The sequence below is a fragment of the Bacillus sp. FSL K6-1106 genome (assembly GCF_038005245.1).
GTDB lineage: Bacteria > Bacillota > Bacilli > Bacillales > Bacillaceae > Bacillus > Bacillus altitudinis.
On record NZ_JBBOSV010000004.1, the window covers coordinates 1 to 56182 of the forward strand.

Sequence of the window (56182 nt, forward strand, 5' to 3'; positions counted from 1 at the left end):
CGGGACCTGACAGACGTCCTTGTCTGAAAAAAGTCCTTCGTTCTAGGGCTTATCAACCCTGACAATTTTAATATCGGACATGATTATAGGATGTTTAACAGATTTTTTTTAAAAATATCGCATTTTTAATGACATTAGTCCTAATTTTAACAATTTCACAAAAACAAAAACTGCTGATCTATCATCAGCAGTTTTTTCATTATATGAATATCAGTATTGTTTGATATCAAACATTAAAATATTTTGGTACACCACATAATCCTTCTTACTTGTGAAAGGCCCTTTATTGTGTTCATCATTGATCTCATAAAAGTTCATTCCGATACCAAAGCTTCTTTCTTTATACCAATTAAGAAAATCGTTGATTTCTTTCATTGAGAGCAGATAATCTTTTTGTAACCCATTAATCATGGTAATGGAAAGTATACCTTTTACAGTTTCTTCTCCTGGTTTTGTTCCATCTTGGTCTTTCGGCTCTTCGGTTGTTCCATCACCTGGCTTTGTTCCGTCTTGATCTTTCGGTTCTTCTGTTGTATCATCACCTGGCTGTGTCCCGTCCTGATCTTTCGGCTCTTCGGTTGTATCATCACCTGGCTGTGTCCCGTCCTGATCTTTCGGCTCTTCGGTTGTATCATCACCTGGCTGTGTCCCATCTTGATCCTTTGGGTCTTCTGCTATCCCATCATCTGGCTTTGTTTCATCCTCAGTCACTTGTAAGTCTTTTAATGAAATAGAAATCACGGATCTGTAATCACTTTTCACAGAAAGATGTCTCATAGATTCCGAATAGTTACGTCCGCCAATGACATACAATTGGTCATCAACAATTGCTGCGACAGCTGATACTCTACCTTCTGGTAAATCATATGCTGAATTTTTAAATTGGCCATCTTTTGGATTGAAAATCTGAACTTTGTTTACCATATTTTTTGAACTATCACCATATAATTGCCCACCAATAATAAAGAACTTGCCGTTGTAAGTTTCATAGGAGGGTTCATATGTATAAGATGTTAACTGAACATCAATTAATCTCTTCCAAGTATCTGTTGAAATATCATACTGAAACAAATACTTTTCTCTACTATGCCCTATCGAATTTTCGCCACCTGCAACATATATATTTCCGTCAATTGCAGAAATGGCTCTCCCATTCCGAGATGGTAAACCCGATGAGTTCAAGCTCTTCCATTCACCAGAGATTGTATTGTATTCATAGACATTATTCTTATATGAGTTTTTTGAAGATACAATATATATCTTCTCTTTCACTGCAACTGCTTGTAAAGTTCCTTTACTATAAGCTGAAAAAACCGGCTCTCTTGGAATTCGAATCGGCTCTTCAGCCCACTGATCAAGTTCTGCATCATAAATATCTATAGTGTTATAAGCTACTTCTGTCTCTTCATTAATTCCACCTATTAGATAGATTTTTTTACCTACAGTAGCGTAAGTACCGCCTGTTCTATTTCTTGACATACTGGCTTTCTCTTCCCAAACATCTTTTTTTGGATCATACATAAATGTTTGGTTATTCAACTTATTTTTTTCACTTGCTCCACCAAATACATAAATCTTCCCATCAACGACTCCCACACCAGCATTAATACGTTCTTCTGGTAAATCAGCTCGTTTCGTCCATCCAATTGAATTTTCTGCATTTGCTTTAAATGGACTAAGAGTACTCATTAATAGGAGTACCGTGATAAATAATAAAAACCTTTTTTTCATTTTCTATTCCTCCAACTCGTTATGTTCCCTCCTTTTATCGTTCTATTTTTTACAAAGTTTACAATTTAAAGAAGTTTTAAATAAAACTTTATATACATTCAAAATGTTGTGCGCTAGAGATGCGGCCTAAGCATTACCTTTTCATAATCACTTCTTCATTTTTCAACTGAATCATGAGTGAGGATTGAATATATAATAAATTGATAATGCGGCGTGCCATTTCTGAAGGAGATGCATTGTAGTCATTTCTGATCCATTCAATGATAAAACCAAAGATGCCGTATGAACGATACTGGACAAAATAACTGTCGTTGATTTCTGCATACTGATCACTCACAAACGACATTCTATTTTGGAAAATATATTGTATTTTTTTAAGCAATTTTTCTTGTATGTGGGGAATTCGGTCTTCCATCACTAATAAATCATAATAGTCGCGATTTTCAACGATATATTGAAATACATCGGTGCCCTCTGGTTTCATGCGAGTTAAATCCAACAGTGGATTTTCACGAGTCGGCTTACAAAATTCATATTCGAAATCGACCATTTCCCGGTGAATAACATCTGCTGCTAATTCATCTTTACTTTCATAATGCACATAAAACGTCGTCCGATTATAGTTTGCCTTTTCCACAATATCCTTCACTTTTACGTGCGAATATCCTTTTTCTTTTACTAGTATTTTGAATGTTTGACGAAGTGTTTCTTTTGTTCGCTCAACACGGCGATCCTCTTTTTTGATCATGGGCCCCTCCTTTAGACACTTTTTAATAAATGTTGATTAGATATACATAAATTTATTTGTGTTGAAAACCTATACAAAAAAGATTTTTTGCTGATTGAAACGGAAAATCTTTCGTCCTACAATCAACTTAGTCATAAAGAAATGAATTTTTTGTGACATTTGATCTAACCTTTCTTCAGAATATCATACTATACAAAAAGTGAGGGCACATGATATGGAAATTCAAGCGATGGTCACAACAAATGAAAAAGATTTCGAGAAACAAACATTATTACTAGATGATCCAAAAGCAGATGAAGTGCTTGTCAAAATCGTTGCATCTGGCGTTTGTCATACGGATGCCACAGTATTAGATGGTACGCTTCCTGTCCCACGTCCTGCTTTATTAGGACATGAAGGCTCTGGCATTGTCGTAAAAGCAGGTTCTAATGTCACAACCGTTCAAGAAGGAGACCACGTTGTACTAGGTTTCGCTTATTGCGGTCATTGCCATAATTGTCTTGACGGGAACGCTGGTGGATGCGAAAACATGATTCCACTGAATTTTTCTGGTCGTAATAAACATAATGAAACGCCTATCCATACACATGATCATCAAGATGTATCACAATTTTTTGGTCAATCGTCATTTGGTACATATGCAACAGTTGATGAGAAAAATGTGGTGAAAGTAGACAAAGAAACTGATTTACGTTATTTAGGACCATTCGGTTGCGGCTTAATGACTGGGAGCGGTACTGTCTTAAATTCACTTGCTCCAGCTCCAGGTACAAGCATTGTTGTGTTCGGTACAGGTGCTGTTGGTTTAAGTGGGTTAATGGCAGCAAAAATTGCAGGCTGTGATCCGATTATTGCCGTTGATATCCATGATAGCCGCCTTGAGCTAGCAAAAGAATTAGGTGCAACACATGTCATCAACAGTAAACATGAGAACCCAGCTGAAAAAGTGAAGGAAATCACAGAAGGAAAAGGGGCACATTACTCATTTGAAACAACTGGAGTACCAGAAGTCACGCTAGCTTCCCTTCACTGCCTGCGTGTCAAAGGAACTTGTGCAACAGTAGCAGTAGGAAAACGCGATTTAACGTTTAATGTCACAAATGATCTCATGCTCAATGCGCTCACGTTAAAAGGTGTGATAGAAGGCGATGCCGTTCCTCAACTATTCATTCCTAAACTAGTCAAGTTCTTTAAAAATGGACAATTCCCAGTTGAGAAACTAGCAAAATTCTACGAATTAGAAGAGATTGAACAAGCTTTTGAAGATTCTAAAAATGGATCTACGATTAAACCAATTCTTATTTTAGATAAAGAGTATCGAGCTTAAGCCGAAATAAGACATGAAACTCAAAATCCCCCTTGCCATATAAAGGGGGATTTTTGGACTTTCATGCTGTCCTTACCTTCACACATACATCACCGGCGTCGAAATTTTAATAATCTTCCCGCCTCGACGATAAAACCTTGGAACACGGCGGCTTAAGGTCGCGACAACTTCGTAATTGATCGTATTCAGCATTTCAGCAATTTCATCAACAGAAATTTCTCCCCCCTTTTGACGGCCATAAATGACGACTTCCTCGCCTTGCTTTGCTTTCATCTCTCCTAAGCTGATCATCGTCATATCCATTGTGACTCGGCCCGCAATTGGCATTCGTTCTCCGCGGAAAAGCATAAACCCTCGATTGGATAAAGCACGTGAGTACCCATCTGCATAACCAATCGGTATGGTTGCAATGACTTCGTCAGGCTTTGCCACATAGGTTGCCCCATAGCTGACCGTTCTTGGCTTTGTCACCATTTTCTTCACGAACGCAATTCTTGCTTTTAAACTGAGAGCGGGCTCTAGCTGAACAGCGTCTAAGCTTTTAATGTATTGCGAGGGATACAATCCATAAAGTCCGATACCAAGCCGGATCATATCGGCGCTAAATTCAGGAAACGCAATCGAAGCAGCTGTATTGTTCATATGTACGGTCGGCAGTTTGATCCCTTCTTCTTTCAAAAACCGAAGAAAATCAATGAAGATGCTGTGCTGCAGCAACGTGAAATCAGGGTCAGGCTCATCCGCAGTGGAGAAATGCGTAAATATTCCATCCCACCTCAGGTTTTCACTCTTTTCAAGCGCCTTCACCACCGCTAACAGCTCTTCCTTTGTCCGTACACCTAATCGCCCCATCCCCGTGTCAACATTGACATGAATCCCAAGCCGTCGCTGGCTTTCTTCTTCCGCTAAGATCTCATTTGCTTGAGCAATCCAGTCTTCTCGAAGGCCGGACAGATCAATTCTCCAGGCTGCGGCCCTTTTCACACAGTCGAGCGGTGTAAATCCAAGAACCAAAATCGGCGCTTCAATTTTTGCTCTTCGCAGCACAATGCCTTCCTCTAAGCTAGCAACTGCAAGTTCTGTCGCACCGCTTTCTAGTGCCTGCCGCGCTACCTCCACTGAACCGTGTCCATAAGCATTCGCCTTCACGACAGCCATGATCTTACTTTTTCTTGGAATATGCGCTTGAATCGCTTCGATATTTCTTTTAATCGCATCAAGATTGACTTCGATCCAGACTTCCCTGCAAAGTTTTTGCATGTATGCTTCCTCCTCATCACATGAGTCATTTCAATATCAATGTTCGTTTTCGTGTCTAGTCTATCTTTATTCATTTTTGAGAAAAACATTCAACTACAATGACTGGACTGGCTTTAACTTGATTGAGATCAAAAAAGAAACCACAATCAAAATGTGATTTCTTCTTTATGAACAGGAATTTAGTTAATATACAGATTTCATCATCGAATTAATTTGATGATAAATTTCCTCCAAATTTTCTCGTTCAATTAAATATTCAGCGGTGCTCTTACGAACTGGCACATCAAATTGCAGGAAGGTGATCGTGATCGTTGATGCTTCTTGATCATTCATCGTTAATCTTAATTGAAGTGTAGAAATCTCTTCATTATTATCACTCTCAGTAGAATGTTCAATCGGTATACCATCTTCTAACATGTCAACTTGTTTCAACTCTTGCAAGGAAAGTTCAGTTACTTCAAACCTGAATTTCTGAGATGAGCCGCCAGGTTGATGTGTAATAAAGCGCATTTTCTTTCGCTCGTCATCAATCGCAAAACCTTTATCAACATTTTGCGAAAAGATGTATGTTGAGGACTGAAATCCGTCTTCATGAAAGAGCATCATCATCTTATCTAATAAGATGTTTGGATCATTCTTTTCTTTTTTTCTTTGCAGCCTTCCCGCTATGAATAAAATGACCATTCCCCCAATGATGCTAAAAGCCGTTCCCAACCCATTACCTACATCTACGAAAACAGTAAAGCCTAAAATAGCAACAATAAAAGCGATTACAATTCCTATGATGAATATCACACCATGCTCCCCCTGACATAACCTTTCATTGTTTTAGCCCATAGTATATCATTTGGATCAAGTACTTCAACGAAAAGATTTTATTGGTTTTTAAATGAAAAAAATCTACTATAGATTAAATAGATGCTACATTTATCACTCTTTAAATAGAAAGGATATTTAGGATGAACCTCTACTCGACAGACGAAATCATTGATGCTTTATATAAAGCCTGGTCCTCTCAATCTAGTTCAAAATGGAGTAAAGACAACCCAGCAAACGGACAATGTGGCGTCACTTCTTTAGTTGTCCATGATCTTTTAGGCGGAAAAATAAACAAGACCTTATTACCCAGCGGATGGCACTTTTACAACGTAGTGAATGGAACAAGAATTGACTTTACTTCTTCGCAATTCTCTGAAGAAATTTTTTATATGGATGTACCTTCAAATCGGGAAGAAGCATTTCAAGATACGAATAAGGATCAATATCGTTATTTAAAGGAACGAGTCCTAAACTATTTAAACGTGTAGATTTTATATTCATGAAAACAGACCACAAGAGGTCTGTTTTCATGAAAGTTAGATAAAATGTTTAAAAGATAGGCAGTAAGAATTCACACACCTTATCTTCGCCTTCATCTTCTCTATATCTCTCCATAATAGGTGCATGGCGTATGTTCAATTGATTGTGTTGGATCATTAGAGGTAATTGTCTCCAAAACAAATTCACTTTTTCGGCTGTATGTGTCACCGTAAACACAGCATACTTTCCTCCTTCAACATGACCAGTCTGAACAAGTTGATCTTTGGAGAAATCTCTATTTGTCATGAACATGAGGTCATATCTGCAATTTTCAGGTAAAGTTCTTGCAGGATCATCTTGAGGGACACCGTATATGCCATGTTTCTTTAATTCATCATTGAATTGATGTTCGTTGATCCATTTTTTAAATTTCTTCATCATCTCCACATTCTCTTTACTGCCATACGGTCCTATATTTCTCATATACACCATTTTCATATTCGTTAACATTTCAATTTTGTAACTCATGATTCCCTCCAACTCTTATTGGAAGATTGGCCAATCATTCCTTACATCCAACGGTAACACCCTTTAAAATATAATGCATTAGGATATTAAAAAATAATGGAATCTCATATTCTCATTCATAAGATGTCCAATTTTTAAGCATAAAAAAGAACGGATTTTAGCCGCTCATTTGTTATTGATTTTCCTTTGAAAAAATGGCTTTTAGAAACTGACAATCAAAAAGGCCCTATAAAGGGTCGTGTGAATGATAGATAACATGATTTCTATTCATAAATAAGCACCCAGTACTTCGCCCCAGGCTCCCCTTCCTCTACAACAGCCTTCCATCCTCTTTTTTGATAAAAAGACAAAGCTTTGTGATTTTCGGATACACATTTGAGGGTGACTGGTGTTCCCAAAACTTTTATAGCTTGCTTAAGCAGTAGATCGCCAGCCCCTTGACCAGCAGCATCTGGATGTACAAACAAGAGATGAATAAAACGATCTGGCACATATAATGAGATGAACCCAAGGATTTTATTGTTCTCCTCAGCTAAGAAAATTTGCTCTTCCTGCGTATCTTGATCAAAATCTTGCAGTTTGATTTCTTCTGTATTGAGCCAGTGAAAGCTCTGACGTCGGGATTCTAAATAGATTTGTCTTAATTGTGGATAATCTTCTATGCTTGCTTCTCTAATAAACATCGCAACATCTCCTATGTTTTTCATTTGAATGTTAATTCGCTTCTAAAATGTGTTTTGCCTGTGTTCTGCCTGCAAATAACAATTGATCACTGAACTGCGAGTCATTGACAGCACGCGCAAGAGCAATTGTACCAATCATACTGCTTACTAGTGCGTAACTCTTAGAGTGATCTATGTTTCCCGTATCGGCTATAAACGCCATAAACCGTTTCAATTCATCGGTATAAGCTTTCCGTACCTCTTGCGATAATTGAGCAATCTCCCCTGCCAGTGCAGGCAGTATACAGCCGACTTCCGTCTGATCACGGTGAACGGAACTTAAATAAAATTCAATGATCGTCTGAATTCGAGGCTGATCTGCCTTCTTGTCTGCAACACTTTGTAGCATCTTGATCGTATCAGTAATAGCAAAATGAAAAGTCTCTATCACCAACTGATCCTTGTTCTTAAAGTGAGCGTAAAACCCTCCATGAGTTAGACCTGCTCCTTTCATAATGTATGGCAAACTGATATTACGGACGCCATTTGTTCGAAATGCTCGTGCAGCACTTGCGATGATCTGTTCTCTCACTTTTGACTAATGACCTTTCGGATAAGGCATCCTCTTTCCCCCTCCTTCATTATGTGAAATGATCATGGAGGCTGCAGAAATGGCCACTCGTAAAGTTGAAAAATTTCTTTCACGATAATTCATTCAGGTGCATCTTTTAAAGATTGAGCAAAATAATCGTCATAGCCTACTTAGAAATAGGCTATGGCGATTTCAATTGAGTGATGATATAAAAGCAGCGGTATACTGATCTTTAATTGGATACCTCATCACGTTTTTTTCCTAACTTCATAGATAACTGCACGCCAATCATCAGCATCACGATGGCGAGCATTGCGACAATAGCAGCTTGAAAATGTCCGCTGATATCGAAAATCAAACCGATTAAAAATGGACCAAATCCTCCCATGATGTACCCGCCCATCTGTGACATCGCTGACCATGTACCGGCTTCTTCTGGCGTACGCGTTTCAATAATAGGCAGCATAAGTGCCAAAGGAAATAATCCACCTGCTCCAATCCCAAGAAAAATAACAGCTGGCAGGATCGGCATTGGAAATAGAAGGAATATGAGGCCAATCAGCTCTGACAAACTGCATAAGATCAGAAATAATTTCGGCTTTCCTAGACGATTGACGATGTTTGGAACGAGTAATGCCACCGGAATCTGAATGAGTGTAAATATCGTAAGTAGCATGGCGGCATACTGTGGACTATTCCCAAAATCAAGCGCAATGGGTGAAATCCACGCTGTTAACGAATAGAACATGCTAGACATAAAGCCAAAGAACAAGGTAAATTGAATGGCTTTTTTGTTTCGTAGCGGTAATCTCAGCGGCACATCTGCATGATCCGCTTGTTGGTTTTGACGAGCTAGACCGAGCCATAAAATCATGGCAATAACGCCTAAAATCGCCCAGCAGGATAACGCAAGTGGAAGGTTATGCTCACTGCGAAGGTAAATCGGAATGGTCAAGCCCGAAGCAAGTGCAGCTCCAACTGTCATCGATATAGAATACACACTGACAATCCCAGGACTTTTCGGGAAATACTTTTTAATAAAACTAGACAACAATGGTCCGGCAAAACTAATTCCAACTCCTCCTGCAAAAGCAGTCATGAGAAGGATGGTAACCGTTTGACTTGTACCACGCAGTCCAGTCGCAATTGTGATAAGAAAAATCGAGAAAAAAAGAGTTCTCTCTAATCCAAACCGGCGGCTTAGTTTCGTTGCTACAGGGGCAAACACTCCCATGCACAAGACCGGCAAAGTGGTTAAAAGACTTGCCGTGAGTGCACTAACGCCAAGGTCTGATTGAATCATGCTCATCATAGAAGCTACGGATGTAATGATTGGGCGCAAGTTTAAGGCAGCTAAAAATAAAGCAGCTAAATAAAATATTTTTTTTATCAATACTCTTCTTCCTCTCTCATCTTGTTGAGGTTACTATGAGTATAAATCCGCTTCATTCATTGATCAATACAATAATTAGTATTATGATGATAGGAAAATACTATCATTAATGAAAGGATGGCATATGGATACTCGTCACATTACCTATTTTATGGCTGTATTCGATCATTTACATTTCACAAAGGCTGCAGAGCAACTAGGTATATCACAGCCTACATTAAGCCAACAGATTCAGCTGCTTGAAGCTGAAGTTGGGATGCCGCTTTTTGACCGAATCGGTAAAAAAGTAGTTGCAACTGAAGCTGGTACGCTTCTTTATCAATATGGCATGAAAATGCTTCAGGCTGAACGAGATGCCAAAAATGCTATGAAAGAACTGTTATCTGAACAGCGGGGCACTGTTCGGCTTGCCGTCCTCCCCTCTGATCTTGACTTTCAGCTTGTTCCGCTTTTTGTAGAATTTAAAACGCTGTATCCAGAGATCAACCTAAAGGCTTTTTCGACCATCTTTGTTCGTGACGAGGTGCTCTCACATAAAGTCGATATCGGAATTGGGCTGCGCGGGCCTGCGGATAAACGCCTGATTCAAATTCCACTTGGCGATGAGCCCTACGAATTGTTTGTTCATTCAGACAGTGAACTGGCAAAAAGGCGTGAAGTGACGCTAAAAGAGCTGACAAAACATGCACTGGTCATGTATCCAAAAGGCTATCTAGGAAGAGATTTGGTCGATGACGTATGTAAAGAACACGGTTTTGAATTGGACACGGTCATGGATGTTGGGTCTGCCACTTCATTATTGCAGCTGGTTGAAGCCGGTATCGGCGCCACCATCCAGCCAAGAGGGCTGTTAAAGCAACATTCAGCATGGCCTAATATTGTCTCTATCCCTATTTCTGCTCCTGCTCCTGTTCGGCATCTTGAATTAACGTATTATGCCGATCGATTTGTGACCAAAGCGCAAAAACAGCTATCTGAATGGCTAATAGACTTTTTTAAATCAAGAACAAACTAAAAAGTGAGGGTAACACATGAAGAATGCAAACAGCATATTTACAAGAACAAACCGGGTTGTGATTCGTCAGTTTGATCAGCAGGATATTGAAGCATTTTATCAATACCGATCAAATCCCTCTATTGCCACATTTCAATCCTGGGAAAACTACACGCACGAAGACGCTGAATCATTTGTACAACACCAAATGACGCAACAACCTAATCAACCAGGGACGTGGTTTCAATATGCGATTGCCTTATCTGAATCCAATCAGCTGATAGGAGATTGCGCCATTCATACACTCGGCAGCGAGCCTAGAATCGTTGAAATAGGATTTACACTCGCGCCTGAATTTCAAGGAAAGGGCTATATTCATGAAGCCTTGAATTCAATGATCGAATATATTTTCACTACACTGAACAAGCATAAAATCATTGCCTTTACAGATGTACGAAACGAAAAATCTATTCGAGTGCTGGAACGTTTAGACATGAGACGCGAAGGACATTTGCTACAAAATTATATGTCAAAAGGACATTGGGTCGATGAGTATCAATATGCGATTCTTCAATCCGAGTGGGCCGCGAAGCGTCATTAATCATTTATTTCCTATTCAAAATCCCTAAATAGGCGCTCCACGGTCCTACATCGGTTCGATATGGTTCCGCCATGACCCGAACAATTTGGGAGATATGGGTGAAATCATGGACAACCCACGCAGAAAGTAATTCGCTCACTTGCACGACGCCGAATTCTGGATGGACGCCCTTTTTCTCTAGATCAAGACTTGAATGTGTCATACGCTGAATGTATGCCACATTCTCCATCCGCACATGATGAAACTCCGCTAGTGCTTGTTCTATCTGTCTTTCAGTTTGATTCAAATGGGCGTAGCGGTCAAATGCAGGAAATGGGGTATTCTCTCCATCAGCAAGAATGACATTTAATCGGGGAATCCAGTTGAATTTCTCTGCTTCAATCAAGTGTTCAATGACTTCAACAGGATTCCACGTTCCCTCCCCTTCACGACTGTGAAGCCAATCCTTCGATAAACCTGACAAAAGACTTTCTAATGTACGAGGAGTTCGACTCAACATATCTAAAGCTTCATTCAAATTGAAATTCATATGGCTGCTCCTTTATCAATTTTTCTTTATTCTAATGTTTTTTAATTAGATTGCAACTCATACCTCAAAACAGATAAAGAAGAAAATAAAAGGTGCTTTTGATCAACCTTCTATATACAAATAGAACTTTTCTATAACACTCACCATCCTTTCTTTTTTTATAATAGAAAAAAATGAAATGTGGTGATAGTGATGTCTACAACGATTGGGATTATGGGCGGTATGGGCCCTTTAGCGACGATTGATCTGATGAAAAAAATCATCTCTCATACACCAGCTATTAAAGATCAAGATCATCTCCATGTAATTGCTGATAATTATCCGCAAATCCCTGATAGAACCAATGCCATATTTGGGAAAGGCGAAGATCCTACAGAATATATGATTGCATCGGCTAAAAGATTAGAACGCGCAGGAGCGGACTTTATTCTGATTGCATGCAATACCGCTCACTTCTTTTTAGAAAACGTACAACAATCCACTCATATCCCTATCATGAATATGCCATTAGAAACCGCAAAGCACCTGAACAAACATCACTATACGTCTGTGGGCTTACTATGTACTGATGGCACATTAAAAACCCAGCTCTATCAAAAGGCTTGTGCCCATCACAAGATTGATGTCATGACTCCTAGTGAAAATCTTCAGAAAAACGTGATGAATGGGATTTATGCCGTGAAAGCAGGGAAATTGAGTAAAGGCGAAAGTGAACTGGCGTTAGCTGCAGAAATTTTAATCAATCAAGGAGCAGAAGCCATCATTGCCGGCTGTACAGAAATTCCTTTAGTTCTAAGGTCAACCAAAGCTGTGAAAGTGATTGACCCTACTGTCATTTTGGCGAAAGAAGCTGTAAAATTAGTGTATGAGCTTGAAAAGCTAAACATTTAAAGAACGTCATATAAGGGGATAACATGAATATTGAGAATATAGAAGCGTTTATTTATGTATGCCAGCTAGGCAGTATCAATAAAGCTGCAGAAGCACTGTATTTAACCCAGCCTTCTGTATCGGCACGTATTCAATCGTTAGAAAAAGAATTAGATCTGAAATTATTTGATAGACATAGAAATAAATTATCTCTGACGGAAAAAGGTGAACAGTTTTACCCTCATGCCAAAAAGATTCTCCATTCTTATCAAGAAGCAAAGCATAGTCTTAAACAAACGATGATCCCTTATGAATTGACGATTGGATGCGCATCCTCTATTTCCAATAATCTATTGCCTAACATATTGCCCGCCCTAAAAGAAAAATACGAAAACCTGAAAGTGAAAATTGTAACAGGACATTCAAAGGATGTTGTCCAAAAAGTGATTAACAACCAAGTAGACTTTGGCATTGTCAGGACTGAAACACATCCTCAAATTGAATCAATCCCGATTTTCAGCGATCCAATCGGGCTGTTCGTCCCAACTCATCACCCGCTCGCCAGCCTAGACAACATCAATATGAAAGAACTAGAAGAACAACCTTTTATTTTCTTTGACTATGGGTCATTTGATTGGTTGATGCTCCACCGATTATTTCAAAAAAACAACATCACACCGAACATTTCCATTGAGGTTGATCATATGGAAACTGCAAAAAATTTGGTACTGCAAGGAATGGGACTATCGTTTCTTCCTCATCATTGTGTTAGAAATGAAGTAAAACAAGGAACATTAAAACAAATTTCAATCGATCCATCTATCAATTTCAACATCAATATTGAGTTTATCTATAAAAAGGGAAAATCCAAATCCGTTTTCATTGATCAACTCAAACAGTTTTTTCATGAATTTGATTAAAAAAAGCCCCTTTTGGGGGCTTTTTTTCTTTCACTATCGTTTTTTCACTGGATGAATATCCCCTCCCAAAAAGGCGATATTAGGATCTCCACTATTTTCTAGAAATTCAGCCATTTCTTGCAGCTCTTGATTGATACGGTCATTCCTTGGCATATCTGGGTTTAACAGAAGGTTGGAGTGAATAGCAGTAGCTGTTTCATACAAGACATGTTGATCTTTTATCTGTTTGATGCACTGTTTCATGCGCAAGAAAAACCATGCGATCTCTTCAATGTCTTCCATCGGATAATGCGCTATTTTGAAGAGATTCTGCTGACAAAGGTCTCCTCTCTCAAAAATGTGTTCAAGCTCTTCTTTACTGATATATAAATCCGAAGCTTCCTCCCCAATCTCTATTACTTCAACCATAGCGTCGTCAGCTGTGTATAACCGCTCAACAAATTCATCGAAACTATCTGCCAGCTTAAAATCTACTTCCAGCTCTAAATCGAAATAGTGAATAGGAGGATGTTCTTTCGTTTCTCGGTAATCCATTGCGATCCATGTATCTTCTTCTCCGCTGATGAAAATAAGTCCCTCGGGCAGCTCCAATTCATCACTTAACTGAGCGCTATTCATAATTCCATCATCTTTGGCGATTCCTCTTAGATGGTCGAATTGAACATGATCCTCTGCCCATGAATTCGGCCGTTCGGTTGGAAAAGCATTACGAACTGTAAAACCACCATTCCATTCTAAAATGAGTTTTTTGTATGTATCAGGTAAAGTGACACCAAGCGTTCCCTCTGCTTCACGAATTTGTTCCTCATCTATCTTTTCTAACGTAAAAGGACTCTCTTCTTCTTTCTCCCAGAATGATTTCAAAGTGGATGCCTCCTCGTATCTATCTGAGATAAGTATAACATTGGCCAACTGTTCATTTGCTCATTCTACTTCATAAAAAAACAGACTCTTAAAGTCTGTTTTAATCTTGTCTATGCGTTTTCAGAAGTTGTATTTCGATCAATCATAGTCGTGTTTCGATATGATTTTTGTTCCTCCATTGTTGTATTCCGAATTGATTTCGTTTCAATGATTTTTAAAGTTTCTGCTGTTGAAACACTTAACAATACAATGGATACAATGATTAGTAATTTTTTAATAATCATACAGACACTCTCCTTTTTGAATATCATTTTGAGCCTTAAGAGCCTTTCTGTAATATTCGGCAGCTTTTTCAAAGTCCCCTTTTTTTTCATAAAATAACCCGACACTTTGAGCAAATGCTTCCACATAGACATGTAGTTTCTTTTCTTCAAAAATATCAAACACTTCTTTCAAAGCTTGTTCATTAGTATCCATATAAATAGCTTTTAATGCTTTAAATAACAAGACACTTAGCGAATCATTTACCTTTGAGGAATATATAAGTCCATCTTCAACGAGCAGATCCGCTTCATCAATTTGATTAGACTTGTACAGCGACCAACATAAACTAAATAGAGTGATTGGCTTTATGTCACTATTTTCCGAAGAAATGACATCTAACACTTCTTTATAATGCTTTATTGCCTCTGTATACTTTGATTGCCTATCATATGTATTACCAATATTTAATAATGTTTTTGCTACTAAACGTTGATCGTTTGCGCCCACAGCAATTGAATAAGCAGTCTTTAAATGTTGCAACGACTTTTCATATCTCATGAAATCATCATAATTTCCTGCAATGACAATTAGACTTTGAATTTGGCGAACTTTATACTGCTCATGTTCTTTATAAATATCTAGCGCCTTTATGATGTGATGCATAGACACATGCGTTTGCTTCATAATATAGTAGGCCTCAGCCACCTTGAAGTGAAACTCCGCTTGCTCAATATCATCGACAACCAGTGCAAGCTGCCTTTCAGCGATCTTGTAATATTGAATAGCCTGTACATATTCTTTCTTACTAAATTCATGCATTCCTCTAAAAAAAGCATTGTAATATTGCAACATACCCGAAAGTTGATGATTAGAATTCTCAATTTTATCAACCAAATCAGAAACAGAAGGCGATCGTTTTTCTGATGGTTTGATATAATCAAGCATAAGCTGGTGACGAAAGCACATCAATTGATAATAAATGAGTAAATCCTGATCTTCTTCCATCCGTTCAATTTCATGTTCTACCTCAGCTTTCAAGATCTCTGCATCTGGTACACTGAATTGTCGAATCATTTTATACCATTCATTAATTTTCACACCTACATGTGAAGAAAGAACTTTCTCCATCCCTTATCCCCCTTCCACTGAACTCCCTTATATGACATTTATTATCACATACAAGAATTTACAAAGCACCGAAAAGAAACCGCAAAAAGAACAAATATAGCCTTAGTAAACCTTTGGAACATTTTCATTCTCATCACAAAACAAAAAGGCAGACTCATTTCAGTCTGCCTTCATCTTCTAGATTTCCATGAGCATACCTTTTGTCTTCAGGTAATTGGCATTGAATCATTTAACCACTCTTCACAATGTTCAATAAGCCACCTCAAATATTCCACATATTGACCGACATGATAGCCATCACAAACAGCATGATGGACTTGAATCGCGACTGGCAAGGTGATTTTTTCTTCTTTCATCTTAAATTGACCTAACGTAAATATTGGTAGTAAATAAGTTATATCTGTAGATACATTAAGGTTAAAAGAAGTAAAATCAATCCACGGCAGACTTGAAATATTGAACATGTTTTCTGGCATATGAGGTTTCGGAAATAGGTTGTTACTTTTGCTGTAAGTGTCCATGTCCGCTACACAGCTTTTATAAAACCGAGCAAAGTTTTCGTCATAAGGCGTCCAAATACTTGAAAATGTCTTTGTTTCTTTATTTAAAATCGTATAACTAGGATGGAGAATCTCCCAGTAACCAAGTGCATCGTTCACTTGATCCATCCGAAACTCAGGAATTTGCTGCACAGCTCTTGCTAACAAATAAATTTGCACAGGATATACTTTTAGCCTTTTTTCTTTTAATATTGCATACAATTTCGTGATGTCTAGATCGATCACCAGACTATATGTGCATCGGGTTACCGTCATATAATGATGAAAGTGCTCTTTTCTCGGATAATTTTCATCTATTTGTTTAAACATTTTTTATCTCCTCCTGAATGTAATTGCTTGTATTCAGGAGGAAGCTTTATCTGTTTTTACCACCACAATCATCCTTTCAACCGGTAGGTTATGTTTCTGTCTACCACTACTCTAAGTTATAACGTTTTCATTCAATGGCTACCATAAGCTTAGCCTACGATAAAGCCTTCAGCAATTCTTCTTAAGTGATCTTGACTAACGTGACCTTTTCTAGTGCTCTATATCTTTCTCAGCTTACAAAGAAGATATAAAAATCCTGTAATTATTAACGATATACTGTATTCACTTCTATTTTTTCTGTAGAAGCTATTTATCCTCCTCTTCTTCTTTAATATGCCCCTCTGGTATTTCTTCGTTTTTAAGAGCAAAAAAGATATTCCTTTTTTATATTCTACGAATGATTTAAATCTTTGCTAGTCATGTCTTTTCGTAATTAATATGTATATTGTACCATTCTATCCTATAACAAATAACCTATTTACTTCATTTATTTACAAATGATAACATTATTTAAATAAGGAAGAATATTTCTAACAACTAAAACAATTATTGAATTATTAATTACGTTGAAAGCTTAATCTAAAAAATATTCCAAAGTAGGAGCTTATTATGGGAAAATCAAGTACTTCCAAAGGTTTAATATTATCAATGGTTGCAGGAATTTCTGTTTTTATACTCTCACCTTTTGCAGAAGCAAATGCATCTAAAGCTTTTGAGAAAGAACAGTTCTATTCTTATTCATTTGTAAAATCTTCTTTTGATCAAGCAAAAGAGCCTACAATAGATGAGATAACACAGTATTGGAATTTAAATGAAGTAGAAACAGAAAAGTTCAAAAAAGCAATTAAAGGAGCTCAATCAAAAACAAATGGAGAAGCTATTACACACGGTAAATTCACATGGGCTATAAAAACAATAAAAGAAGCTTATGATCAATTACCTACAAAACTGAAAGTAATGATAGGCGGTGTTACAGGGTTAGAAACAATTCTAATAACTATTGAGCATTATACAGGCACTCTTGAACATGGTATTTATTTAGGTGCTCTTAAAGTTACTGGAAGTGAAAATGCAGCATGGTGGGTTGCTAAAACCATCATGTTGTTCGTTTTTTAAAATGTACTAAAACACACCTAGATGCTGAAACAAAAAGGAGGTTCTTGGTTAATGACACAGGAAAATAAAGCATCCAAAAGTTTGTTAATTACTTTACCCATCGCTATTATAGCTGTGGTCTTGATTTTAGGGAAAATTGATACACCTGTAACAAATATTTTATTTTATGTAGTAGCTTTCGGTGTAATGGGTTTAACTGTTTCAAGCTTAGTAAAAGACTACAAAAAAAAGAAAGATTGATGACTTGTCCGTAGGTGCTGGTTACAAAAATATGGTTTCATGATCTTAAACAAACTATGAAACTAATCTATTGTTAAGTGGCTCACCTATCGTATCTTAAATTGACCACACTGAAAAATGCAGTGTGGTTTTTAATTTTACTAATGTTTTCTTTTGCTTTAGAAATACAAAAGCCTCTCGACTATCTCAAGAATGGCTCTGTTTCAACATCTTTTCATATGATTCCGACTGGGTTCGAACTAGCGATCTCTCCCCGTCAAGGTGAATGACCTTATCCGAAGCTACCAGATGTTCTCTTAAAAAGACTGATTTAATAAGATTCTATGATGAGCCTTTCTGATAAAAAATGTGCATTTCTGAAGAAAACTGAAAGGGTTCGTCCCCAATCCGTCCCCATAAAAAAAACAGACCCTGCATGGTCTGTTTTCATTTTGCCTATACGTTTTGAGATGTGTTTCTAATACCTTTTGATCAGCAGCCGTAGCTTCTTCAAATCGACCTTGTTTCTCATACTCATCTGCATATACTATATAGCATGCTTCAGCATAAGCGAAACGCTGTTCTGCTCTAAATACTGAAAATCCTCGGGCAACTGCTTCTCATTTATATTAATAAAATAAATCGGTTTATACCATTTTAACAAGTAGAAATATCTCATCCTTATTTTAATATTGGCTTACGTTAAACTTGTGAAAAAAACATATTCATGTATAATACAATTGATGTATCATACATGAATTTTAGGAGGGTGGCCTTTTTGAAAAGAGAAGATGCCTTAAAACTAAGATCAGATATTAAGAAAATGATTATAATAACTGGGGTTTTTGAATCTCAAAATTTGCCCAATGGACCATTTGAAAAACCTCTACCAACTTCTCAAATGATGGCGTTAGAGGAAATAGAGATGGAAAAATTAACCGTTTGGCAACTATCCAATAAACTTAGATTAGAGACTTCAACTGTAAGTAGATTGGTAGATAAGTTAGTAAAAAAGGGACTTGTTTATCGTGAAGTAAATGAAGAAAACAGAAGAGAACTTTTTCTGCACCTCACAGAAAAAGGCCACATTACTGTTAATCGCTTAAGAGAACAATCCCTTACATTTTATCAACGTATCCTCAATAATTTATCAGAATCAGAACAAAAAATAGTTGTGGATGGTTTTGAATTATTTATTGATTCTATTTCTAAGTCTTTTGATTAGAGTGAGGTAAATCATACCCTTTGGAGGATAAAATGAGTTTGGATTTTGAACGTCCTATTATTGAATTAAAAGAGAAATTTGATGAATTAAAGAAAATGATGGAAGAACATAATGTAGATTTATCATCAGAAATCCATGTATTAGAAAAACGTTTAAATAAAATGCAAGATGAAATTTATTTTAATCTTACACCTTTTCAACGAGTTCAAATCGCAAGGCTACGTAACCGGCCCACGACATTGGATTATATACCTTTATTGTTTACAAACTTTTTCGAACTTCATGGTGATCGATTATATGGTGATGATCAAGCAATGATAGGTGGTATTGCAAAATTTAAAGGGATGCCCGTTACGGTTATTGGTCATCAAAGAGGGAGAAGTACAAAGGAAAATATAGAAAGAAATTTTGGAATGTCACATCCAGAAGGATATAGAAAAGCGCTAAGACTGATGAAACAAGCTGATAAATTTAATCGCCCTATTATTACATTTATTGATACAATTGGCGCCTATCCAGGCAAAGGGTCTGAAGAACGTGGAATTTCTGAAGCGATAGCTCGAAATCTACTTGAAATGGCTACTCTTAAAGTGCCAATTGTTTGTATTGTAATTGGAGAGGCATCAAGTGGTGGAGCTCTTGGTATTAGTGTCGGTAACCATATCCATATGTTAGAGTATTCATGGTACTCGGTCATTTCGCCAGAAGGAGCAGCATCTATCCTATGGAAGGATGCTAAGTATGCTCCAGAAGCTGCTAAACACATGAAAATTTCAGCAAAAGATTTAAAGCATTTAGGAATTATTGATGAAATCATTCCTGAAATTAAGGGTGGAGCACAAAATGATATAAAATCACAAGCAAAATTGATTGAATCTGCAATCGAATCATCTCTTAAAAAATTGATACGATTATCCTCGGAAGAGCTTATACAACAGCGATATGAAAAGTATAGACAAATAGAGAATTATAAATGAAAATATTGTGTGATCGGTATGGAAAAGGGATTTTTTGATTCTAAAAATCCAATCTGGTGGATAAAGTTCGTCCCCAATTCGTCCCCAACCAAAAGAAACAGAACAAAAATTCGTTGTCAAAAAAACAAAAAACCCTTGCTATGCAAGGGTTTCAACGATGATTCCGACTGGGCTCGAACCAGCGACCTCTACCCTGTCAAGGTAGCGCTCTCCCAGCTGAGCTACGGAATCGGGTTATGTATCAGTTCTGGGCTTTCTGTTACTGACAGTCTCTATTATATAACCATCATGATCAGTCGTCAATGGTTTTGTTCAAAAAGCACAAAGCCGGTATCCATACCGGCTTTGCACTGACTTTTATGATTGGTTCACAAGGACGGGCTTTAATTGATCTAGTGCTTGTTTGAAGTCCCTTTTGAGGTCTTCTCCGTTTTCTACGCCCACACTTAATCGAAGTAAACCATCCGAGATACCTCTTTTTTCTCTTTCTTCTTTTGGCATAGCGGCATGTGACATTTTGGCCGGATAGGAAAGAATGGATTCGACTGCTCCGAGGCTGACGGCGAATACAGGTAATGTAACGCCATCGACCAATTCTTTGACAGCCGCTTGGTTTTCTAGTTCAAATGAAAGAACAGCACCTGCACCGCTCGCCTGCTTCCGCTGAATGTCTGCCCCTGGGTGATCATCTAATCCTGGGTAATATACTTTTTTGACCGCAGGATGTTCTTTGAGGAATGAAGCCAGTTCTAATGCGGTTTGACTGGCTTTTTCTAATCTGACTTGAAGGGTCTTTAATCCTCTAAGCACAAGCCAGCAATCCTGTACGCCAAGTACCGCCCCGAAGGAGTTTTGCAGCGAATAAAGTTCGTCTCCTAGCTTCTCATCTTTCACCACGGCTAAGCCTGACAGTACATCACTGTGGCCGCTTAAAAATTTCGTTGCGCTGTGCAGCACAACGTCAACACCAAGGTCCAGCGGACGCTGAAGCGCAGGCGTTAAAAACGTATTATCTAAGAAAGTCAGACAGTCATGTTCTTTCGCAATCTGTACGACACCTTCAATATCCGTAATACCGAGTGTAGGGTTTGACGGTGTTTCCATGTAAATGACTTTTGTATTTGATTGAATGCCTTGTTTCACTTCATTCAAATTGGTCATGTCCACAAAGGTATGCTCAATCCCAAATCTTGAAAGAACTTGGGTGATCATTCGGAAAGTCCCGCCGTACACATCTCTTGTGACAAGGACATGATCTCCTTTTGATAATAGAAGAAAAGCGGTTGAAATGGCTGCCATACCTGACGCAAAGGCAAGCCCTCTCGTTCCTCCTTCTAGCGCTGCAATGGTATCCTCCAATGCCTGACGTGTAGGGGTGCCTGATCTGGAGTAGTCATATTGACCGAAGTCATCGAAGCTGCTTTGGTGAAACGTCGATGCATGTTGAATCGGTACACTGACTGCACCTGTTGAACGGTCTGTTTTAAACGCATTATGAACGAGTTGTGTTTCTAGTGTCCAATCGTGTGTGGTCATTTCGTGTGTACCTCCTCTTTCACATTTGATAGTGCCTGTTTCAGGTCTGCTTTTAGGTCCTCCACATGCTCAATCCCGACTGAGAAACGGAGCAATTTGTTACAAACACCGTTTGCGATGCGAATCTCTTCTGGGATGTCCATATGGGTTTGCGTTGCAGGATACGTAATGAAGCTTTCGACTCCGCCAAGGCTTTCAGCAAAACAAATCGTTTTCAGCTGCTTCAAAAATGGATTGACCCAGTCCTCTTTGGCTACTCGGAATGACAGCATGCCTCCCTTGCCTGGGTAAAGGACATCTTGAATTTCAGGCTGCTGCTTTAGAAAATCAGCTAATTCCTTCGCATTTGCTTCGTGCTGACGCATTCTCAGCGCCAATGTTTTCATTCCTCTCATTAAAAGCCATGAGTCAAATGGAGATAAAACCGCCCCAATGGCGTTTTGATGCTGGAACATGTCTTCCGATAGCTTCTCTCCTTTTGTGACGACAAGTCCGGCAAGAACATCGTTATGTCCGCCTAAATATTTGGTTGCACTATGAATGACAATGTCCGCTCCGAGTGTAATCGGTTTTTGCAAGACGGGCGTATAAAAGGTGTTATCCACAATGACCAATGCACCATGTTCTTTTGCGATCTTCGCAACCTGTTGAATATCCGCTTCCTGCATGAGTGGGTTTGTTGGCGTTTCAATAAAGACGGCTTTTGTATTTGGCGTCATTTTAGAGCGTAAACAGTCTTCATCTGAAAAATCATCATAAACAAAGCGCAGTCCGTACTTTTTCCATTCGTTTTCAAATAGACGGTATGTACCGCCATATAAATCTGATGAAACAATGAGTTCATCCCCGCTATCAAACAGCGCCATGATCGTTTGGATGGCAGCCATTCCCGAACTGAAGGCAAAACCGGCCGTTCCTTCTTCGAGTGAAGCAATCGCATCTTCTACAAGCTGCCTTGTTGGGTTTTTCGTCCGAATATAATCAAATCCTGTTGATTCCCCAATGCCTCTATGTCTGTAAGCTGTTGAAAGATAAACGGGAGGACTGACAGTACCAGTCACCTCTTCGCTGCGGTTTCCAATTTGCGCTAACTTCGTTTCCACATGTTCTGTCATTTGACACCATCCTAAGTAAAAATCTAATTTCAAAACAGAAAAACCCCTTCTTCATAAGAAGAAGGGGTTTAATCGCTTCCTCTTATCTTCCAAGCAAAAAAGCTGCTTGCTGGATTTAGCACCTTGGTACATCACATGAAGTGATGCATACCGGTTGCTGAGGTTTCAAAGGGCCAGTCCCTCCACCTCTCACGATAAGAATGTGTTGTCTGTCTGTTCTAATTCTTAATACTGTAACGCATTAAACCTCATTTTTCAAGGGGAAATGTAACGATTAATTAAAATTTTCTGTATTTTGCACTAGATTGAATGTCAGTCAATTTGATTGCATGTTAGCATATAGGAACAACGCTGTTTTTCGTGTTACAATGAATGGAAACGTTTCACTTATGATGAATTTGGTTAGCTGGAGGAATGGATTATGGTGAAGAAAACAGGCATCATTCAAGAAGAAACCTTACAGTCAAAAGAACTTGGGGCAGATATGACCATTTTGATTTATTTGCCAGTCAATTACTCCCCCCTTTATACATATCATGTCATCATTGCACAAGATGGTCATGATTATTTCCGTCTAGGTAAAATAGGCAGACAAGCGGAAGAATTAATGCAAAACAAAGAAATGGAACGCTCGATTATCATTGGTGTCCCATATGAAAATGTTACTGAAAGGCGAAATACGTATCATCCAGACGGACCAAAGTTCGAGGCGTATAAACGCTTTTTGGCAAATGAACTAGTTCCGTATATTGATGAACACTATCCAACGTATCAAGTTGGATCAGGTCGTACATTTATTGGTGATTCATTAGGTGCTACGATCTCACTTATGACAGCCATTGATTATCCTTCGTTATTTGGCGGATTGATTTTGCAGTCTCCTTACGTGGATGAGTCGGTCCTTCAAGCAGTCAAACAGTCATCATCCCTTGCTCATTATGCGATTATCCATCAAATCGGGTTAGAAGAAACAGCTGTGAAAACGACAGATGGGCAAGTGCTAGACTTTATTCAGCCGAACGAAGAATTAAAGGTCCTTTTGGAGAAGTCTGGTGCGGATTATTTATTTGAGACATTCGAAGGCGATCATAAATGGACGTTTTGGCAACCGCTCATTTCACCTTCGTTAAAAAGAATGCTCCCATATTCGTTAATCAACTGAATTTTGTTATAATAAAAAATAATAAATACTTTCTTAATCAGGAGGGAACATGATGAAATACGGAGTTGTTTTATTTCCATCAAAAAAATTGCAAGACATTGCGAACTCTTATCGGAAACGTTATGATCCGAACTATGCACTCATACCACCTCATTTAACATTAAGAACACCTTTTGAATTAACGGATCTAGAAGCAGCTGAGGTCGTCTCCACCTTGCGAGAGTACGCAAAAAATGCTTCTCCTATTACGTTACGTATTAAAAAATTCAGTTCATTCGCTCCTGTAAACAACGTGATTTATATGAAAGTAGAACCGAACGAAGAATTAATGACTCTCAATGAGAAGTTGTACACTGATCCGCTTGCTGGTACACCTGAATATGCATTTGTTCCGCATGTGACAGTGGCTCAAAAGTTATCAGACGATGAGCATTCAGACGTTCTAGGCACATTGAAGCTGAGAAAAATTGATCACGAGGAAACGGTTGACCGCTTCCATCTTTTATATCAATTAGAGAACGGTTCTTGGACCGTTTATGAAACATTTATCTTAGGAGAAGAGGGTTAAAGACATTTGAATACAGTCATCGTAAAAGAACAAACACAACGAGAAGATGCTTATTATGTTCGAAAAGAAGTTTTCGTAAAAGAACAAGAAGTCCCGTTAGAGATCGAAATTGATGAACTTGAGGACGAAGCCATTCACTTTGTCATTTATAATGATGACAACAAACCACAAGCTGCTGCTAGACTGCGCATAATTGAAGGTCATAAGGCAAAGCTTGAACGAATTTGTGTATTAAAAGAGGCGCGCTCTTTCGGTCTTGGCCACCAGCTTTTAGAAGCACTTGAGTCTGAAGCGATGGCAAACGGAGCGAAAGAAGCTGTCATGCATGCACAAGTCCAAGCTCTTCCTTTCTACGAAAAGAAAGGCTACAAAGCCGTTTCAGAACCGTTTGAAGAAGCAGGGATTACACATGTCAAAATGACAAAAACACTATCCGTTTAACGAAAATAAAAAGCCAGGGCATCATGGATGCCCTGGCTTTTTATTGATTCCATCTCGTTCGCTCAGGAAGAAAGCGCAGTCATTTAGACGTAAGTATTGATATGAACGCCCTTACCTTCTTCCATAAACATATCTCGTACAAAGCGTTCCCGCTTTTTTTGCTGTACTTTCGTTTCCGCTTCTGTCACTAAGTCCTCTTTTTTCTCCAGCTCTCTGTATACCTTGTCATGAAAGGTGCGGGTGACCTTCGTCACTTTCGCATAGTCTTCTTTATCCTGAGGAGCAGGACGATTGATATATTGAAAATACAGATCCGGCTGAATCGGGGCTATATATCCCATCAAGAACGCCTCCTTTGCTTCTCTTCTACTCTACTATTCCCTAATTATGACTGTTTGAAACACGCCTCATTTGATATGATTAGATGTGTTTCTTTTTAAGATTGATTGACTATTGGAGGACTAGCTTTGAAATGCGCACGACGACATGATCGAACGATCTCATTACATACATATTCGAGAGAACACTATCAATTCCTCCATGATGAGGGGAAAAAAGGGCATTTATCTTGCCCATATTGCGGACAACCCGTCTTTTTTAGATTAAATATACATGAAGAACCTGCCTTTATCCATAAGCAAATATCTCAGCAAGAGATTTGCGAAAAAAGAGAACAACAAGAGGAAAAGAAACCGGCTGAACGAGAGGAAGAGGCATCCTACAAAGAGCTTGGCGGCTTTCGCTTTCCAACCGGCAAACAGATCAGCTCACAAACAGAAGAATCGGATGACTGGCAGGAACCACGATCCATTCAATTTGGCGAAACCTTTCATTTAGAAAAGAATGAAGAAGTGCATACCATTGACCTCTTTCCACACATCACCTTTAGCGCACCGCAGCTTCAAGCAGTCACACACAAAGACGGTCCGATGCTTGTGCTAGCTGGCGCCGGCAGCGGGAAAACAAGGGTACTGACAGCAAGAGCTGCTTATCTGATGTCGCACCATCAAATCCCCGCTCACCATATCCTGCTCGTGACCTTCACCACAAAAGCAAGCAGTGAAATGAAAGAAAGACTGCGTATGCAGTATCAGCTTCATCCTTCACAGGCGAGCCAAGTTGTGACAGGCACATTCCACAGTTTATTTTATAAAATGCTGCTTCACGATGATCGGGGCAAATGGAACGGACAGCATTTGATTAAATTCGACTGGCAAAAAGAGCAGTATATTCGCAAAGCGATCATGAATGAAGGACTTGATGAAAAAGACTATCCAACCGATCAAGTGCTGCAATCAATCGGCTATTGGAAAAATGCTTTTTTACCAAACGAACTTCCTGAGCTGAAAGATGAAAAGGAAAAGCAAATGTGGACAATCTATCAGTCATACGAACAGCAAAAGCGTGAAAATCAACAATTTGACTTTGATGACATGGCGATTGCCTGTTTACACATGCTGAATAAGCAGCCTGAATTGCTCAAACAATATCAAGAACGATTCAAGTATATTTTAGTAGATGAATTTCAAGATATTAATCCCGTACAATATCAATTAATCCAGCTTTTAGCTGGAGAATCCGAGCAGCTATTTTGTGTAGGCGATGATGATCAAGCCATCTATGCATTTAGAGGAAGCAATCCTGCTTTTATTCTTGACTTCAAACAGGACTATCCTTCGGCCGAGATCGTCCATTTACATGCAAATTACCGCTCTCATCATACGATTGTCGCAAGTGCAGACGCCATTATTAAGAAGAATCAGCATCGTTACGAGAAAACGTTAAAAGCCGTACGCGTGGAGAAAATTCCGCCGACTCTTTTTTATCCATATGACGAGGAAGAGGAAGCGACCATGATCGTAGCAGATATTCAGGAGAAAATTAAAAACGGTGCAAAACCGAATGACTTTTGCGTGCTGTTTAGAACGAATACAGGAGGCCGCGCGATTTATGAACGTCTTCATCAATCGGCGATTCCGTATCAAACCGATGCTGGTGTAAAAGCCTTTTATAGCAGAAGAATTGTTCGGGTGCTGCTCGCTTTTCTTTCGCTAAGTCAGGATGCAGATGATGTCGCCGCAATGAAGCTGCTGCTGCCCGTTTTCTTTTTAAAGCAGCAAACACTGAATACCCTGAAGGCGCTGACCATTACAGAAGATTGTTCTATGGTAGAGGCACTTGGAAAGCTAACAGACATTCAGCCGTTTCAGCGCAAAAAACTGCAATCGATCGTTCCCCTGTTTCGAACGTTAAAATCGTTAAAGCCATCTGAAGCTGTAGCGTTTATTGAACAAAGGATGGGACTTGGTGATTTTTTAAAAAAACGCGTGAATGATACGAATGTGCTTGAAAAAGGAACAGATGATGTACGAGATGTGAAAACAGCGGCGAAACGTTTTGAAACAATTGAAGCCTTCCTCGCTCATGCCGAACATATGAAATCTGCTGAAAAGGAAAAATCAGATGAACCAGGCGTTCAGCTCATGACGATCCACCGTGCGAAGGGACTAGAATTCCAAACAGTGTACATCACGAGTGTGGTTGATGGGGCGCTCCCTCATGACTTTGCACTTGATGAGCTGAGAAGCGGTGATGAAGAAGCCATTGAAGAGGAGCGGCGCTTATTATACGTTGCCATGACGAGAGCAGAACAATCCCTTTATCTATCCGTTCCATCATATAGAAGAGGAAAAACTGCTCACCGTTCCCGCTTTTTGTACCCTCTTTTAAAGAAACATCGTGAAGGTTTTACCCAAAAACAACAGGCCCCCCTTTAAATGGAGAGCCTGTTGTTTATTTTTTGTTGTTCATCATTTTAGCGATTGTATTAAAATCAAGCTTTTCTTTTCCACTTGTAATCGATTGAACGATTTTGTCTTCCATTTCTTTAGGTACACGTTTGTTTGCAAGCTGCGCTACTTTTTTAATGACACCTCGAACGGTATTCTCATCTTTAAAGTTCGCGTTTTGCAAAGAACCTGCAAGCTTAAAGACATCATTCATATTTACACCTGTTTTATTTTCCACACTTTTAAAGAACTTATTATCCATTCCTTTGCCTCCTCTTTGTGGAGTAATCACCTTACTATATGAAAATAGGCGAGATATGTGCCTATCCTGCTGCCTTGTTAGCAAAGAGAAAGGAAAGCAAAAGGCTTCCCTATTGCTTCCCTCACCTTCTTACTGTTTAGTTAAAGAAAGAAGCACCAACGATGATTAGAAGGATGAAAAGCACGACGACAAGAACAAAAGTTGAACCATAACCGCCGCCGTAGCCGCCACCATAACCTCCGCAATAACCGCCACCGTAACCGTAACAACTCATATTTAAGCACCTCCTCTTCTCCCTTACAAAATATGAAAAATACATGAAATGGTTTGGACGATCACATAAAAAAGTGCGGAATTTTTATTTCTGCTGTTTAAAGACGTAATCTGCCTCTCCATGACGGATCATGAATGCTTCTGTTTCTTTCGCAAAAGTATCCATTTTCTCGCCAAATGCTTTTAAGTGCTCTTCAAGATCCTTCGCTTTATTCGCTAGATCCATTTCAGCTTTTTCGTGCGCTTGCTCTTTCCCATCATGGGGTTTAGTGAACAAGGAACCGATTAATTGTTCGAATGCATCCATTCTGGTCACCCCTTCTCTCTTACATATGCATCACCCAAAAAAAGGGCAACAAAAAAACCGGATAAATCCGGCTTTTGTTTTTCCCTATTGAGGTTTCTTTTTCTTCCCGCAGCCGCAGCCCGTCTTCTTGATTTTCTTCGTATATACAGATTGTTGATTTGACTGCGCTGGATACCCTTGAAGCATATGTGACGGTGTTTCAGTTGGTTTCATCGCAACCCTTCCTTTCCTATTCCATGTTAGTATATGCATTTTCTTTAAGCGTGTCTGATCAGAATGCCTGTTTATTTCACAAGCTTCGACACGACTGCTTCAATCAAGCCTGCTGCGGCGGCAATCGCTAATAGTAAATTAAGCCACATGCTGATGACAGGAAAAAATATGTATATCAGTAGTAAAGCAGCAGTGCACCACATACCCGTACACCAATAACAACTTAACAGCTCTCCTATCCACGATCGCAGTCCTTTCCCCTTAATGACGATATAGGTCTCGACTTCACCTTGTTCGTTTACCTCTTCTTGCTCTTCATGAAATAGACGGCGAAAGGGGGCTGTAATCGTATCAAACACGATCAATCTCGTCAGCCTAAAGGATGCGAGGGCAAATATAGCAAATGACAAAGCGCCGCTCATGGAACCTCCACCTCCTTCATTCTTCTTTTTCCGTCCTTTCTTTATATATGCAAAAAGAAAGACCGCCATGATGAATCGGGTGCAAATAAAATTGGGTTGTACTTTTTCATGCTTTCCGATTCCATCTTGAGCCCCTGCTGCATTAAATAATGTATAGATAAGAAAGGAGTGAAAGTATTGTCTATTGAAGAAAGTGCTGATTTATTATACACACAACTGTTGAACGAATTAATCAGCAATTATGATGATTTCATCGAGATCAAGGATTCCGAAAATGTCACGATTCATAAAACAGATGTAACAGCCGCACTCTCCCTTCAAGCGACCGTAACGACAATCATTACTCTTTTAATTCAAATTCTTGTACCAGATGATGAATTGGCTGCAGACATCACAGAACAGCTTTTAGCTGCACAACAAGTGACAGTTCAAAAGAAAACAGTGATTCAAATCATCAATTGTTATAACGTCACGATTACATTATCTGATGCATCCATTATGAACTCCGTACAAATTCTCACTCAAACACTGAATGTACTTTTAGTTGAAGCCGGCATTCTTTGACCCTTTCTTTTTCTAACATCACGTATGAAAGAGGTGAAATAATCGTGGCTGAAGAGAACGAAAAAAAGGAGTTTCAAATCAACACTGATGTTGATCCATTAACAAGCCTTCTTGTAAGTGATATTTTAAACAAAAATAATGTCACAGATGATCAGAAAGCAAACCTTTCAGAAGATCAAAGAAGGATGATTTTGAAGCTGGTTCAGGATTTACAAAAGAAAGCAGATGATTTCGTACAGCAGCAGCAGGAGAAAAAGCGTCAGGCAGAGGCAGCAAAACATGCAGAAGAGGTCGAGCCTGAACCACAAGTGCGCCCTAAACGAAATTCACTTCGAGAACGTATCCAGCAGCGTCGTCAAGCGCAGCAAAATAACGATTAAATAAAAATGGGTTGCCTGCTAGGATAAATGCCCGAGACAAAACCAATCATTCCAGCATTTAATAAAGTAAACGGAAGGAGGAAAAGAAATGGATTCTAAACCATACTCTTGGGTCGCTCTAGATCGCAACTGTACACATCACGGCGATTACCATCATAACTACGAAAGAAAAGCAGTTTGTGACGGCCACTATTATGATGATGAAGATGTTTTACAAGACTTTGATCAAGTGAGTGTAACAAAGCAGACATCTGAGGAAGTCATTATCGTTAGAGATTCTTGTGACATTAACGTCTCTTCTGTTGATGCACAGGTTGCAGCATCTATCCAAGCGGCTGTTCAAACAGCGATCATCACCATTACAAACATCTCAATCGCTGATGGTGACCTAGCTGACCGCGTCACGCAAGATCTATTGCAAGCAGCTAGCCACAAACAAACAAATCGCCAGAAACTTGTCATCGAAAACTCTAGAAACGTTACAGTCTCTACAATCGATGCAGACATCTCTATTGCCATCCAAACGCTTACACAGACACTTGTTGCGACGATCGTTGCAATTGGTATCCTCTAATGTACAAAAGCAGAGCGAAAAGCTCTGCTTTTCCTTTTTCTAAAAATACAACAAAGATAAATAGTCATTTACCCACACCAACTAGAGGGCGCATACATATGTTGTTAAGGACTAAAGTCAAATACCTTGTTAAAGGAGCTGAAATCCATGAGCTGCGGAAAACACCATGGCCGACATGATGAAAACTGTGTATGCGATGCGGTTGATAAGATTTTAGCAGAGCAGGAAGCTGTAGAAGATAAATGTCCTACGAGCTGCTACAGTAATTTATTAAGCCCGACAGTTTCTGGAAAAGATACGATTCCGTTTTTACTTTTTGATAAAAAGGGCGGATTGTTCTCTACTTTCGGAAACATTGGAGGATTTGTTGACGATTGCCAATGCTTCGAATCCATTTTCTTCCGGGTTGAAAAATTGCATGACTGCTGTGCCACATTATCTGTATTAAGACCTGTTGATGTACACGGACATACGCTAAGCGTTTGTCACCCTTGCGATCCTGACTTCTTTGGTTTAGAAAAAGCGGACTTTTGTATCGAAGTTGATTTGAACTGTTTCTGCGCGATCCAATGTTTAAATCCAGAACTTGTCGACAGAGTCCTGCCAACAAAAGATAAAAAGCATCATCACCACGGCTAAACCAATCGCCCGCTCATCTAACTTGTCATAAGTCAAAGCATCCCCTTCCTCACGAATGACAACCAATCATGCGGAGCAGTCAGCAAAAGGCGGCCGCTTCCGCATTGATTGACATTAGATGCATCAACCGGCGAGACACATAATAAAGCTTATAGATGATGATGACAGTGCTCAAACACTCAAACAAATTTCCTTGTATAGGAGGGTTGAATATGAGCCGCAAACATTCATGGAACTGTGTAGCAGAGGCTGTTGAAAACATAAACGACTTACAAAATGCCGTCGAAGAGGATTGCCCGACCAGCTGTTACAGCAATCTCCTTTCTCCATCACATTCATTAGGTGACACTGTCCCGTTTGTTCTATTTACCTCAAAATCAAAACCATTCGTCGCATTCGGAAACGTCGGAGAAGTAGATGCTGGCCCTTGCTTCAGCACTGCATTTTTCAGAGTCGAACACATCTCTGATCACTGCGCAACACTCAGCTTGCTTATTGCATTTGACAAAGATCGTCATATTTTAGATTTTACAGATAAAGATTCCGTATGTGATGTGTTCCGTTTAGAAAAATCAAAATATTGCATTGAAGTAGACCTTGACTGCTTCTGCGCAATCGAGTGCTTAAATCCAAGACTCATCAACCGTAGCTGCTAACAAAAAAAGTCCCGTTATGGGACTTTTTTTATGTTCATTAAAAACCAAGTGGATGAATAGAAGAAATATCACCAATCGCTAATTCCACTGGATTACCGCCGCCTGCTGTGCGGATGACCACCATATTGTCTTTTCTCTCCATGATGATTCCTCTGTATGTTTTTCCATCGGCTTCAATGAGGCAAAGCGCTCTCGGCATATTATGCGGCAGACTTGTAAGAAAATCGACTTTCTCCTCGATATTCATTTGGCTTAACGGCTTCTTCACTCGTTTTCTTCTTGGTTCTTCTTTTGTTTCATGAAATACGCCTTCTGGCTGTTTTTCTTGTTCTTGTACTGGCTCTCGATTTTGTGAATTATCTTTTTCTTGATTGATCTCCCGCTCTTGCTGTAGCGCAGGCGGCTCTTCTTTTTTCTGCTTTACTTCCTGTGATACAGGTTCTTGCACGCTTTCTTCGATTGCATCCTCTTTGGCGCTTTTTTTGGTTTCTGAAGGTTTTTCTGACTTCTTGCGCTTTCTCACAATATTTTGCATGGCCGGCGCTGATTCATCATAGCTCGGCTGAACAATATACATAAGCGGCTTTTGATTCTCATCACCTTTATTTGACATACTGATCCCTCCCGAATGATTCATTCCTTATATATATGAGAGGACACCCCAAATCAGAAGAAAAATAAAAAACAGCATACCAGTGATTGGTATGCTGCAAATCATTTATTCGTTTAGCGGGCAATGATATGAAAGCCAGAATCAACATGAAGATTCTCACCTGTCATGCCGCGGGATAAATCACTGAATAAGAATAGTGCTGTATCGCCAACTTCTTCAGGAGTCGTTGTACGGCGAAGCGGTGCACGCTCTTCAATATCCTTCAGGATCGTATTAAAGCCGCTGATTCCTTTTGCAGATAACGTACGAATTGGACCAGCAGAAATGCTGTTCACACGGATGCCTTCCGCTCCAAGATCAGCTGCTAAGTATTTCACACTTGCTTCAAGGGCTGCTTTTGCTACACCCATGACATTGTAGTTAGAGACAACGCGCTCTCCGCCTAGGTAAGTAAGTGTGACAATGCTTCCGCCTTCTGTCATGAGCGGACGTGCTGCTTTTGCTACAGCTGTTAGTGAATAGGCACTAATGTTGTGCGCTAAAAGGAAACCTTCACGGTTCGTGTTCAAATATTCACCGACAAGCTCTTCTTTGTTCGCAAATGCAATCGCATGTGCAACACCATGGATGACTTGTACTTTTTCTTTAATCGTTGCAAAACATTTTTCGATTTCTTCATCACTTGTCACATCACAAGGAAGAATAATGGAATCATCACGCTCTAGCGTGCTTGCTAGCTCTTTCACTGATTCTGCCAGACGATCTCCAACATAAGTAAAAATCAAACGAGCTCCTGCTTCGTGAAGTGAACGAGCAATTCCCCAAGCGATGCTTCGTTTATTGGCAACACCCATCACCACAATATTACGGCCTTCTAAAGAAAAGTTCATATGTATTAAAGCCTCCTATTTTTTCAAGACATAGTATTAGTACCTGATCATAATCTTATCACAAATCATGAGATATTGACAATTTCCGCTGAAAGAAAGTTTTTATTTCAGAAAAAAGACCGCCCTCACAAGTGAAGACAGTCTTCTTTTTATGCTTTGACTCTGTTTTGCTGATAAGCAAAGTGGTTAGTCGGTCCGTGCCCAGCGCCAATATTCAGAGGAAATTTGATCGCCTCATGGACAAAGGTTTCTGCCGTTTCAAAGGCTTCCTTCATGGAACGACCTTTTGCTATTTCTGCCGTTAATGCCGCTGCAAATGTACAGCCTGTTCCGTGTGTATGTGGTGTATCAATATGTTCATTACTGAGTTCAAAAAAGCTTTTTCCATCGTACAAAAGATCTGTAATGAGGCCGTCTGAAGGGCTATGACCTCCTTTGATCACAACATAGGACGTGCCAAGCTCATAAAGTCGTTCTGCTGCTCTATGGCGATCGTCTTTTGTCTGAATGCGCATGCCTGTCAGCACTTCTGCCTCAGGGAGATTCGGTGTGACTGCATAACTGACAGGTAGTAACTGTGTTTTCATAGCAGAGACCGCATCTTCATTTAATAAAGAAGCGCCTCCTTTGGCAATCATGACTGGATCGACAATTAGTTTCAAGTCATATTGCTTCGTCTTTTCAGCAACGACACTGATCATGTCGGCACTCCACAGCATCCCTGTTTTAGCGGCATCTGGCAACAAGTCTTCTGCTACTGCATCAATTTGACTTTCGAGCGCCTCGATAGACAGTGGATAAATACCGTGAACACCAAGTGTGTTTTGAGCTGTAATGGCCGTAATGGCGGACATTCCGTACACACCAAGCTCCTGAAAGGTTTTCAAATCTGCTTGAATACCTGCTCCACCACCAGAATCAGTACCTGCGATGGTTAATGCTTTTTTAATCGTCATGTCATCTCACCCTCTCATTAGCCAATCCATTGATGATAAATCGTTCTCGCTTTCGCAATATCATTTGTCCCATGTACAAGTGCTCTGCCATCTTTGAATAAAACAAGCTTGTACTCATCCTTCTGACACGAAAGCAAATAAGGATTTTCCAGCACATCCATTCCTGCTTTCTTTAGCTGACGGGCTACTTCATGCAGCGCCGGGGGTGCCCCTAGTGCACTGCGAATTTGTACGGTATTTCGTCCACATAATACATCTGCTTTTGCTCTTTGATCATATGAAAGAAATGGATATGTCTTAAGACCGCAGCTTGGACATTGTTTCTTTTTTAAAGACGTAACGGATCGAATATCAGATCGCTCGTTTGTCCATAAATCAAACGATCTTAATACCGGAGTGATGTGGTTTCCTGTTAAAAATTTCAGTGCATCTGCCACTTGATAGGCTGCGACTTGCTGCACAACTGGGCTAATAATTCCTGCTGTATCACATGTCATGCCCTGTGCAGGTAAATGCTCAAGCAGGCAGTGTAAACACGGGGTTTCACCAGGAATCACTGTGAATTGAATACCGTAGCTTGCTACACAGGCTCCGTAAAGGAACGGAATTTGATGTTTGACGGCTGCATCGTTCGCAATCATTCTCACCTCAAAATTATCCGCTGCATCCACGATGATGGATGCCCCGCTGACGTACTCATCAATATTTTGAGCGGTCACGTCAATGACGATTCCTCTCACATGAACGTCACTGTTCACCTGCTTGAGTCTTTTCTCAGCAGCCACAGCCTTTGGCAGCCGATCAAGAACATCTTGTTCTGTGTATAGCTGCTGACGCTGCAGGTTGCTCCATTCAATATAATCTCTATCCAAAATGGTGACAGATCCTACGCCGGCACGGACGAGCATTTCAGCACTCGCTGTTCCAAGTGCCCCAGCCCCAATAATGACGGCCTTTGAGGCATGTAGCCGTTTTTGCCCTTCCTCTCCAATCGGCCTAAAAAGCTCTTGGCGTGAATAACGTGTGCTCAAAATGCTGGCATTCCTTCCTGCGGACTGCTGGCTGTTCCATAGTTTTTGAGTGGAATACGGCCTGCCTCGAACCCGAGTCTTCCAGATTCAATCGCCAGCTTCATCGCTTTAGCCATTTTCACAGGGTCCTTTGCGCCAGACACGGCTGTATTCAGTAATACAGCATCAGCGCCCAATTCCATCGCATAAGCAGCATCCTTCGGAGAACCAACACCCGCATCAATAATAACTGGCACCTTTGCCTGTTCGATAATAAACGATAGATTCAGAGGGTTTAAAAGCCCTTGACCTGATCCAATTGGAGAAGCACCTGGCATAATGGCATGGACACCAAGTTCTTCTAATTTCCTTGCCAACACCACATCATCTGACGTATATGGCAGCACGATAAAACCTTCTTCTAATAACATTTCAGATGCTTTTAACGTTTCGACTGGATCTGGCAGAAGAGACCTTGAACAGCCAATGACTTCTACTTTGATCATGTCACACAGTCCAGAAGCTTTCGCTAAACGGGCAATCCGCACCGCTTCTTCCGCTGTACTTGCCCCGGCAGTATTTGGCAGCAATGTATAGGCTGATAAATCGAGCTGCTCTAAAAAATTAGGCTGTGATGGTTCAAATATGTTCATTCTTCGCACAGCAAAGGTCAAAATTTCAGCTTCTGATACGTTGACCGCCTCTTTTTGAACTTCAAATGATGGATACTTTCCTGTCCCTAGTAATAGTCTTGATGTAAATGTTTTTCCGCCAATGCGCAGCATGGTGTCATCCTCCTCCTACAAAGTGAACGATTTCAATCGTGTCATTTGGTTGAATTTTTACCTGTTGAAAGGCTTCTTTATCTATAATTTCTTGGTTCTTTTCAACGATCACCACTCGGTTTTCAAGTTGATAGGCTGATAGCAGATCAAAAATCGTGCCATTTTCCTTATCGAAATCAACCATTCTTCCATTCAATTGAATTTTCATACGAACAATGCCTCCTTTCGCCCAATACGAAACGCATGAAGCCATTCCTTGTGAACAGACTCGCCTACTATCAAGCCGCGAATGATTTCCCCCGTAATTGGCGCAAGTAAAATGCCATTTCGGTAATGTCCCGTTGCAAAAAGAATACGCTCGTCTTCTGGATGTTTTCCGATATAGGGGTGCCGGTCGCTTGTCGCTGGCCGAAGACCTGCCCAGCATTGATCAATCGGCATCTCTCGAATAGAAGGCATGAGCTGAGATGCTTTGTGAATAACTGCTTCAATACCGCCAAGTGTCGGAACGACCTGCCAGTCATTCGGTATCATCGTTGCACCAATCACTAGCTTACCGCTATCCCTTTGAACGATATAACAATGATCATGATAGATGGTGTGTGCAAGCGCTGGACCGTTATTCCAAACAGACACACATTCTCCTTTTACAGGATAGAGAGAATGTGATAACCCCAGTTCTTCTAAAAAACGGCCTGACCATACACCACTTGCTACAGTCAGATGATCACATGTGAAGATGCCTTTGGCTGTACTGACTGTCAATGTTTCTTTTCCCCTCTTCACATCGATAACGGGGGTAAACTCCTTCACATCCGCTCCGTGCCGAACAGCCGCCTGCCAAAAAGCCCTGCATACCGCATATGGCTCGACATGTACATCATCTGCTATCAATCCTGCTCCTAAGATGTCATCTGCAATTTGAGGCATACGTTCTTTTACGCCGCTTGCTTCAAGCCATTCAAATGTGGGCAAATGCTGCATCCGGCAAAGCGCTCGTTTTTCTTGTTCTGTAAAAGCCACCTTCATAATCCCGCCCACTGATGTCCGAATATCAATGCCCGATTCATGCTGAAGGTCGACCGTTAATTTTTCATATAAAGCCTGACTTTGTCTGCCTACTTGAAAGAAAATATCTTCATCACCTTCTCCTTCAGCGTGAGCACCCAGCATGCCAGCAGCCGCACTCGTCGTTTGCTTCCCGATCTCATTTGCCTCAAATAAGACAATCTGCTTTCCTGCTTTTGCAAGGTGATAAGCGATCGACATCCCTATGATTCCACCACCAATGATTGCAACATCATAATGCTTGTTCATAAGGATTCTCCTTTCGCTTTTCAGAAAATGTTTGCGCCATTTTGCGCGGCTGAGGATGAGCAAAAATTCCCGACATGACGGCTATTCCCTTTAAATCAACATGCATCAATTCTGGCAGTCGTTCTGGTGTGATTCCACCAATGACAACGACTGGAATGGACAGCGAAGAAGTCATGTCTTCCACAATCTTTATGCCTCTCGCCTGAAGTCCGGGTTTGCATGCGGTATCATACACATGCCCAAACATGACATACTCTGCCCCGTTCTTCTCTGCTGCTTTGGCTTCTTCTATCGAATGAACCGATACCCCCGCATGGAGGTGAGGAAATTTTTGTCTTAATTCCTTTGGCGAAAAGCTGTGTCCTGGAAGATGAACCCGGTGAATATTGGTCAGCAGCGCAACGTCAACTCGGTCATTTATAATCAGCTTTTCTTTCGGAACACCTTCTGCTAGTAGTTGTTTCACGAGGTGAACCAGCTCACCTGCTGCCTTCGATCGTTCACGAATATGAATAAAGTCTACTTCAGACGCAATGTCTTTTATTTGCTTGATGAGCTCCCTGACAGGAAGCGTATCATTTGTCACTGCATGGAGTTCCATTTGCACCAACCCCATCTAAGCATGCTGTCTGCCACATTTCTTTTTCATACGCCATCTCCCAGAAATGGTATTCGTAATAGCTTGAAATCACGAAATTTTCTTTCATATTAGCCCGCACATGTTCTGGCGCTTTTTCTGCAAGTTCATCAAAACGGTTCACCTGTTCAAAAACAAGCTCTTTAAACCAATCCCCGCCATATGTCAAAATCCATTCTTGATAAATCGGATGGTCAGGTGTTGTTTGTTTCAGTTTTTCTCCTACCTCATAATAAAGCCAGTAGCACGGCAATAATGCGGCTAAAATTTCTTCAAAACGACCGCTTTTCACAGATCGGTACATATGCGAGGTATATGCATACGCAGTTGGAGAAGGTTTAAAGTTTGCCAGCGCTTCATCAGAGATTTGGAGCAGTTCTGTGAACTTTCTATGCAGTGATAGCTCTGCTTCATACGTACCCTGCGCATGATATGCCATTCTGCCTGTCGTATGTAAGTCCTCACTAATAGCGGCTCCATACGATTGTACTTTTGCAAAATGAGTTAAATAGTACGAATCCTGCATCACATAATAAGTGAAACGATCGAGTGAAAGTGTGCCATCACCAATCCCTTTCACAAAAGGGTGTGTAAAGCTCCCATTCCACCATCTAGCTGCTGCTTCTTTACATTCGTTCGAAAATGTCATGTTCCTCTCCTCCTGTTTTTCCATATAAAAAAACCACTTTCCGCGTGGAAAGTGGTTTGGAATTTGTAAAAAGCATAGTCAAACACCGCACCACTTCCCTACGCAGGTATGAACCTGTTCAGGTAATGAGGGTCTAAAAGTCTACACTTTTATCTCAGCCCTTTTAAAGGACTCCCCTAGTGGATCAAACATATATTGTTGTACCTCTATCTTAATCAGGATTTGTTCATCGGTCAAGGGTTCATTGCAACTCTAATTGGGCTCTAAGTCCTGCCACATACTCCCGGGAGCCAGACACAAGCACGCGGTCACCGCTTCTAAGCGTCGTATCCCCATGCGGTACTAAGCTGTCAATTCCTCTGAAAATACGGACAAACACCAAATCGCCGGTAAAAGGAAATTCCCTCAGCATGACATTATGATACCGATGATTGTTCATTTGAATTTGATACAAAGAAGAATCCTCATTTGTTAACAAGCGAATCGCATCAGGTGCTTCAATCAATGCCCTCAGCACCGTTTTAGATGATAAGAAGTTAGAAAAGGTATCGATCCCTGCTTCCTTTAAAGTCAGCTCAGCTTCCGCTTTGTTAACACTTGCAATGACTTGTTTAGACCCTTCTTCTTTTGCAAATAAAGCAATTTCCTTATTTTTCGTTTCACTGCCTGTAGCCACAACGAGCACATCCTCTTGCCCGATGCCAGCCTGCCTGAGCGTATCATCGTCATATTGTTCAATCGCTTCAACTTCAAAGATGGAGTCAGCAAGCAAGGCTTCTTTATTTTCCTGAAAGACGTGTAAAATACGGATGTCATATTCATCCTGATGCAAATCAAGCGTCACAGGTAACGTCAGCTGATTCGCTCCAATAAACGTCACACGCTTTTTATGATTGGTTTCACGTTCTTGTTTAAATAACGCCTTAAACCAAACAGGTGTTAAAACACTCGTGAGCACAGCGACTAGAATAAGGGCTCCTGACATTTTATGATCAATGACACCAAGCCGCTCACCAATCGTTGCAGCAGCAATAACTAGGGATAACGTCGAGGTTAATAAAAAACCAGAACCGATGACTTTTTTCATGTCATACCATTTTTTTAAATAAAGAATCGGAACGAGTTTACTAAGCAATAATGCGATAAACAGTAGCGGAATCATGATCATGATGGTTGGATCTTTAAAGAGTGACCATATATTCAGGTCCACACCGACCATCACAAAAAAGATCGGAATTAAAAATCCATAGCCAAACGAGTCCAGCTGCTGTACGAGCTCTTTATTAGGCGAAAGAAGAGACACAAGCACACCTGCTAAAAAAGCCCCAAGAATATTTTCAGCACCGAGTGATTCAGATAAGGCAACTAAGACTATAATGAGAGTAAAGATGGCTCTTGTCCCAATTTGCACCGTTCCTTTTGACATGGACTGAAAAATGGACTTTGTCTTAAATACCCGGCCAAATAAATAAAGAAGAATACCTGCCGCAAATAATAATAAGAGCAACCACATGTTCCCTGTTCCATCGCCATAAATGGAGGAAAACACAGCAAGTAAAATCATTGTCACCAAATCAGCAATGACGGCTACAAGCAAAATGATTTGACCAATATTCGTCTGCATCAACTTTTCCTCTTTTAAGGTAGGAACCACGACACCCAATGAGATGGTGGAAATAATAAGCGTCATTAAAAAGGCATTTTGAATAAATCCTGCAAGGACAAACGCATAAGACAGGATAAAGGACATACAAAATACGCCAACAAAAATAAAGGTCGCTGTTTTAAATGTATTCGGTTCTTTTAAACCATTTGGTAGTTCTCGCGCTTTCTTCTTTGATTCAAAAGAAGAAAAATCTATTTCAAGTCCACTTAAAAACATAAGAAAAATAAAACCTAGCATGGATAACGTATCTAGCCATGCGTCGTGTTCAACAACTAGTTGAAGACCGCTTTTTCCAATGATGAGCCCCATGATGATTTCAGCGACAACGACCGGGATGGTCAGCTTAAATCGGTGCAATAAAATGGGGGTGAAAAAGGCTACAATAATAACGACAACGAGTGATGAAACAGATGTATGCTCCATTGGCTAAAGCCTCCTAACATTCATGTTTAATTTTTAAGTTTTACGTTAAAGCATTGATTCTAACAATTGCGCAAATGAAATGAAAGCCATTCGTTATATTTTCTAAAATTCAAACTTCTTTATATCCGATCAATGGATGAAAAAATCAGGAGGAACCTTTATGAAATTCGATATCATCGGCGATATCCACGGCTGCTACGAAGAGCTGCTTACCCTCATACACAAACTAGGATACGAACTCAAACATGGACTACCTGTCCACCCTGATAAGAGAACACTGGCCCTTGTTGGTGATTTAACAGACCGCGGCCCTCGATCAGTTGCCGTCATGCAATTTGTCATACACGCCTATTCTAAGGGCGCAATCCGCTATGTGCCTGGTAACCATTGTTTTAAGCTGTATCGCTATTTGAAAGGAAATCCCGTAAAATTACTGCATGGCATTGAAACAACAGTGAATGAAATCAAAAACCTGCCGCATGATGAACAAACCATTTTATCACGTGAATTTAAACATTTATTTGAAAAGGCACCGCTTTATGATGTACTGATTCCGAATGAACTGATCATTGCACACGCAGCGATGAAGGAAAAGGATATTGGCAAAAAACCGAACAAACAGATGAGGTCTTATCTATTATTTGGAGCAGTCACCGGAGAAACATGGCCAGACGGTCGACCTGTCAGGAAGGACTGGGCAAAGGAATATCACGGAAAACCATGGATTGTGTACGGGCATACACCCGTAAAAGAACCAAGATTTATCGGTAGAACGGTTAACATTGATACAGGCTGCGTCTTTGGCCACAAGCTCTCTGCCCTTAGATATCCAGAGCTTGAGACAGTATCTGTTCCTTCATCTATGCCATATGACGATTCAAGATTTCAGCATTTCACGCAATAAAAAACCCGGTCCACCATTACAGGTGACCGGGTTTACTTGTTTACTGAAGCAATAATGTCATATCATCCGGCAAAGGAGCCGAAAAGGTCATGGACTCCCCTGTTATCGGATGCGGAAAAACAAGGGTTTCACTATGAAGTGCCTGCCTTCTTATTCTCTCGCTTGTTCCACCATATAGCGTATCTCCAACAAGCGGATGACCAAGGAATTGCATGTGAACACGAATTTGATGAGTTCTTCCCGTTTCAAGGGTAAGGGACACATCAGACATATCTAAATGAGTATGTACTGCCCGCACCGTATAATGTGTTACGGCTTCCTGACCAGATTCATCCACCATTCGTTCAATAATGCTGTCCCCTTTTCGAGCAATTTTTGCTCTAATTGTTCCTTCCTTTTGCGTGATCATGCCATGTGTAATGGCTCTATACGTTCGCTTGACTTCCCCTTTTTTCTGCGCCTTTGATAAAAGGCTGTGTGCAAAGCGATGTTTAGCGACTAACATGACACCAGAAGTATCACGATCAAGACGATTCACCAAGTGGACAGTCAGCCGAACGGACTGCTCAGCATAATGGTGAAGCACCCCATTTGCAATACTATGCTCAGGGTGCTCTCGAGAAGGAATCGATGGGATATACGGCTTTTTATTCAGCACAAGCACGTGCTCGTCCTCAAATAAAATATCAAGCGGAATGGCCGCAGGTTTTAGCCCTTCACTCACTTTTTCCTCGGGGAATAAAATGGTGAGCCTGTCTCCCTCGCGTAGCTCATATCTCACGGTCACATGCTCTCCATTAATCAGAAGGTCACCGCCATCAAATTTAATATCTGTCAGCATTCGTTTTGAAATGCCAAGATCGATTAAATAGTCCTTCAGCAGCCTGCCTTCTTCTTTGGCTGATATGGTTTTGTTTATCTTAAAGTATTCCAGCGAGAACAACCTCTTTCTTATTCTCCTTTGCCGATAAAGGAATCTTGCACCCTTTTCCAAAACGGAAATGGTCTAAATCGGGCAAACCGGACATTCTCGTCTGCCACTCGGCATTGAATGGATTTCACATCTTTATGCAGCAGCGACAAATGATCTATCGTCACCTGAAAATCCACATCATTAATCGGTTTGATCACACACGTATGGTGGTCGGGCAAAATGAGCGGCGAACCGACCGTTCTAAACACTCTGTTGTTGATTGAAGCCATTTCTGCCAGCTGGATCGCCCTAATGGATGGGTGAATAATAGCCCCGCCAAGTGCCTTATTATAGGCTGTACTGCCAGATGGTGTAGACAAACAAAGACCATCTCCTCTGAATGTTTCAAAAAGCTGACCCCTAATCTCAACATCTGCCACAAGTGTACCTTCCATACTTTTAATCGTACATTCATTCATTGCTAAATATTTTTCTTCCCGGCCCCCATCGTTGTACCTGACGATGACTTCAAGAATCGGATATTCCACAATATGATAAGGCGTTTTGGCAATGGCTAACACAAGCTTTTCTATTTCACTCGGGACCCAGTCCGCATAAAAACCAAGATGGCCTGTATGTACGCCGACAAAAGCGGTTTCGTTCAGACGGTTGCTATACCGGTGAAAAGCGTATAAAAGGGTTCCGTCTCCGCCAACTGTAATGACGAGATCGGGTTCCTCTTCATTTAATTCCATTCCAAAATCCAATAAGTAGGTCTGTATTTTATTTTTAAGTGTGTCAGATACAGAATTCCCTTTCGAAGAAACTGCAAATTTCATGAATTCTTCTCCTTTTCCACCTTGCTGCGACGAGAAAGCAGCATCATATTTGTTTAAGCTCAGGCTCAGCTATCGTTTTTCTTTTTCCGGGAAAAAGCCACTTGTGCTTCTTGAATTTCGCCTCTTATTTCAGACATCTCATCATCAAGAAGAGATGCTGCCTCAGAAGCTCTTTGAAGGCGCTGCTTGACCTTCTCCGGGATATTCCCGCTATATTTATAATTCAGAGAATGCTCGATGGTCGCCCAAAAATTCATGGCTAATGTACGGATTTGGATTTCGACGAGGAGCTGCTTCTCTCCATTGATCGTTTGTAGCGGATATAACACAACAAGGTGGTACGAGCGGTATCCGCTTTCTTTATGTTCTGCAATATAGTCGCGTTTATCTACAACCACGAAATCTTTTCGTGACTGGAGCATTTTCTTGACGACTTGTATATCTTCTACAAATTGGCACATAATGCGAAGCCCTGCAATATCCTGCATCGTTTCAATCTCATGCATCGGGATGTTTTTACGCTTTGCCTTTTCCAATATGCTGGCAACGGGTTTCACTCGGCCAGTGACAAATTCTACTGGTGAATGGTCATCCTCAAATTCATACAGTTTTCGAATGCCTTTTAGTTTCACTTTTAATTCTTCGACTGCTTGCTTATATGGTGCGAGGAATTGATCCCATTGTTTTTTGTCCATGAAACTTCCCCCAATTCCAAATACCTAATTATTTCAGAGGAATGTGCTCTTCACTTTCTCTTCCATATCTCCGTAATTGGCATTGTCTTTAATATTGTCGATTAAATAGTTTAATTCCTGATGAAGTTGAATGAGTTCTAGCGTTTGCTCTTCCGCCGCCAAATAGACAGGGATTTCACGATTCATTGCTTCTTTTAATGGAGTCCATGTATGTTCTCCTAAAATAAGATACGTAAAAGACTCCTCAGTCTCAAGTATGTAAACGAACGCAAAGTGATCAGAATCAACAAGCATTTGTCCTGATGCTTTTGCTTTTTGAATTTGCTCATCTGACTGGACCGTCAAGATCAGCCTGTCTTCTTTTAAAGTTGCTTCTGTGATTTCAATTCTGTTTTGCATCATGATCTCCTTTACAACAAAGTACAGCTTTATTTTATCATATCAAGTTCAATATTGATAAACCGAACTTTTTGAGAAAATTTGATTTCTCCATTTCGTTGTTCATTTTGCCTCATTTAACATCTATATACGTCTCTTTTTAAGGAATAAATAAGAAAAAAAGAAGCTTTTCATGTACAATAATCATATTTCCTCTAAATGAAAGGTTGATGTCAAAATGGCACAGGAAATTGAGATAGAACTAAAACAATTATTAATGAAAGAAGAATTTGAACAGCTAAAAGAATATTTTCAATTAAAGGACGAGGACTTCCACACTCAAACCAACTATTATTTTGATACACCTCAATTTGATATAAAATCCAAATTCGCTGCATTACGAATGAGAGAAAAAGGCGGACAGTGGGTCCTCACATTAAAGGAACCGCATGAGATCGGCCTTTTGGAAACTCACCAAACGATCGATCCTCCCGCAAGTCTTGAACATTTCCACCTGCCTGAAGGTGAAGTGGCAGACAGATTAGTACACCTTCACATTCAAAAGGATCAAATCGTGTATTTTGGTTCACTGGAAACGTCAAGAGCAGAAAAAATGATCAAAGAAGGCTTAATTGTTTTGGATCACAGCCGATATTTAACAGTAGAGGACTATGAACTTGAATTTGAAGTGAGCGATTTAGACATTGGACAAGCCGCTTTCACAGCATTGCTTCAGCAATTTCAGATCCCACCAAGACACACGAAAAACAAAGTCGTACGTTTTTATGAAGAAAAAATGAAAACAAAAGAATAGATGAATTCCTTGAAGGAGGAACATGATGAACGTCAATCAACTTCAATCCTTTATGCAGCTGCAAGCACTCAAAACGTTACAATCTGATAATGGACAAACACAACTCACAGCTGGACAAGAATCAAGCGCTGAGACTTCTTTCCAGTCGCTGTTGCAAGATTTTTTAGGCGGATCAGAATTATCTCGTCTCCCGCTTTCCATCTCTGCTTTCATGGGATCGGACCCATCAACGTCTCCGAACACGCAATATGCACGCATGAATCCATATTTATCTGCGATAGCGGGCAGTGAACAGCTTCAATCTCAGTCTCTTTATGCAAATGACAGCCAATTGAATACCGCAAATGGTATTGGAAACGTCTTAAATAACAGCTACACACCACCGCTTCAAAAAGCTGTTTCAGGCTCTTCATCAAAAGAGATTAATCAGATCGTCTCACAAATGGCTCAAAAGCACGGAGTTCCAGAAAAGCTGATCCACGCAGTGATCAAGCAAGAATCCGGTTATCGCACGAATGCTGTCAGCCATGCTGGTGCACTTGGACTGATGCAGCTTATGCCGTCTACTGCTAAATCACTTGGCGTGAACAATGCCTTTGATGCAGCCCAAAACATTGAAGGCGGAACGAAGTATTTAAAACAAATGCTGCAAAAATATAATGGAAATGTCTCACTTGCCTTAGCCGCTTATAACGCAGGCTCAGGGAATGTAGATAAGTACGGAGGCATTCCTCCATTTAAAGAAACACAAAATTATGTAAAGAAAATCACAGCTCAATATTTCGCCTAAACCGAAGAGAATAACCTCTTCGGTTTTTTGTATGTCGCTTTTCACCCTTTTTTGACTGAATGTGTTATGATATGGTCAATTGAACACGGACCCTGTCTCCCTCACTATTCCCAAAGGACCAAAGCGGTTTGTTTGTGGAATTGAGTAGAGGTTGTTAAAATAAGTATACAAGAATAGAAACAACAAAATAGAACAAACTGAATATCACTTTTGAAATACATGAAATTCGCAATAGGGTGAGCCATCCTATTAGCTACGAGTTAAAGGAGTAGTCAACATGGTACAATCGTTTAACGCACCTTACGAAGCGGTTGGAGAGGAACTTCTATCGCAACTTGTTGATACTTTTTATGAAAATGTAAAGTGTCATCCTTTGCTTCATCCTATTTTTCCGGATGACTTAAAAGAAACAGCAAGAAAACAAAAACAGTTCTTAACTCAATATTTAGGCGGACCGCCGCTTTATACTGAGGAGCATGGTCACCCAATGCTACGGGCGAGACATCTCCCTTTTCCGATTACTGAGGAGCGGGCGGACGCATGGCTTGAATGCATGGAGGATGCAATGGATCAAGTAGGACTAACCGGCGATATTCGTGACTTTTTATTTGAGCGGCTGTCTTTGACGGCTCGTCACATGGTCAACCAAATACCTGAAAAGGACGGACGATCTTGAGCTGCAATCCGCATGAGCAATATTTCTCACATTGTCACGGACATCCTCAAAAGCCGATTGAAATCTATGTATTCATTGATCCTCTCAGCCCGGACTGCTGGTTATTAGAGCCATCAATTAAAAAGTTAAAAATGAAATATGGCCGTTTCTTCACTTTACGAACGGTTACAAGTTCTAGTATTAATGCTTTGAACCGGAAACGAAAAAAACATTTACTAACCGAAGCGTGGGGGAAATTTGCCACGAAAACTCAGACCAAAAAAGAACAAATGCTGTCTGAACAAATTGTGACATCACCTTATCTCGCCTCTCTTGCATTAAAAGCAGCTGAACTTCAGGGCAGAAAATGCGGAATGAAATTTTTACGACTCATTCAAGAATCGCTTTTTTGCCATCAGCAGGACGTCACCAGTGAACAAGTCTTGCTAGAAAATGCAAAAACGGCTGGACTGGACATTGAAGAGTTCCAGCGAGATATCCATTCTCAAAGTGCTGTCAAAGCGCTCCAATGTGATATGAAAATCGCAGCTGAAATGGATGTGTCTGAGCTTCCCACTTTCGCCTTTTTTAATACGATAAATGGTGAAGAAGGATTAAAGATTTCAGGTGCATATTCTTATGATATTTACGAGGAAATTCTCTTTGAAATGATTGGCGAAAAACCAACACCTTCAGAACGACCGCCAATTGAATGGTTTATCGCTTACTTTCAATTTGCATCAGCAAAAGAAATTGCCGTTGTATATGACCTGACCCTTGAAGAAGTTGAACGCGAGATGAAAAAGCTCGCATTCGCTAAAAAGGTAGAACGTGTACAAGTACATCAAGAAATGTTTTGGCGTTATACAGAAGGAGACAATCATTCAGAACTTGATGTCTACCGCTGTGAGAATGAACATGGGTGCTGACCCATGTTTTTTTCTTCACTCCCAAAGGAACACTTGTTCTATTTATAAGTACGAAGAAACCGCGCCGGGATAAGCGCGGTTTCACTATGTCTTAACGACAACAAAGGGGATGGGAGAAATTTTTCACGGTCAAACAAAGGGGTAATGTTTGTATGTGATTAATTTCACATCTGTAGTATATCAAATTTTGTCGACTTATGACAACCGATATACTATATGTTCATATTTTTGTCACAAAACATAAGAGGACTGTCACTTTCATATAGTGAAAGTAACAAAAAAATGGGGGGATCTGCATGCGCAGCACAACCATTGGACTTGTTGCCATTGGCTTATGTTTCTGTTTAAATATATTAGGCTTAATGAAGATGCTGCCTCTTTACCTGACGTCTCCACTCCTATTCGCTTCCATTCTCTTTACACTCTATCGAATGAATCACCGGAAAACCTTCAAAGGTTTTAAAGCGTAATCATTGAATGTACAAACCTCGTTCATATAGATGAGGTCTAGCGTGTAGGCAAACCCTCGCATTCGGTGTCAGTCCTGCAAAGGTTTTCTATCACGCTAAAAAGAAGTCAAAGGGCTAAAATCAAGTTCATTTTAGCCCTTTGTCAACAATCTGGTCTTTTTTATTTCAAGAAAAAACTCCTGCCAAAAGGTGAGTTTGCACTCACACATCTGACAGAAGTCTTCTCGTTACTCACCAGTCTTTGAGATGAGCTCTTCCATTTCCTTTAATTTTTCTTCAAACAATTGACATGCTGCCTCAATTGGTTCTTTAGATGCCATATCTACACCAGCTTTTTTCAGCACGTTGATTGGATAGTCAGAGCTTCCTGCTTTAAGAAAGTCTGTATAGCGCTCCACCGCAGGTTTCCCTTCTTCTAAAATTTGTTTACTTAATGCCTGAGCCGCACTATAGCCTGTCGCATATTGATACACATAATAGTTGTAATAGAAATGCGGAATTCGCGTCCATTCTAATCCGATTTCCTTATCCACAACCATACCGTCGCCAAAATACTTCTTATTCAGGTCGTAATACAGGTTCGTCATAAACTCTGGCGTTAATGCCTCCCCTTCTTGCGCTTTCACATGAATCAGGTGCTCGAACTCTGCAAACATCGTTTGTCTGAATACCGTCCCTCTAAATCCTTCTAACAAGTGATTGAGCACATACAAGCGCTGCTTTTTGTCCTCTAAATGATTGAGTAAGTATTCACCTAGTAATGCTTCATTTGTTGTAGAAGCTACTTCCGCTACAAAAATGCTGTAGTTTCCGTACGGATATGGCTGATGCTTTCTTGTATAGTAGCTATGAACAGAGTGACCAAATTCATGAGCCAGTGTAAATAAATTATCAATATTATTTTGCCAGTTCATTAAGATATAAGGATTCGTACCATAGCTTCCAGAAGAATACGCACCGCTTCGTTTCCCTTTATTCTCATAAACGTCTACCCAGCGATTTTCGAGTCCCTCTTTTAATACCGAAACATATTCTTCTCCTAATGGCGCTAACCCTTTCAGCATATAATCCTTTGCTTCATCATATGTCAGCTTCATGCCAGCATCTTTTACTAATGGTGTATACAAGTCATAATTGTGCACTTCATCAAGCTTTAATACCTTTTTACGCAATTCAATGTAGCGGTGTAATAACGGTAAATATTGATGAACTGTATCAATTAGATTGTCATACACTTCTTCAGGAATACTGTTGCGTGATAACGCTGCTTCTCTTGCAGATTTGTAATGACGTACTTTCGCATAAAAATTATCCTTTTTAATCGAGCCGCTGAGTGTAGACGCCAAAGTATTCTTATATTGATCATACGTTTTATAAACGGCTTTAAAAGCATTCTTTCTCACTTCACGATCATCACTGTTTAAAAAGGTAATGAAGTTGCCATGAGTAATTTTCTTTTCTTCTCCATTTTCATCCTTAACAGAAGGGAACGAAATATCTGCATTATTAAACATACTAAACGTAGTGGATGATGTTGATAAAGGTTCAGAGGCTTCAGCTAATAAAGCTTCTTGCTCCTCACTTAAAATATGCGGACGCTCTTTGTTAATTTCTTCGAGAGCGTGAGAATAAAGTTTTAATTCTTCTTTTTCCAAAATAAATTGCTGCAGCTTATCTTCTTGAATAGATAAAATTTCCGGAACAATATAGGCAGATGTACTAGACAGCTGTGTAAATAAATTGGATGCTTTATCATTTAAAGCCTGAAATGATGAATTTGTTGTATCTTCATCGTATTTCATGTGCGCATATGTATAAAGCTTGCCAAGCTTTTCAGAAAGTTGATCCTGAAATGTTAGGGCTTCATACAAGACATCAGCAGAATGGGCCAGCTTGCCTTTAAATTGGGCGAGCTTCGGAATTTCTTTTTTTACAGCTTCGAATTCCTTATTCCAAGAATCGACACTTTCAAAAATATCTTCAAGGCGCCATTTGTTTTCTTCTTTTACTTCGCTTCTGTCTGGTAAATGATTGTTGTTATTTTGTGAAGTCATATGAATCCCCCTTGCATGAGTTGTGTTGAACCAACCTTTAGGAAAGTGAAAGAAATTGGTGTTGTATTTATCTTCTTTGTTTTGAACTATATTTGTCAAATCATATGCAGAAATAAATACCAAACAAACTAAAAAAATGAGAAAAAAGCGTTTCTTTCTATTCAATAGCAGCACCACCTTTTTCTTATCATGATCAAAGTGGGCATGAAACATGCTAATGAAATAAGAAAGCATCTCGTTTTATCGCTTCATCTGCTGTTTGTATAGGCTTTTGATTCGACGTTACTTGATAATTACCCTCTTTCGTCATGTATAAAAACCCTAGATTCACAAGCGCCCGTACATATGAAATGATCACCCCTTTGATTTCTTCTATTGTGACATTGGTATATCGGAGCTTCACTTCTTTATTCTGGACACATCGCTTAATTTCTTTTAAAAGTAGATGAATGGTCACTTGTTCTTTTCCCTTTCTAACCATCCAATCATAAAGACATCCTTGCCACACATAAACAGGGCTTGAAAAGATATATGCTTCTGTCAGGGGGATAAATAATTCTGTCGGTAGAAATGGCCATGCTGTTTGATGATGCTCATAAAAAATGGTTCTTAAACGCTTGCTTTCATTTGCTAAAATGCGGGGTGGCCGCTCCCTAAATTGCCGAATACACTTGAGCCACTCTTTATACAATTGATGATTGTTCGAGGAAACAGATAAGAGTGCTGGTAGTTGGCGATAAGCTGAAGGCGGTCTAACGGTCATTGAGGCACATATTTTCGTTGGCTGAAACACGAGAAGTTGATCCAGGTGGATGAATCTATTTTGGATCGGACAATAAAAAATGAGTCTCCTATTCTTTGACTGCCTTAAAATTCCCCAATGAATGGAGGAGAATGAAAAGAGCTGGCCAGCCATTCGTTTTAAACGATTCGCCCCTATGATCCATATAGGATAGAGCCCCGCAGCATGGAGACCTTCCGTTCGTTTATGTAGCTCTTTCCACGAAATATTTGCACATTGAAATTCGATGGCATAGCTTTTATTTTCTATAGCAACGGTCACATCAGGGCGCTGCTGAATGTTTGAAACATATTTCTCTAGTAACGGCTCATATCCAAGCTGCGTGAGCCAATCCTTAAGAGCCATTTTCCCTGTCTGATGATAAACTGTTTCACCGGTGGACGCTAATGGACATGCCGAGAGCTGTTTATGTGCAAAATGATGGACACGATGCTCACCTAGCTTTAATAGAACCTCCTGCCTACATTCAGGACAGTAAAATTTGCACGTAGCTCTTACATGCTCTAGCCGCCTTTTAGTCAGATGTTGTGTGATGCGAATCAACTTGCCATTCTCCATGATCGCTGCATTCATATATTTCGCCCCTTGCTCTTTGATGACCGTATTATAGCTTTTTCTCTCATCAGGAAGCGAATATCGAAAATGAACTTTTATCGTATCAAAACACGATTTTAACCTACTTTCCCTTAGTAAAATAAAAAATCCCCCTTTTAGAAAAGGGGGAAAATACAATTTTTATAAAAGTGGTGATAATAATCTTGCTGTTGATTCAAACAGCCTCACCCTCAAAGGTCTCTTCGCAAATTCTTCTGGAACAATTTCATGTGACTGCTCTAAATCACCTAAGAAATCGTTGACCAGCTTCTCTGTGCTTTTTGTTTTATAGAGGAAAGCATTCACTTCAAAGTTCAGATGAAAACTTCTCATATCCATATTTGCTGTACCAATTGATGCTAGCTCACTATCCACAATGATAAACTTGCTATGCATAAAGCCTTGATCATATTCGTATACCTTCGCACCTGCTTCTAAAAGTTCGGGGAAGTATGAACGGGACGCATGAAATACGATGCGTTTATCTGGATTTTTCGGCGCAATGATTCTCACATCGACTCCGCTCAACGCAGCAATTTTCAGTGCGGACAAAATATCATCATCAGGTACAAAATAAGGTGAAGCAATCCAAATTGATTTTTTGGCGGAGATAATCATGGAGAAAAAAAGATTTTTAATGACTTCCCACTGTTTATCAGGACCACCCGCAATCATTTGTACGCCTTCTGCTCGACTCTCCATATGGCTGAAATCTTTAAAATAATCCACACCCGAGCACCTTTCGTTGGTCATGTAATACCAATCCTGCATAAAAATCTGCTGCAAATCACGAACGGCCTCACCTTTAATCATCAGGTGTGTATCACGCCAAAATCCATATTGTCTGCTTCTACCCATATATTCGTCCCCAATGTTAAGTCCTCCGACAAATCCTACTTCTCCATCAATCACCACGATTTTCCGGTGATTTCGGAAATTGATTTTATTATTTAATAAGGGCAGTCTCACTGGTAAAAACGGAACGATCTGCACGCCAGCCTTTTCTAAGTCACCAATATATTGACGGGATAGTTTTAGGCTGCCTACATCATCATATAAAAAGCGGACAATCACACCACTTTTTGCTTTCTCGATTAAAATGTCCTTTAATTCTTGTCCCAGATCATCATGACGGAGAATATAATATTCTAGATGAATGTGATGTGTTGCTTTTTTGATCTCTTCAAAAATATGCGAGAACGTTTCTTCTCCATTGGTCAGAACTTTAGAGGATGTGCGATACGTAATAGGGGTATGTCCAAGTCTGTGGGCCAGCTTAAATAAGAGCTGCTGATGGTCACCCATATGAGTCATTTTTTCAATTGCTTCTCTGTGGATACGTTCATCTTCCTGGACAAGCTGTTCATCCAGTACCGCTTTCTTTTCAAAAAGTCTGCGCTTTTTAATATTGCGTCCAAAGAAAATATAAAACAAAAACCCGAAAAGCGGAAAGCTCCCAAGCAGCACAAGCCACGTAATCGTTTGAGAGGGATTTCTGTTTTCTAAGAAAATGACAAACCCGATGAAGATAATCGATAAAGTGAATAGAACACTGACGGAACTTAATACACTTACCGCTAGATCACCGGCAAAAATTTGGATAATCAAATAAGCACCTATCGTAATGATAAGAAAAAATAGAACTTTGACTACATTTCTCATTTCATTTTCTCCTTGCCGATCACTTTATTTACTTTTTCATTCAGATAAAAAAGTCGATTCCTCTATAGAAATCGACTTTTGGTTGTTACGAGAAGTGCTGTTGAATCGTTTCAAGCGCATTCTCTTTGACAATCAGCTGACCGTATTCTTGCAGTCTGTAGATGCTGACCACTGATTCATGAGCATATTCAAGCAGAATACTAAGCTTATTCTCCACCTGCTCATCTGACAAATCCTCGTGGAAGTCAACATATAGATAATAACGGTTTTCAAACGAATATAAACTTGTCGTAAAATCCTGCATATTTAATTGAGAAAGTGCAATCAAATCTTCAAAATCATCCATTTTCAATACGAACTGAAGTTGAAGTTTTTTGTCCTTCTCATTATGATCTTCTTGATCTTGCTCTTCTTTATGAAAATCATCAAGCAGAGCATCTAAACTTTCTTCATCTGTTTGATCTTTTTTATCTTCTGGAATCGGCAATTCGAGCTTTTGTCCATCTTTAGAAAGTTGGGCTTTTGTCACGACAATTTCAAGACCTTTATCAAGTGCCTGTACTTGAATCCAAAGTGGTCCCTCTACTGCAAATTCTTCTTCTTCGTGCACTTCGTCCATCACTTCCCAGAACAGCTCTTCACTGCGCTCACGATTATACCAAATCTCTTCACGGTCAAAACCGCGATCTTCAATATCACCGTAGGAAATATAAAATTTGACTGTATGTTCATTTATTCTTTCGATTTCCATTTTGCCAACCTTCCCTTCTATATAAGATGTTGAAGGGACATACAAGCTCCCAATTAATAGTACTTTACTACACTTTACCCGTTCCGTCTACATGTTAACCATTTAAAGAAATGAGGTATTGCTGTGTACTGTCTATTTTATGATAAAACATGAATAAAAGAAATAAAAACGCATTTTTTGCAGAGAAAACTTGCAGAAACATATATTTGAATTGTCCTCATATATTGGTTGTACGAGCTATTTTAGTGAAATGAGGTGAACTGGATGGAAACAGAGTGGATCGTATCCTTACTGATGATTATTGGCATAGACCTCATATTAGGCGGAGATAATGCATTAATCATTGCGATGGCCAGTCGAAGCTTATCAAATGAAAAACGAAACAAAGCCATATGGATCGGCACACTTTTGGCAGTGCTGATGAGAATCACCATGACTGGTGCTGCCGTTTATTTATTGACCATCCCCTATTTGCAATTTATCGGCGGTCTCTTTCTCCTTTATATAGGATACAATTTGTTAATTGAACAAAAGAAAGAATCCATTCGGATTAAAAGCAGCGGCTCCCTTTGGCGTGCTGTTCAGACCATCGTGATTGCAGATCTTTTTATGTCACTTGATAATGTGATTGCTGTTGCAGGGGCAGCTAAAGGGAACATGGTGCTCACTGCCTTTGGCTTAATGATTTCAGTTCCGATTATTATTTGGGGGAGTAAGCTGATTCATGCAGCACTAACCAAGTTTCCGATTCTTTTATACGGAGGGAGTGCCCTTTTAGCTTTTACTGGCGGAGAAATGATTGTCCGTGATGTAAAACTGAATGAATTTATGGCGCAGCATACAACACTTGAATTGTTGCTTCCTTTTTTAACCGTCGCAACCGTTATTTTAGCCAGTCTCTTTTACGAACAAACGGCTGAAAATAAATAAAAAAAGCTGCCAAATGATCGGCAGCTTTTCGTGTTGTCTATTAGTTAGCGAGTCGCTGAGCTTCTCGAAGTTGGAATGTACGAACCGTTCTAGGAAGGAAACGTCTAATTTCATCTTCGTTGTACCCAACTTGCAGTCTTTTTTCATCCAAAATAATTGGACGTCTTAGAAGACCAGGGTGCTCATTGATTAGTTTATACAATTGTTGAAGCGGCATTGTCTCAACATTTACATTTAGTTTTTGGAATACTTTAGAACGTGTTGAGATAATTTCATCTGTACCATCTTCCGTCATACGAAGAATCTCTTTGATTTCATCGATTGAAAGAGGCTCAGAAAAGATATTTCTCTCTTGGTATGGAATATTGTGCTCTTCTAACCACGCTCTTGCTTTTCTACATGATGTACAGCTTGGTGATGTGTATAATGTTACCATAAATCTTCACTCCTCAATTTGTAGAATGAATATTGATCTGTATTCTTAAATTAAAATTGTTCTAAATAAGTAATCTTTATAGTGATTATACTATAAAAAAGTAAGTGTGAACAGATTTTCTTGCAATTTTTGTGACAAAAACTAGACAATTTCATTCTTTTTGTGCTGATGTTTGAAGTCTGAACATTCTCATTTAGTCGAGATGATCGAAAATATTTTTTTGTTTTCTATTTTCAATGAGTTTCAGCACATCATCAACATCCTCATACGATTGTCCATACCATTCTTCGTCTTTATACGTATGGATTCTTTCGTACGTCTTTCTCATGGCCTCCATCATTTCTTCCTCATTATCTGTACGAGGCGACCAATAAAGAATTTCCATGCGGTTCACTTCATTCGTTGCAAGTGACCTGCGTTTATAACCAATTGATTCAGCATGCTTGAAGTGCTCTCTCTGATAAAACTTTAGGCGTTTTGCAGTATCTGCATCATCTTCATCTACAGGCTCGACCTCAAGCAAGATCGGTTTTCTTTTTTCCTTCAGCTTATGAATGAGCTTTGAGCCGAGGCCTTCACCTCTTGCATCCTTGGAAACAAATA

The 56182-nt window shown here is 39.8% G+C and carries 68 protein-coding genes, 1 tRNA gene and 2 riboswitches (1 of these 71 cut by a window edge); of the genes, 27 read left to right on the forward strand and 42 right to left on the reverse strand.

The features are described 5' to 3' along the window. Positions 1 to 210: 210 nt before the first annotated feature. Positions 211 to 1731, reverse strand: coding sequence for a Kelch repeat-containing protein (locus MHI20_RS18640; protein ID WP_024720172.1), 1521 nt, complete (start codon positions 1729 to 1731; stop codon positions 211 to 213). 133 nt (positions 1732 to 1864) lie between these two features. Next, positions 1865 to 2479 (reverse strand): TetR/AcrR family transcriptional regulator, encoded by a 615-nt coding sequence (locus tag MHI20_RS18645; protein ID WP_135008996.1) that lies wholly within the window; start codon positions 2477 to 2479, stop codon positions 1865 to 1867. A gap of 214 nt (positions 2480 to 2693) precedes the next feature. Here MHI20_RS18645 and MHI20_RS18650 point away from each other — a divergent pair, with 214 nt between their 5' ends. After that, positions 2694 to 3806: an NAD(P)-dependent alcohol dehydrogenase gene (locus MHI20_RS18650; protein WP_340940558.1), complete on the forward strand. Its 1113-nt coding sequence runs from the start codon at positions 2694 to 2696 to the stop codon at positions 3804 to 3806. Between the two features lie 78 nt (positions 3807 to 3884). On the opposite strand, the gene alr is transcribed toward MHI20_RS18650, so the two are convergent. Next, the gene (alr, locus tag MHI20_RS18655; RefSeq protein WP_335352712.1) at positions 3885 to 5066 is read right to left on the reverse strand and encodes an alanine racemase; all 1182 of its coding nucleotides are present in this window, start codon (positions 5064 to 5066) and stop codon (positions 3885 to 3887) included. A 183-nt stretch (positions 5067 to 5249) separates the two neighbouring features. Then, on the reverse strand, positions 5250 to 5861 hold the full coding sequence (locus tag MHI20_RS18660; protein ID WP_144666513.1) for a GlsB/YeaQ/YmgE family stress response membrane protein: 612 nt from the start codon (positions 5859 to 5861) through the stop codon (positions 5250 to 5252). A gap of 164 nt (positions 5862 to 6025) precedes the next feature. On the opposite strand from MHI20_RS18660, the gene MHI20_RS18665 reads away from it, so the two are divergent. Beyond that, positions 6026 to 6373, forward strand: a complete 348-nt coding sequence (locus MHI20_RS18665) for a YunG family protein (protein WP_072367649.1) — start codon at positions 6026 to 6028, stop codon at positions 6371 to 6373. Between the two features lie 61 nt (positions 6374 to 6434). Here MHI20_RS18665 and MHI20_RS18670 read toward each other — a convergent pair whose 3' ends face one another. The 4 genes from MHI20_RS18670 to MHI20_RS18685 form a co-directional block, all read right to left on the reverse strand. Beyond that, entirely contained in the window at positions 6435 to 6893 is a 459-nt protein-coding gene (locus MHI20_RS18670; RefSeq protein WP_203144266.1) for a GyrI-like domain-containing protein, read from the reverse strand. A 263-nt stretch (positions 6894 to 7156) separates the two neighbouring features. Then, positions 7157 to 7576 carry a GNAT family N-acetyltransferase gene (locus MHI20_RS18675; RefSeq protein WP_203144265.1) on the reverse strand — a complete coding sequence of 140 codons (420 nt, stop codon included), beginning with the start codon at positions 7574 to 7576 and terminating at the stop codon, positions 7157 to 7159. A 31-nt stretch (positions 7577 to 7607) separates the two neighbouring features. Then, positions 7608 to 8147: a TetR/AcrR family transcriptional regulator gene (locus tag MHI20_RS18680; protein ID WP_234879694.1), complete on the reverse strand. Its 540-nt coding sequence runs from the start codon at positions 8145 to 8147 to the stop codon at positions 7608 to 7610. A gap of 232 nt (positions 8148 to 8379) precedes the next feature. Further along, positions 8380 to 9537 (reverse strand): MFS transporter, encoded by a 1158-nt coding sequence (locus MHI20_RS18685; RefSeq protein WP_340940668.1) that lies wholly within the window; start codon positions 9535 to 9537, stop codon positions 8380 to 8382. A 112-nt stretch (positions 9538 to 9649) separates the two neighbouring features. Here MHI20_RS18685 and MHI20_RS18690 point away from each other — a divergent pair, with 112 nt between their 5' ends. Together MHI20_RS18690 and MHI20_RS18695 are read left to right on the forward strand one after the other, a co-directional pair. Further along, the gene (locus MHI20_RS18690; RefSeq protein WP_019743043.1) at positions 9650 to 10555 is read left to right on the forward strand and encodes a LysR family transcriptional regulator; all 906 of its coding nucleotides are present in this window, start codon (positions 9650 to 9652) and stop codon (positions 10553 to 10555) included. A gap of 16 nt (positions 10556 to 10571) precedes the next feature. Continuing rightward, positions 10572 to 11135, forward strand: coding sequence for a GNAT family N-acetyltransferase (locus MHI20_RS18695; RefSeq protein WP_035700391.1), 564 nt, complete (start codon positions 10572 to 10574; stop codon positions 11133 to 11135). A gap of 4 nt (positions 11136 to 11139) precedes the next feature. Here MHI20_RS18695 and MHI20_RS18700 read toward each other — a convergent pair whose 3' ends face one another. After that, a complete protein-coding gene (locus MHI20_RS18700; protein ID WP_277519228.1) occupies positions 11140 to 11664 on the reverse strand; it encodes a DinB family protein in 525 nt (174 codons plus the stop codon). Between the two features lie 192 nt (positions 11665 to 11856). Here MHI20_RS18700 and MHI20_RS18705 point away from each other — a divergent pair, with 192 nt between their 5' ends. Next, a complete protein-coding gene (locus tag MHI20_RS18705) occupies positions 11857 to 12555 on the forward strand; it encodes an aspartate/glutamate racemase family protein (protein ID WP_041507435.1) in 699 nt (232 codons plus the stop codon). Positions 12556 to 12578: 23 nt separating this feature from the next. Continuing rightward, positions 12579 to 13454: a LysR family transcriptional regulator gene (locus MHI20_RS18710; protein ID WP_340940573.1), complete on the forward strand. Its 876-nt coding sequence runs from the start codon at positions 12579 to 12581 to the stop codon at positions 13452 to 13454. A gap of 33 nt (positions 13455 to 13487) precedes the next feature. Here MHI20_RS18710 and MHI20_RS18715 read toward each other — a convergent pair whose 3' ends face one another. From MHI20_RS18715 to catA, 4 genes are all read right to left on the reverse strand, one after another. Next, a complete protein-coding gene (locus MHI20_RS18715; RefSeq protein ID WP_340940575.1) occupies positions 13488 to 14318 on the reverse strand; it encodes an SMI1/KNR4 family protein in 831 nt (276 codons plus the stop codon). Between the two features lie 110 nt (positions 14319 to 14428). Then, entirely contained in the window at positions 14429 to 14602 is a 174-nt protein-coding gene (locus MHI20_RS18720; RefSeq protein WP_159145602.1) for a RapH phosphatase inhibitor, read from the reverse strand. After that, on the reverse strand, positions 14592 to 15710 hold the full coding sequence (locus MHI20_RS18725; protein WP_159145601.1) for a response regulator aspartate phosphatase: 1119 nt from the start codon (positions 15708 to 15710) through the stop codon (positions 14592 to 14594). The genes MHI20_RS18720 and MHI20_RS18725 overlap by 11 nt, the downstream gene beginning before the upstream one ends. A gap of 206 nt (positions 15711 to 15916) precedes the next feature. Beyond that, positions 15917 to 16579 (reverse strand): type A chloramphenicol O-acetyltransferase, encoded by a 663-nt coding sequence (gene catA / locus MHI20_RS18730; protein ID WP_159145600.1) that lies wholly within the window; start codon positions 16577 to 16579, stop codon positions 15917 to 15919. A gap of 609 nt (positions 16580 to 17188) precedes the next feature. Here catA and MHI20_RS18735 point away from each other — a divergent pair. From MHI20_RS18735 to MHI20_RS18750, 4 genes are all read left to right on the forward strand, one after another. Beyond that, positions 17189 to 17695, forward strand: a complete 507-nt coding sequence (locus MHI20_RS18735) for a hypothetical protein (RefSeq protein ID WP_327855244.1) — start codon at positions 17189 to 17191, stop codon at positions 17693 to 17695. A gap of 51 nt (positions 17696 to 17746) precedes the next feature. After that, positions 17747 to 17935: a hypothetical protein gene (locus tag MHI20_RS18740; protein WP_045035248.1), complete on the forward strand. Its 189-nt coding sequence runs from the start codon at positions 17747 to 17749 to the stop codon at positions 17933 to 17935. Positions 17936 to 18692: 757 nt separating this feature from the next. After that, positions 18693 to 19139: a MarR family winged helix-turn-helix transcriptional regulator gene (locus tag MHI20_RS18745; protein ID WP_047945567.1), complete on the forward strand. Its 447-nt coding sequence runs from the start codon at positions 18693 to 18695 to the stop codon at positions 19137 to 19139. 32 nt (positions 19140 to 19171) lie between these two features. Beyond that, positions 19172 to 20116 (forward strand): acetyl-CoA carboxylase carboxyltransferase subunit alpha, encoded by a 945-nt coding sequence (locus MHI20_RS18750; RefSeq protein WP_144666537.1) that lies wholly within the window; start codon positions 19172 to 19174, stop codon positions 20114 to 20116. Positions 20117 to 20274: 158 nt separating this feature from the next. Here the strand turns inward: MHI20_RS18750 and MHI20_RS18755 are convergent. The 3 genes from MHI20_RS18755 to MHI20_RS18765 all read right to left on the reverse strand — a co-directional run bounded on the left by MHI20_RS18755 (position 20275) and on the right by MHI20_RS18765 (position 22767). Continuing rightward, positions 20275 to 20347: transfer RNA gene (locus MHI20_RS18755), tRNA-Val, on the reverse strand. A 126-nt stretch (positions 20348 to 20473) separates the two neighbouring features. Further along, entirely contained in the window at positions 20474 to 21652 is a 1179-nt protein-coding gene (gene metC / locus MHI20_RS18760; protein WP_045035233.1) for a cystathionine beta-lyase, read from the reverse strand. After that, positions 21649 to 22767, reverse strand: a complete 1119-nt coding sequence (locus MHI20_RS18765) for a methionine biosynthesis PLP-dependent protein (RefSeq protein WP_340940587.1) — start codon at positions 22765 to 22767, stop codon at positions 21649 to 21651. The genes metC and MHI20_RS18765 overlap by 4 nt, the downstream gene beginning before the upstream one ends. A gap of 79 nt (positions 22768 to 22846) precedes the next feature. Beyond that, positions 22847 to 22968, reverse strand: a riboswitch (SAM riboswitch). 220 nt (positions 22969 to 23188) lie between these two features. Between MHI20_RS18765 and MHI20_RS18770 the strand changes: the two genes are divergently transcribed. Genes MHI20_RS18770 through MHI20_RS18780 form a run of 3 tightly spaced genes read left to right on the forward strand, consistent with a single transcriptional unit; the run spans position 23189 to position 24938 of the window. After that, on the forward strand, positions 23189 to 23929 hold the full coding sequence (locus MHI20_RS18770; protein WP_019743058.1) for an esterase family protein: 741 nt from the start codon (positions 23189 to 23191) through the stop codon (positions 23927 to 23929). A gap of 52 nt (positions 23930 to 23981) precedes the next feature. Then, positions 23982 to 24497 carry a YjcG family protein gene (locus MHI20_RS18775; protein WP_024720139.1) on the forward strand — a complete coding sequence of 172 codons (516 nt, stop codon included), beginning with the start codon at positions 23982 to 23984 and terminating at the stop codon, positions 24495 to 24497. A 6-nt stretch (positions 24498 to 24503) separates the two neighbouring features. Beyond that, positions 24504 to 24938: a GNAT family N-acetyltransferase gene (locus MHI20_RS18780; protein WP_008348412.1), complete on the forward strand. Its 435-nt coding sequence runs from the start codon at positions 24504 to 24506 to the stop codon at positions 24936 to 24938. Between the two features lie 83 nt (positions 24939 to 25021). Here the strand turns inward: MHI20_RS18780 and MHI20_RS18785 are convergent, their stop codons facing one another. Then, a complete protein-coding gene (locus MHI20_RS18785; protein ID WP_008348414.1) occupies positions 25022 to 25279 on the reverse strand; it encodes a hypothetical protein in 258 nt (85 codons plus the stop codon). A gap of 126 nt (positions 25280 to 25405) precedes the next feature. On the opposite strand from MHI20_RS18785, the gene MHI20_RS18790 reads away from it, so the two are divergent. Next, entirely contained in the window at positions 25406 to 27715 is a 2310-nt protein-coding gene (locus MHI20_RS18790) for an ATP-dependent helicase (RefSeq protein ID WP_340940596.1), read from the forward strand. A 16-nt stretch (positions 27716 to 27731) separates the two neighbouring features. On the opposite strand, the gene MHI20_RS18795 is transcribed toward MHI20_RS18790, so the two are convergent. The 5 genes from MHI20_RS18795 to MHI20_RS18815 all read right to left on the reverse strand — a co-directional run bounded on the left by MHI20_RS18795 (position 27732) and on the right by MHI20_RS18815 (position 29204). Continuing rightward, complete coding sequence (locus MHI20_RS18795) at positions 27732 to 27989, reverse strand: stage VI sporulation protein F (RefSeq protein ID WP_008348417.1); 258 nt, start codon at positions 27987 to 27989, stop codon at positions 27732 to 27734. A gap of 136 nt (positions 27990 to 28125) precedes the next feature. After that, complete coding sequence (locus MHI20_RS18800; RefSeq protein ID WP_008348419.1) at positions 28126 to 28263, reverse strand: YjcZ family sporulation protein; 138 nt, start codon at positions 28261 to 28263, stop codon at positions 28126 to 28128. Positions 28264 to 28347: 84 nt separating this feature from the next. Continuing rightward, positions 28348 to 28569, reverse strand: coding sequence for a hypothetical protein (locus MHI20_RS18805; protein WP_008348420.1), 222 nt, complete (start codon positions 28567 to 28569; stop codon positions 28348 to 28350). Positions 28570 to 28653: 84 nt separating this feature from the next. Next, the gene (locus MHI20_RS18810) at positions 28654 to 28782 is read right to left on the reverse strand and encodes a hypothetical protein (protein WP_008348422.1); all 129 of its coding nucleotides are present in this window, start codon (positions 28780 to 28782) and stop codon (positions 28654 to 28656) included. Between the two features lie 71 nt (positions 28783 to 28853). Then, complete coding sequence (locus MHI20_RS18815; RefSeq protein ID WP_035700339.1) at positions 28854 to 29204, reverse strand: DUF1360 domain-containing protein; 351 nt, start codon at positions 29202 to 29204, stop codon at positions 28854 to 28856. A 177-nt stretch (positions 29205 to 29381) separates the two neighbouring features. Between MHI20_RS18815 and MHI20_RS18820 the strand changes: the two genes are divergently transcribed. The 5 genes from MHI20_RS18820 to MHI20_RS18840 all read left to right on the forward strand — a co-directional run bounded on the left by MHI20_RS18820 (position 29382) and on the right by MHI20_RS18840 (position 32017). Beyond that, positions 29382 to 29768, forward strand: coding sequence for a spore coat protein (locus MHI20_RS18820; protein WP_007498962.1), 387 nt, complete (start codon positions 29382 to 29384; stop codon positions 29766 to 29768). Between the two features lie 44 nt (positions 29769 to 29812). Next, on the forward strand, positions 29813 to 30148 hold the full coding sequence (locus MHI20_RS18825) for a hypothetical protein (protein ID WP_035392394.1): 336 nt from the start codon (positions 29813 to 29815) through the stop codon (positions 30146 to 30148). 88 nt (positions 30149 to 30236) lie between these two features. After that, positions 30237 to 30722, forward strand: coding sequence for a spore coat protein (locus MHI20_RS18830; RefSeq protein ID WP_008348431.1), 486 nt, complete (start codon positions 30237 to 30239; stop codon positions 30720 to 30722). Between the two features lie 147 nt (positions 30723 to 30869). Next, positions 30870 to 31361: a CotY/CotZ family spore coat protein gene (locus MHI20_RS18835; protein ID WP_144666782.1), complete on the forward strand. Its 492-nt coding sequence runs from the start codon at positions 30870 to 30872 to the stop codon at positions 31359 to 31361. 212 nt (positions 31362 to 31573) lie between these two features. Beyond that, on the forward strand, positions 31574 to 32017 hold the full coding sequence (locus tag MHI20_RS18840; RefSeq protein WP_008348434.1) for a CotY/CotZ family spore coat protein: 444 nt from the start codon (positions 31574 to 31576) through the stop codon (positions 32015 to 32017). A 37-nt stretch (positions 32018 to 32054) separates the two neighbouring features. On the opposite strand, the gene MHI20_RS18845 is transcribed toward MHI20_RS18840, so the two are convergent. The 10 genes from MHI20_RS18845 to MHI20_RS18890 all read right to left on the reverse strand — a co-directional run bounded on the left by MHI20_RS18845 (position 32055) and on the right by MHI20_RS18890 (position 40963). Further along, positions 32055 to 32630: a CotO family spore coat protein gene (locus tag MHI20_RS18845; RefSeq protein WP_047945549.1), complete on the reverse strand. Its 576-nt coding sequence runs from the start codon at positions 32628 to 32630 to the stop codon at positions 32055 to 32057. A gap of 113 nt (positions 32631 to 32743) precedes the next feature. After that, the gene (gene fabI / locus MHI20_RS18850) at positions 32744 to 33520 is read right to left on the reverse strand and encodes an enoyl-ACP reductase FabI (protein ID WP_003211867.1); all 777 of its coding nucleotides are present in this window, start codon (positions 33518 to 33520) and stop codon (positions 32744 to 32746) included. Positions 33521 to 33669: 149 nt separating this feature from the next. Continuing rightward, a complete protein-coding gene (thiD, locus tag MHI20_RS18855) occupies positions 33670 to 34476 on the reverse strand; it encodes a bifunctional hydroxymethylpyrimidine kinase/phosphomethylpyrimidine kinase (RefSeq protein ID WP_024720133.1) in 807 nt (268 codons plus the stop codon). Between the two features lie 17 nt (positions 34477 to 34493). Further along, positions 34494 to 35507, reverse strand: a complete 1014-nt coding sequence (locus tag MHI20_RS18860; protein ID WP_340940616.1) for a thiazole biosynthesis adenylyltransferase ThiF — start codon at positions 35505 to 35507, stop codon at positions 34494 to 34496. Next, a complete protein-coding gene (locus tag MHI20_RS18865) occupies positions 35504 to 36271 on the reverse strand; it encodes a thiazole synthase (protein WP_007498979.1) in 768 nt (255 codons plus the stop codon). The genes MHI20_RS18860 and MHI20_RS18865 overlap by 4 nt, the downstream gene beginning before the upstream one ends. A 4-nt stretch (positions 36272 to 36275) precedes the next feature. Further along, on the reverse strand, positions 36276 to 36479 hold the full coding sequence (gene thiS / locus MHI20_RS18870) for a sulfur carrier protein ThiS (RefSeq protein ID WP_017367025.1): 204 nt from the start codon (positions 36477 to 36479) through the stop codon (positions 36276 to 36278). Beyond that, the gene (gene thiO, locus MHI20_RS18875; RefSeq protein WP_340940623.1) at positions 36476 to 37588 is read right to left on the reverse strand and encodes a glycine oxidase ThiO; all 1113 of its coding nucleotides are present in this window, start codon (positions 37586 to 37588) and stop codon (positions 36476 to 36478) included. Before thiO ends, thiS begins: the two co-directional genes overlap by 4 nt. Then, positions 37572 to 38189 carry a thiazole tautomerase TenI gene (tenI, locus tag MHI20_RS18880; protein ID WP_138278395.1) on the reverse strand — a complete coding sequence of 206 codons (618 nt, stop codon included), beginning with the start codon at positions 38187 to 38189 and terminating at the stop codon, positions 37572 to 37574. Before tenI ends, thiO begins: the two co-directional genes overlap by 17 nt. Beyond that, the gene (tenA, locus tag MHI20_RS18885) at positions 38164 to 38874 is read right to left on the reverse strand and encodes a thiaminase II (protein WP_017367022.1); all 711 of its coding nucleotides are present in this window, start codon (positions 38872 to 38874) and stop codon (positions 38164 to 38166) included. Before tenA ends, tenI begins: the two co-directional genes overlap by 26 nt. Positions 38875 to 38952: 78 nt before the next feature. Continuing rightward, positions 38953 to 39062, reverse strand: a riboswitch (TPP riboswitch). Between the two features lie 53 nt (positions 39063 to 39115). Then, positions 39116 to 40963, reverse strand: a complete 1848-nt coding sequence (locus MHI20_RS18890; protein WP_340940630.1) for a monovalent cation:proton antiporter family protein — start codon at positions 40961 to 40963, stop codon at positions 39116 to 39118. A 160-nt stretch (positions 40964 to 41123) separates the two neighbouring features. Here MHI20_RS18890 and prpE point away from each other — a divergent pair, with 160 nt between their 5' ends. Next, on the forward strand, positions 41124 to 41867 hold the full coding sequence (prpE, locus tag MHI20_RS18895) for a bis(5'-nucleosyl)-tetraphosphatase PrpE (RefSeq protein ID WP_017359667.1): 744 nt from the start codon (positions 41124 to 41126) through the stop codon (positions 41865 to 41867). A 40-nt stretch (positions 41868 to 41907) separates the two neighbouring features. On the opposite strand, the gene MHI20_RS18900 is transcribed toward prpE, so the two are convergent. From MHI20_RS18900 to MHI20_RS18915, 4 genes are all read right to left on the reverse strand, one after another. After that, entirely contained in the window at positions 41908 to 42801 is an 894-nt protein-coding gene (locus MHI20_RS18900; protein WP_340940670.1) for an RluA family pseudouridine synthase, read from the reverse strand. A gap of 17 nt (positions 42802 to 42818) precedes the next feature. Next, the gene (locus tag MHI20_RS18905; protein ID WP_008355343.1) at positions 42819 to 43619 is read right to left on the reverse strand and encodes an NAD kinase; all 801 of its coding nucleotides are present in this window, start codon (positions 43617 to 43619) and stop codon (positions 42819 to 42821) included. Between the two features lie 65 nt (positions 43620 to 43684). Continuing rightward, positions 43685 to 44314 carry a GTP pyrophosphokinase gene (locus MHI20_RS18910; RefSeq protein ID WP_008348457.1) on the reverse strand — a complete coding sequence of 210 codons (630 nt, stop codon included), beginning with the start codon at positions 44312 to 44314 and terminating at the stop codon, positions 43685 to 43687. Positions 44315 to 44347: 33 nt separating this feature from the next. Then, entirely contained in the window at positions 44348 to 44713 is a 366-nt protein-coding gene (locus MHI20_RS18915) for a UPF0738 family protein (RefSeq protein WP_340940637.1), read from the reverse strand. A gap of 217 nt (positions 44714 to 44930) precedes the next feature. Between MHI20_RS18915 and MHI20_RS18920 the strand changes: the two genes are divergently transcribed. The 6 genes from MHI20_RS18920 (at position 44931) to MHI20_RS19255 (ending at position 48595) form a co-directional block, all read left to right on the forward strand. Then, positions 44931 to 45506 carry a CYTH domain-containing protein gene (locus MHI20_RS18920; protein WP_007498999.1) on the forward strand — a complete coding sequence of 192 codons (576 nt, stop codon included), beginning with the start codon at positions 44931 to 44933 and terminating at the stop codon, positions 45504 to 45506. 25 nt (positions 45507 to 45531) lie between these two features. Then, complete coding sequence (locus MHI20_RS18925) at positions 45532 to 46296, forward strand: lytic transglycosylase domain-containing protein (protein WP_008348461.1); 765 nt, start codon at positions 45532 to 45534, stop codon at positions 46294 to 46296. A 277-nt stretch (positions 46297 to 46573) separates the two neighbouring features. Continuing rightward, positions 46574 to 46972, forward strand: a complete 399-nt coding sequence (locus tag MHI20_RS18930) for a globin domain-containing protein (RefSeq protein WP_007499001.1) — start codon at positions 46574 to 46576, stop codon at positions 46970 to 46972. After that, positions 46969 to 47880: a ClpXP adapter SpxH family protein gene (locus tag MHI20_RS18935; protein WP_100324885.1), complete on the forward strand. Its 912-nt coding sequence runs from the start codon at positions 46969 to 46971 to the stop codon at positions 47878 to 47880. Before MHI20_RS18930 ends, MHI20_RS18935 begins: the two co-directional genes overlap by 4 nt. 296 nt (positions 47881 to 48176) lie before the next feature. Then, entirely contained in the window at positions 48177 to 48350 is a 174-nt protein-coding gene (locus MHI20_RS18940; RefSeq protein ID WP_008348466.1) for a hypothetical protein, read from the forward strand. Between the two features lie 65 nt (positions 48351 to 48415). Beyond that, positions 48416 to 48595, forward strand: a complete 180-nt coding sequence (locus MHI20_RS19255) for a hypothetical protein (protein WP_414642614.1) — start codon at positions 48416 to 48418, stop codon at positions 48593 to 48595. Here MHI20_RS19255 and pepF read toward each other — a convergent pair. From pepF to mecA, 4 genes are all read right to left on the reverse strand, one after another. Beyond that, a complete protein-coding gene (gene pepF / locus MHI20_RS18945) occupies positions 48578 to 50404 on the reverse strand; it encodes an oligoendopeptidase F (protein WP_282706805.1) in 1827 nt (608 codons plus the stop codon). The two genes, MHI20_RS19255 and pepF, sit on opposite strands and share 18 nt — an antisense overlap. A 214-nt stretch (positions 50405 to 50618) precedes the next feature. Beyond that, a complete protein-coding gene (locus MHI20_RS18950) occupies positions 50619 to 51779 on the reverse strand; it encodes a competence protein CoiA (protein ID WP_340940648.1) in 1161 nt (386 codons plus the stop codon). A gap of 162 nt (positions 51780 to 51941) precedes the next feature. After that, positions 51942 to 53462 carry a cardiolipin synthase gene (cls, locus tag MHI20_RS18955; protein ID WP_203144245.1) on the reverse strand — a complete coding sequence of 507 codons (1521 nt, stop codon included), beginning with the start codon at positions 53460 to 53462 and terminating at the stop codon, positions 51942 to 51944. An 85-nt stretch (positions 53463 to 53547) separates the two neighbouring features. Beyond that, positions 53548 to 54213 carry an adaptor protein MecA gene (mecA, locus tag MHI20_RS18960; RefSeq protein WP_008348474.1) on the reverse strand — a complete coding sequence of 222 codons (666 nt, stop codon included), beginning with the start codon at positions 54211 to 54213 and terminating at the stop codon, positions 53548 to 53550. Between the two features lie 264 nt (positions 54214 to 54477). Here mecA and MHI20_RS18965 point away from each other — a divergent pair, with 264 nt between their 5' ends. After that, on the forward strand, positions 54478 to 55143 hold the full coding sequence (locus MHI20_RS18965; protein ID WP_007499010.1) for a TerC family protein: 666 nt from the start codon (positions 54478 to 54480) through the stop codon (positions 55141 to 55143). Positions 55144 to 55183: 40 nt separating this feature from the next. Here the strand turns inward: MHI20_RS18965 and spxA are convergent, their stop codons facing one another. Both spxA and MHI20_RS18975 read right to left on the reverse strand, forming a co-directional pair. Further along, entirely contained in the window at positions 55184 to 55579 is a 396-nt protein-coding gene (gene spxA / locus MHI20_RS18970) for a transcriptional regulator SpxA (RefSeq protein ID WP_003211421.1), read from the reverse strand. Between the two features lie 193 nt (positions 55580 to 55772). Beyond that, positions 55773 to 56182 carry the 3' portion of a GNAT family N-acetyltransferase gene (locus MHI20_RS18975; RefSeq protein WP_144678922.1) on the reverse strand. Its footprint extends 169 nt past the window's final position, so only the last 410 of its 579 coding nucleotides appear in the window; its start codon lies beyond the right edge, outside the window; its stop codon occupies positions 55773 to 55775.

Excerpts from the sequence above, each read along its gene's own strand:
- MHI20_RS18750 (WP_144666537.1), top strand. The coding sequence starts at position 19,172 with ATGAGTTTGGATTTTGAACGTCCTATTATTGAATTAAAAGAGAAATTT.
- MHI20_RS18840 (WP_008348434.1), top strand. The coding sequence starts at position 31,574 with ATGAGCCGCAAACATTCATGGAACTGTGTAGCAGAGGCTGTTGAAAAC.
- MHI20_RS18915 (WP_340940637.1), bottom strand. The coding sequence starts at position 44,713 with ATGCAAAACAGAATTGAAATCACAGAAGCAACTTTAAAAGAAGACAGG.
- MHI20_RS18665 (WP_072367649.1), top strand. The coding sequence starts at position 6,026 with ATGAACCTCTACTCGACAGACGAAATCATTGATGCTTTATATAAAGCC.
- MHI20_RS18925 (WP_008348461.1), top strand. The coding sequence starts at position 45,532 with ATGAACGTCAATCAACTTCAATCCTTTATGCAGCTGCAAGCACTCAAA.
- cls (WP_203144245.1), bottom strand. The coding sequence starts at position 53,462 with ATGAGAAATGTAGTCAAAGTTCTATTTTTTCTTATCATTACGATAGGT.
- MHI20_RS18905 (WP_008355343.1), bottom strand. The coding sequence starts at position 43,619 with ATGAAATTTGCAGTTTCTTCGAAAGGGAATTCTGTATCTGACACACTT.
- MHI20_RS18830 (WP_008348431.1), top strand. The coding sequence starts at position 30,237 with ATGGATTCTAAACCATACTCTTGGGTCGCTCTAGATCGCAACTGTACA.
- tenI (WP_138278395.1), bottom strand. The coding sequence starts at position 38,189 with ATGGAACTCCATGCAGTGACAAATGATACGCTTCCTGTCAGGGAGCTC.
- MHI20_RS18795 (WP_008348417.1), bottom strand. The coding sequence starts at position 27,989 with ATGGATAATAAGTTCTTTAAAAGTGTGGAAAATAAAACAGGTGTAAAT.
- MHI20_RS18765 (WP_340940587.1), bottom strand. The coding sequence starts at position 22,767 with ATGACAGAACATGTGGAAACGAAGTTAGCGCAAATTGGAAACCGCAGC.
- pepF (WP_282706805.1), bottom strand. The coding sequence starts at position 50,404 with ATGACTTCACAAAATAACAACAATCATTTACCAGACAGAAGCGAAGTA.
- MHI20_RS18815 (WP_035700339.1), bottom strand. The coding sequence starts at position 29,204 with ATGAGCGGCGCTTTGTCATTTGCTATATTTGCCCTCGCATCCTTTAGG.
- thiS (WP_017367025.1), bottom strand. The coding sequence starts at position 36,479 with ATGAAAATTCAATTGAATGGAAGAATGGTTGATTTCGATAAGGAAAAT.
- MHI20_RS18920 (WP_007498999.1), top strand. The coding sequence starts at position 44,931 with ATGGCACAGGAAATTGAGATAGAACTAAAACAATTATTAATGAAAGAA.
- MHI20_RS18690 (WP_019743043.1), top strand. The coding sequence starts at position 9,650 with ATGAAAGGATGGCATATGGATACTCGTCACATTACCTATTTTATGGCT.
- thiD (WP_024720133.1), bottom strand. The coding sequence starts at position 34,476 with ATGACGATTAAAAAAGCATTAACCATCGCAGGTACTGATTCTGGTGGT.
- spxA (WP_003211421.1), bottom strand. The coding sequence starts at position 55,579 with ATGGTAACATTATACACATCACCAAGCTGTACATCATGTAGAAAAGCA.
- thiO (WP_340940623.1), bottom strand. The coding sequence starts at position 37,588 with ATGAACAAGCATTATGATGTTGCAATCATTGGTGGTGGAATCATAGGG.
- catA (WP_159145600.1), bottom strand. The coding sequence starts at position 16,579 with ATGTTTAAACAAATAGATGAAAATTATCCGAGAAAAGAGCACTTTCAT.
- MHI20_RS18890 (WP_340940630.1), bottom strand. The coding sequence starts at position 40,963 with ATGGAGCATACATCTGTTTCATCACTCGTTGTCGTTATTATTGTAGCC.
- MHI20_RS18725 (WP_159145601.1), bottom strand. The coding sequence starts at position 15,710 with ATGGAGAAAGTTCTTTCTTCACATGTAGGTGTGAAAATTAATGAATGG.
- MHI20_RS18735 (WP_327855244.1), top strand. The coding sequence starts at position 17,189 with ATGGGAAAATCAAGTACTTCCAAAGGTTTAATATTATCAATGGTTGCA.
- MHI20_RS18800 (WP_008348419.1), bottom strand. The coding sequence starts at position 28,263 with ATGAGTTGTTACGGTTACGGTGGCGGTTATTGCGGAGGTTATGGTGGC.
- MHI20_RS18785 (WP_008348414.1), bottom strand. The coding sequence starts at position 25,279 with ATGGGATATATAGCCCCGATTCAGCCGGATCTGTATTTTCAATATATC.
- MHI20_RS18805 (WP_008348420.1), bottom strand. The coding sequence starts at position 28,569 with ATGGATGCATTCGAACAATTAATCGGTTCCTTGTTCACTAAACCCCAT.
- MHI20_RS18650 (WP_340940558.1), top strand. The coding sequence starts at position 2,694 with ATGGAAATTCAAGCGATGGTCACAACAAATGAAAAAGATTTCGAGAAA.
- MHI20_RS18775 (WP_024720139.1), top strand. The coding sequence starts at position 23,982 with ATGAAATACGGAGTTGTTTTATTTCCATCAAAAAAATTGCAAGACATT.
- MHI20_RS18950 (WP_340940648.1), bottom strand. The coding sequence starts at position 51,779 with ATGAATGCAGCGATCATGGAGAATGGCAAGTTGATTCGCATCACACAA.
- MHI20_RS18865 (WP_007498979.1), bottom strand. The coding sequence starts at position 36,271 with ATGCTGCGCATTGGCGGAAAAACATTTACATCAAGACTATTACTAGGG.
- alr (WP_335352712.1), bottom strand. The coding sequence starts at position 5,066 with ATGCAAAAACTTTGCAGGGAAGTCTGGATCGAAGTCAATCTTGATGCG.
- MHI20_RS18845 (WP_047945549.1), bottom strand. The coding sequence starts at position 32,630 with ATGTCAAATAAAGGTGATGAGAATCAAAAGCCGCTTATGTATATTGTT.
- MHI20_RS18810 (WP_008348422.1), bottom strand. The coding sequence starts at position 28,782 with ATGAAACCAACTGAAACACCGTCACATATGCTTCAAGGGTATCCAGCG.
- MHI20_RS18940 (WP_008348466.1), top strand. The coding sequence starts at position 48,177 with ATGCGCAGCACAACCATTGGACTTGTTGCCATTGGCTTATGTTTCTGT.
- metC (WP_045035233.1), bottom strand. The coding sequence starts at position 21,652 with ATGACCACACACGATTGGACACTAGAAACACAACTCGTTCATAATGCG.
- MHI20_RS18710 (WP_340940573.1), top strand. The coding sequence starts at position 12,579 with ATGAATATTGAGAATATAGAAGCGTTTATTTATGTATGCCAGCTAGGC.
- prpE (WP_017359667.1), top strand. The coding sequence starts at position 41,124 with ATGAAATTCGATATCATCGGCGATATCCACGGCTGCTACGAAGAGCTG.
- fabI (WP_003211867.1), bottom strand. The coding sequence starts at position 33,520 with ATGAACTTTTCTTTAGAAGGCCGTAATATTGTGGTGATGGGTGTTGCC.
- MHI20_RS18770 (WP_019743058.1), top strand. The coding sequence starts at position 23,189 with ATGGTGAAGAAAACAGGCATCATTCAAGAAGAAACCTTACAGTCAAAA.
- MHI20_RS18740 (WP_045035248.1), top strand. The coding sequence starts at position 17,747 with ATGACACAGGAAAATAAAGCATCCAAAAGTTTGTTAATTACTTTACCC.
- MHI20_RS18675 (WP_203144265.1), bottom strand. The coding sequence starts at position 7,576 with ATGTTTATTAGAGAAGCAAGCATAGAAGATTATCCACAATTAAGACAA.
- MHI20_RS18720 (WP_159145602.1), bottom strand. The coding sequence starts at position 14,602 with ATGATTATTAAAAAATTACTAATCATTGTATCCATTGTATTGTTAAGT.
- MHI20_RS18695 (WP_035700391.1), top strand. The coding sequence starts at position 10,572 with ATGAAGAATGCAAACAGCATATTTACAAGAACAAACCGGGTTGTGATT.
- MHI20_RS18910 (WP_008348457.1), bottom strand. The coding sequence starts at position 44,314 with ATGGACAAAAAACAATGGGATCAATTCCTCGCACCATATAAGCAAGCA.
- MHI20_RS18965 (WP_007499010.1), top strand. The coding sequence starts at position 54,478 with ATGGAAACAGAGTGGATCGTATCCTTACTGATGATTATTGGCATAGAC.
- tenA (WP_017367022.1), bottom strand. The coding sequence starts at position 38,874 with ATGACATTTTCGAACGAATGTAAAGAAGCAGCAGCTAGATGGTGGAAT.
- MHI20_RS18835 (WP_144666782.1), top strand. The coding sequence starts at position 30,870 with ATGAGCTGCGGAAAACACCATGGCCGACATGATGAAAACTGTGTATGC.
- MHI20_RS18700 (WP_277519228.1), bottom strand. The coding sequence starts at position 11,664 with ATGAATTTCAATTTGAATGAAGCTTTAGATATGTTGAGTCGAACTCCT.
- MHI20_RS18645 (WP_135008996.1), bottom strand. The coding sequence starts at position 2,479 with ATGATCAAAAAAGAGGATCGCCGTGTTGAGCGAACAAAAGAAACACTT.
- MHI20_RS18705 (WP_041507435.1), top strand. The coding sequence starts at position 11,857 with ATGTCTACAACGATTGGGATTATGGGCGGTATGGGCCCTTTAGCGACG.
- MHI20_RS18640 (WP_024720172.1), bottom strand. The coding sequence starts at position 1,731 with ATGAAAAAAAGGTTTTTATTATTTATCACGGTACTCCTATTAATGAGT.
- MHI20_RS18930 (WP_007499001.1), top strand. The coding sequence starts at position 46,574 with ATGGTACAATCGTTTAACGCACCTTACGAAGCGGTTGGAGAGGAACTT.
- MHI20_RS18670 (WP_203144266.1), bottom strand. The coding sequence starts at position 6,893 with ATGAGTTACAAAATTGAAATGTTAACGAATATGAAAATGGTGTATATG.
- mecA (WP_008348474.1), bottom strand. The coding sequence starts at position 54,213 with ATGGAAATCGAAAGAATAAATGAACATACAGTCAAATTTTATATTTCC.